General features: G+C 42.5%; 54 protein-coding genes, 1 tRNA gene and 2 pseudogenes (1 of these 57 cut by a window edge). 46 read left to right on the top strand and 11 right to left on the bottom strand.

Going from position 1 to position 57,671, the window contains the following annotated elements:
• The first annotated feature begins 111 nt into the window (after nucleotides 1-111).
• From HMPREF1535_RS19375 to HMPREF1535_RS25185, 6 genes are all read left to right on the top strand, one after another.
• Nucleotides 112-1,425, top strand: coding sequence for a UDP-glucose dehydrogenase family protein (locus tag HMPREF1535_RS19375; protein WP_046147189.1), 1,314 nt, complete (start codon nucleotides 112-114; stop codon nucleotides 1,423-1,425).
• A gap of 58 nt (nucleotides 1,426-1,483) precedes the next feature.
• Complete coding sequence (locus HMPREF1535_RS19370; protein WP_052716749.1) at nucleotides 1,484-2,590, top strand: glycosyltransferase family 4 protein; 1,107 nt, start codon at nucleotides 1,484-1,486, stop codon at nucleotides 2,588-2,590.
• Between the two features lie 25 nt (nucleotides 2,591-2,615).
• On the top strand, nucleotides 2,616-3,593 hold the full coding sequence (locus HMPREF1535_RS19365) for an MraY family glycosyltransferase (RefSeq protein ID WP_046147188.1): 978 nt from the start codon (nucleotides 2,616-2,618) through the stop codon (nucleotides 3,591-3,593).
• 12 nt (nucleotides 3,594-3,605) lie between these two features.
• Entirely contained in the window at nucleotides 3,606-4,001 is a 396-nt protein-coding gene (locus HMPREF1535_RS19360) for a WbuC family cupin fold metalloprotein (protein WP_046147631.1), read from the top strand.
• A 430-nt stretch (nucleotides 4,002-4,431) separates the two neighbouring features.
• Nucleotides 4,432-5,550 (top strand): AAA family ATPase, encoded by a 1,119-nt coding sequence (locus HMPREF1535_RS19355; RefSeq protein WP_046147187.1) that lies wholly within the window; start codon nucleotides 4,432-4,434, stop codon nucleotides 5,548-5,550.
• Nucleotides 5,540-6,328: a hypothetical protein gene (locus HMPREF1535_RS25185; RefSeq protein WP_052349849.1), complete on the top strand. Its 789-nt coding sequence runs from the start codon at nucleotides 5,540-5,542 to the stop codon at nucleotides 6,326-6,328. The genes HMPREF1535_RS19355 and HMPREF1535_RS25185 overlap by 11 nt, the downstream gene beginning before the upstream one ends.
• A 103-nt stretch (nucleotides 6,329-6,431) precedes the next feature.
• Here HMPREF1535_RS25185 and HMPREF1535_RS19345 read toward each other — a convergent pair whose 3' ends face one another.
• From HMPREF1535_RS19345 to HMPREF1535_RS19335, 3 genes are read right to left on the bottom strand one after another with little or no spacing between them, the layout of a single operon-like run.
• Nucleotides 6,432-6,749, bottom strand: coding sequence for a hypothetical protein (locus HMPREF1535_RS19345; protein WP_046147186.1), 318 nt, complete (start codon nucleotides 6,747-6,749; stop codon nucleotides 6,432-6,434).
• Between the two features lie 33 nt (nucleotides 6,750-6,782).
• A complete protein-coding gene (locus tag HMPREF1535_RS19340) occupies nucleotides 6,783-7,244 on the bottom strand; it encodes a glucosaminidase domain-containing protein (protein WP_046147185.1) in 462 nt (153 codons plus the stop codon).
• A gap of 9 nt (nucleotides 7,245-7,253) precedes the next feature.
• Entirely contained in the window at nucleotides 7,254-7,697 is a 444-nt protein-coding gene (locus HMPREF1535_RS19335) for an HU family DNA-binding protein (protein WP_010802985.1), read from the bottom strand.
• Nucleotides 7,698-7,974: 277 nt separating this feature from the next.
• On the opposite strand from HMPREF1535_RS19335, the gene HMPREF1535_RS19330 reads away from it, so the two are divergent.
• From HMPREF1535_RS19330 to HMPREF1535_RS19260, 15 genes are all read left to right on the top strand, one after another.
• On the top strand, nucleotides 7,975-8,199 hold the full coding sequence (locus HMPREF1535_RS19330) for a DUF4248 domain-containing protein (protein WP_007657044.1): 225 nt from the start codon (nucleotides 7,975-7,977) through the stop codon (nucleotides 8,197-8,199).
• 175 nt (nucleotides 8,200-8,374) lie between these two features.
• Nucleotides 8,375-8,764, top strand: a complete 390-nt coding sequence (locus HMPREF1535_RS19325) for a hypothetical protein (RefSeq protein ID WP_046147184.1) — start codon at nucleotides 8,375-8,377, stop codon at nucleotides 8,762-8,764.
• A 337-nt stretch (nucleotides 8,765-9,101) separates the two neighbouring features.
• Nucleotides 9,102-9,629: a MarR family transcriptional regulator gene (locus HMPREF1535_RS19320; RefSeq protein ID WP_010802987.1), complete on the top strand. Its 528-nt coding sequence runs from the start codon at nucleotides 9,102-9,104 to the stop codon at nucleotides 9,627-9,629.
• A gap of 7 nt (nucleotides 9,630-9,636) precedes the next feature.
• On the top strand, nucleotides 9,637-11,037 hold the full coding sequence (locus HMPREF1535_RS19315) for a replicative DNA helicase (protein WP_046147183.1): 1,401 nt from the start codon (nucleotides 9,637-9,639) through the stop codon (nucleotides 11,035-11,037).
• Complete coding sequence (locus tag HMPREF1535_RS19310) at nucleotides 11,024-12,472, top strand: DNA primase (RefSeq protein ID WP_046147182.1); 1,449 nt, start codon at nucleotides 11,024-11,026, stop codon at nucleotides 12,470-12,472. Before HMPREF1535_RS19315 ends, HMPREF1535_RS19310 begins: the two co-directional genes overlap by 14 nt.
• Before the next feature lie 31 nt (nucleotides 12,473-12,503).
• Complete coding sequence (locus tag HMPREF1535_RS19305; RefSeq protein ID WP_046147181.1) at nucleotides 12,504-13,238, top strand: YjbH domain-containing protein; 735 nt, start codon at nucleotides 12,504-12,506, stop codon at nucleotides 13,236-13,238.
• Nucleotides 13,235-14,446, top strand: a complete 1,212-nt coding sequence (locus HMPREF1535_RS19300) for a YjbH domain-containing protein (protein WP_052716748.1) — start codon at nucleotides 13,235-13,237, stop codon at nucleotides 14,444-14,446. Before HMPREF1535_RS19305 ends, HMPREF1535_RS19300 begins: the two co-directional genes overlap by 4 nt.
• 479 nt (nucleotides 14,447-14,925) lie before the next feature.
• Nucleotides 14,926-16,128 (top strand): carboxypeptidase-like regulatory domain-containing protein, encoded by a 1,203-nt coding sequence (locus HMPREF1535_RS19295; RefSeq protein ID WP_046147180.1) that lies wholly within the window; start codon nucleotides 14,926-14,928, stop codon nucleotides 16,126-16,128.
• Nucleotides 16,129-16,142: 14 nt separating this feature from the next.
• On the top strand, nucleotides 16,143-16,925 hold the full coding sequence (locus HMPREF1535_RS19290) for a polysaccharide biosynthesis/export family protein (protein ID WP_007657036.1): 783 nt from the start codon (nucleotides 16,143-16,145) through the stop codon (nucleotides 16,923-16,925).
• Between the two features lie 11 nt (nucleotides 16,926-16,936).
• Nucleotides 16,937-19,297: a GumC family protein gene (locus HMPREF1535_RS19285; RefSeq protein ID WP_010802993.1), complete on the top strand. Its 2,361-nt coding sequence runs from the start codon at nucleotides 16,937-16,939 to the stop codon at nucleotides 19,295-19,297.
• Nucleotides 19,298-19,312: 15 nt separating this feature from the next.
• The gene (locus HMPREF1535_RS19280) at nucleotides 19,313-20,041 is read left to right on the top strand and encodes a tyrosine-protein phosphatase (RefSeq protein WP_007657032.1); all 729 of its coding nucleotides are present in this window, start codon (nucleotides 19,313-19,315) and stop codon (nucleotides 20,039-20,041) included.
• A gap of 39 nt (nucleotides 20,042-20,080) precedes the next feature.
• Complete coding sequence (locus HMPREF1535_RS19275) at nucleotides 20,081-20,368, top strand: HU family DNA-binding protein (protein ID WP_007657030.1); 288 nt, start codon at nucleotides 20,081-20,083, stop codon at nucleotides 20,366-20,368.
• A 430-nt stretch (nucleotides 20,369-20,798) separates the two neighbouring features.
• A complete protein-coding gene (locus HMPREF1535_RS19270) occupies nucleotides 20,799-21,377 on the top strand; it encodes a DUF3575 domain-containing protein (RefSeq protein WP_010802994.1) in 579 nt (192 codons plus the stop codon).
• A gap of 13 nt (nucleotides 21,378-21,390) precedes the next feature.
• Nucleotides 21,391-22,401: a DUF3868 domain-containing protein gene (locus tag HMPREF1535_RS19265; RefSeq protein WP_007657025.1), complete on the top strand. Its 1,011-nt coding sequence runs from the start codon at nucleotides 21,391-21,393 to the stop codon at nucleotides 22,399-22,401.
• Nucleotides 22,402-22,439: 38 nt separating this feature from the next.
• Nucleotides 22,440-24,008 (top strand): Mfa1 family fimbria major subunit, encoded by a 1,569-nt coding sequence (locus HMPREF1535_RS19260; protein ID WP_046147179.1) that lies wholly within the window; start codon nucleotides 22,440-22,442, stop codon nucleotides 24,006-24,008.
• 100 nt (nucleotides 24,009-24,108) lie between these two features.
• Here the strand turns inward: HMPREF1535_RS19260 and HMPREF1535_RS19255 are convergent, their stop codons facing one another.
• Entirely contained in the window at nucleotides 24,109-25,035 is a 927-nt protein-coding gene (locus tag HMPREF1535_RS19255) for a magnesium transporter CorA family protein (RefSeq protein ID WP_007657016.1), read from the bottom strand.
• A gap of 195 nt (nucleotides 25,036-25,230) precedes the next feature.
• On the opposite strand from HMPREF1535_RS19255, the gene dnaB reads away from it, so the two are divergent.
• The 14 genes from dnaB (at nucleotide 25,231) to HMPREF1535_RS19180 (ending at nucleotide 42,582) form a co-directional block, all read left to right on the top strand.
• Nucleotides 25,231-26,760 (top strand): replicative DNA helicase, encoded by a 1,530-nt coding sequence (gene dnaB, locus HMPREF1535_RS19250; RefSeq protein WP_046147178.1) that lies wholly within the window; start codon nucleotides 25,231-25,233, stop codon nucleotides 26,758-26,760.
• A gap of 185 nt (nucleotides 26,761-26,945) precedes the next feature.
• Nucleotides 26,946-27,224: an HU family DNA-binding protein gene (locus tag HMPREF1535_RS19245; protein ID WP_046147177.1), complete on the top strand. Its 279-nt coding sequence runs from the start codon at nucleotides 26,946-26,948 to the stop codon at nucleotides 27,222-27,224.
• A 522-nt stretch (nucleotides 27,225-27,746) separates the two neighbouring features.
• Nucleotides 27,747-29,540 carry a hybrid sensor histidine kinase/response regulator transcription factor gene (locus HMPREF1535_RS19240; protein WP_046147176.1) on the top strand — a complete coding sequence of 598 codons (1,794 nt, stop codon included), beginning with the start codon at nucleotides 27,747-27,749 and terminating at the stop codon, nucleotides 29,538-29,540.
• A 237-nt stretch (nucleotides 29,541-29,777) separates the two neighbouring features.
• A complete protein-coding gene (locus HMPREF1535_RS19235) occupies nucleotides 29,778-30,974 on the top strand; it encodes a hypothetical protein (RefSeq protein WP_046147175.1) in 1,197 nt (398 codons plus the stop codon).
• A 134-nt stretch (nucleotides 30,975-31,108) separates the two neighbouring features.
• Nucleotides 31,109-32,254 carry a fimbrial protein gene (locus HMPREF1535_RS19230; RefSeq protein WP_046147174.1) on the top strand — a complete coding sequence of 382 codons (1,146 nt, stop codon included), beginning with the start codon at nucleotides 31,109-31,111 and terminating at the stop codon, nucleotides 32,252-32,254.
• A 21-nt stretch (nucleotides 32,255-32,275) separates the two neighbouring features.
• The gene (locus HMPREF1535_RS19225) at nucleotides 32,276-33,430 is read left to right on the top strand and encodes a fimbrial protein (protein WP_046147173.1); all 1,155 of its coding nucleotides are present in this window, start codon (nucleotides 32,276-32,278) and stop codon (nucleotides 33,428-33,430) included.
• Complete coding sequence (locus HMPREF1535_RS19220; RefSeq protein ID WP_244275658.1) at nucleotides 33,411-34,328, top strand: FimB/Mfa2 family fimbrial subunit; 918 nt, start codon at nucleotides 33,411-33,413, stop codon at nucleotides 34,326-34,328. Before HMPREF1535_RS19225 ends, HMPREF1535_RS19220 begins: the two co-directional genes overlap by 20 nt.
• A 30-nt stretch (nucleotides 34,329-34,358) precedes the next feature.
• Entirely contained in the window at nucleotides 34,359-35,492 is a 1,134-nt protein-coding gene (locus HMPREF1535_RS19215) for a fimbrial protein (RefSeq protein ID WP_046147172.1), read from the top strand.
• Nucleotides 35,493-35,504: 12 nt separating this feature from the next.
• Entirely contained in the window at nucleotides 35,505-36,695 is a 1,191-nt protein-coding gene (locus HMPREF1535_RS19210; RefSeq protein WP_046147171.1) for a fimbrial protein, read from the top strand.
• A gap of 220 nt (nucleotides 36,696-36,915) precedes the next feature.
• Nucleotides 36,916-37,707 (top strand): DUF6261 family protein, encoded by a 792-nt coding sequence (locus HMPREF1535_RS26010; protein WP_046147170.1) that lies wholly within the window; start codon nucleotides 36,916-36,918, stop codon nucleotides 37,705-37,707.
• Nucleotides 37,708-38,084: 377 nt separating this feature from the next.
• A complete protein-coding gene (locus HMPREF1535_RS19195) occupies nucleotides 38,085-39,038 on the top strand; it encodes a hypothetical protein (RefSeq protein ID WP_048315924.1) in 954 nt (317 codons plus the stop codon).
• 57 nt (nucleotides 39,039-39,095) lie between these two features.
• The gene (locus HMPREF1535_RS19190) at nucleotides 39,096-41,867 is read left to right on the top strand and encodes a fimbrial protein (RefSeq protein ID WP_046147167.1); all 2,772 of its coding nucleotides are present in this window, start codon (nucleotides 39,096-39,098) and stop codon (nucleotides 41,865-41,867) included.
• Nucleotides 41,868-41,871: 4 nt separating this feature from the next.
• Nucleotides 41,872-42,183, top strand: a complete 312-nt coding sequence (locus HMPREF1535_RS19185; RefSeq protein WP_007656998.1) for an HU family DNA-binding protein — start codon at nucleotides 41,872-41,874, stop codon at nucleotides 42,181-42,183.
• 57 nt (nucleotides 42,184-42,240) lie between these two features.
• A complete protein-coding gene (locus tag HMPREF1535_RS19180) occupies nucleotides 42,241-42,582 on the top strand; it encodes a hypothetical protein (RefSeq protein WP_046147628.1) in 342 nt (113 codons plus the stop codon).
• Here HMPREF1535_RS19180 and HMPREF1535_RS19175 read toward each other — a convergent pair.
• The 3 genes from HMPREF1535_RS19175 to ettA form a co-directional block, all read right to left on the bottom strand.
• Nucleotides 42,579-44,018, bottom strand: coding sequence for a mechanosensitive ion channel family protein (locus tag HMPREF1535_RS19175; RefSeq protein ID WP_046147166.1), 1,440 nt, complete (start codon nucleotides 44,016-44,018; stop codon nucleotides 42,579-42,581). The two genes, HMPREF1535_RS19180 and HMPREF1535_RS19175, sit on opposite strands and share 4 nt — an antisense overlap.
• 138 nt (nucleotides 44,019-44,156) lie before the next feature.
• Nucleotides 44,157-44,810 (bottom strand): 3-keto-disaccharide hydrolase, encoded by a 654-nt coding sequence (locus HMPREF1535_RS19170; protein ID WP_044214392.1) that lies wholly within the window; start codon nucleotides 44,808-44,810, stop codon nucleotides 44,157-44,159.
• A 34-nt stretch (nucleotides 44,811-44,844) separates the two neighbouring features.
• On the bottom strand, nucleotides 44,845-46,533 hold the full coding sequence (gene ettA, locus HMPREF1535_RS19165) for an energy-dependent translational throttle protein EttA (RefSeq protein ID WP_007656994.1): 1,689 nt from the start codon (nucleotides 46,531-46,533) through the stop codon (nucleotides 44,845-44,847).
• Between the two features lie 338 nt (nucleotides 46,534-46,871).
• Here ettA and HMPREF1535_RS19160 point away from each other — a divergent pair.
• Both HMPREF1535_RS19160 and HMPREF1535_RS19155 read left to right on the top strand, forming a co-directional pair.
• Nucleotides 46,872-46,944, top strand: a tRNA-Lys gene (locus HMPREF1535_RS19160).
• A 242-nt stretch (nucleotides 46,945-47,186) separates the two neighbouring features.
• Nucleotides 47,187-47,702, top strand: a pseudogene (locus HMPREF1535_RS19155) (phage integrase SAM-like domain-containing protein); the annotation flags it as partial.
• Between the two features lie 2 nt (nucleotides 47,703-47,704).
• Here the strand turns inward: HMPREF1535_RS19155 and HMPREF1535_RS25500 are convergent.
• A pseudogene (locus HMPREF1535_RS25500) lies at nucleotides 47,705-47,854 on the bottom strand (helix-turn-helix domain-containing protein); the annotation flags it as partial.
• Nucleotides 47,855-48,238: 384 nt separating this feature from the next.
• On the opposite strand from HMPREF1535_RS25500, the gene HMPREF1535_RS19150 reads away from it, so the two are divergent.
• The 5 genes from HMPREF1535_RS19150 (at nucleotide 48,239) to HMPREF1535_RS26315 (ending at nucleotide 51,607) form a co-directional block, all read left to right on the top strand.
• Nucleotides 48,239-49,018: a DUF6597 domain-containing transcriptional factor gene (locus HMPREF1535_RS19150; RefSeq protein ID WP_046147165.1), complete on the top strand. Its 780-nt coding sequence runs from the start codon at nucleotides 48,239-48,241 to the stop codon at nucleotides 49,016-49,018.
• A 187-nt stretch (nucleotides 49,019-49,205) separates the two neighbouring features.
• A complete protein-coding gene (locus HMPREF1535_RS19145; RefSeq protein WP_009127836.1) occupies nucleotides 49,206-49,598 on the top strand; it encodes an SH3 domain-containing protein in 393 nt (130 codons plus the stop codon).
• An 8-nt stretch (nucleotides 49,599-49,606) separates the two neighbouring features.
• Nucleotides 49,607-49,759 (top strand): TfoX/Sxy family DNA transformation protein, encoded by a 153-nt coding sequence (locus HMPREF1535_RS25495; protein ID WP_229061190.1) that lies wholly within the window; start codon nucleotides 49,607-49,609, stop codon nucleotides 49,757-49,759.
• Nucleotides 49,760-49,991: 232 nt separating this feature from the next.
• Nucleotides 49,992-50,924, top strand: a complete 933-nt coding sequence (locus tag HMPREF1535_RS19140; RefSeq protein ID WP_046147164.1) for a hypothetical protein — start codon at nucleotides 49,992-49,994, stop codon at nucleotides 50,922-50,924.
• A 2-nt stretch (nucleotides 50,925-50,926) separates the two neighbouring features.
• The gene (locus HMPREF1535_RS26315; RefSeq protein WP_235438414.1) at nucleotides 50,927-51,607 is read left to right on the top strand and encodes a DUF6597 domain-containing transcriptional factor; all 681 of its coding nucleotides are present in this window, start codon (nucleotides 50,927-50,929) and stop codon (nucleotides 51,605-51,607) included.
• Nucleotides 51,608-52,400: 793 nt separating this feature from the next.
• Here the strand turns inward: HMPREF1535_RS26315 and HMPREF1535_RS19125 are convergent.
• Nucleotides 52,401-53,432 carry an AraC family transcriptional regulator gene (locus HMPREF1535_RS19125; protein WP_046147162.1) on the bottom strand — a complete coding sequence of 344 codons (1,032 nt, stop codon included), beginning with the start codon at nucleotides 53,430-53,432 and terminating at the stop codon, nucleotides 52,401-52,403.
• A gap of 105 nt (nucleotides 53,433-53,537) precedes the next feature.
• On the opposite strand from HMPREF1535_RS19125, the gene HMPREF1535_RS19120 reads away from it, so the two are divergent.
• Both HMPREF1535_RS19120 and HMPREF1535_RS19115 read left to right on the top strand, forming a co-directional pair.
• Nucleotides 53,538-53,915 (top strand): DUF6463 family protein, encoded by a 378-nt coding sequence (locus HMPREF1535_RS19120; protein ID WP_007656961.1) that lies wholly within the window; start codon nucleotides 53,538-53,540, stop codon nucleotides 53,913-53,915.
• Nucleotides 53,916-54,080: 165 nt separating this feature from the next.
• Nucleotides 54,081-54,299: a hypothetical protein gene (locus HMPREF1535_RS19115; RefSeq protein ID WP_010803027.1), complete on the top strand. Its 219-nt coding sequence runs from the start codon at nucleotides 54,081-54,083 to the stop codon at nucleotides 54,297-54,299.
• 15 nt (nucleotides 54,300-54,314) lie between these two features.
• Here HMPREF1535_RS19115 and HMPREF1535_RS19110 read toward each other — a convergent pair whose 3' ends face one another.
• Both HMPREF1535_RS19110 and HMPREF1535_RS19105 read right to left on the bottom strand, forming a co-directional pair.
• The gene (locus HMPREF1535_RS19110) at nucleotides 54,315-54,935 is read right to left on the bottom strand and encodes a CatB-related O-acetyltransferase (protein WP_046147161.1); all 621 of its coding nucleotides are present in this window, start codon (nucleotides 54,933-54,935) and stop codon (nucleotides 54,315-54,317) included.
• A complete protein-coding gene (locus HMPREF1535_RS19105; protein WP_046147160.1) occupies nucleotides 54,932-56,089 on the bottom strand; it encodes a 6-bladed beta-propeller in 1,158 nt (385 codons plus the stop codon). Before HMPREF1535_RS19105 ends, HMPREF1535_RS19110 begins: the two co-directional genes overlap by 4 nt.
• A gap of 391 nt (nucleotides 56,090-56,480) precedes the next feature.
• Here HMPREF1535_RS19105 and HMPREF1535_RS19100 point away from each other — a divergent pair, with 391 nt between their 5' ends.
• Together HMPREF1535_RS19100 and HMPREF1535_RS19095 are read left to right on the top strand one after the other, a co-directional pair.
• Nucleotides 56,481-57,293: a helix-turn-helix domain-containing protein gene (locus HMPREF1535_RS19100; RefSeq protein ID WP_229061194.1), complete on the top strand. Its 813-nt coding sequence runs from the start codon at nucleotides 56,481-56,483 to the stop codon at nucleotides 57,291-57,293.
• 10 nt (nucleotides 57,294-57,303) lie between these two features.
• On the top strand, nucleotides 57,304-57,671 hold the 5' end (the start) of the coding sequence (locus HMPREF1535_RS19095; RefSeq protein WP_007656956.1) for an AraC family transcriptional regulator. It continues 487 nt past the right edge of the window; the window shows 368 of its 855 coding nt (coding positions 1-368); its start codon is at nucleotides 57,304-57,306; its stop codon lies off the right edge, out of view.

Raw genomic sequence — 57,671 nt, 5'->3', positions numbered from 1 at the left:
TAATAATGCTTTTTCTCGGAGTTGCTGGAGAAGAAAAGAAAACCTGCTGTTTGGTAGGTTTAAAAAGAGGATACGTCAAAATTGTATGCTAACTTTTTAACAGATAATTATATGAATATAGCAATCGTAGGCACAGGCTATGTTGGCCTGGTGTCCGGTACTTGTTTTGCCGAAATGGGTACCACTGTGACTTGCGTGGATATAGATGCAAGTAAAATCAACAAATTGAAAGCAGGTGAAATGCCTATTTATGAGCCGGGACTAGAAGAGTTGGTGAAGCGCAATGTCAGTTATGGGCGTTTGAACTTCACAACAGATTTAATTGAAATTCTGGATCATGTAGAAGTTGTTTTTTCTGCCGTAGGAACTCCGCCGGATGAAGATGGGAGTGCCGACTTGAAATACGTGCTTGCTGTAGCTCGTCAGTTTGGACAAAACATCAATAAATACACTATTCTTGTAACGAAATCAACTGTTCCCGTTGGTACTGCTCAAAAGGTAAAAAACGTCATCCGAGAAGAACTGGATAAGCGTGGGGTAGATGTTCCTTTTGATGTAGCCAGTAATCCCGAGTTTCTGAAAGAGGGTGCAGCTATAAAGGATTTTATGAGTCCTGACCGGGTGGTAGTAGGTATTGAGAGTAAGAAAGCTGAAGAGGTGATGACTAAGCTCTATCAACCCTTCTTACTTCAAAATTTCCGCGTAATTTTTATGGATATTCCCAGTGCTGAGATGACTAAATATGCAGCGAATGCCATGCTGGCTACTCGCATTAGTTTTATGAATGATATAGCCAATTTGTGCGAACGAGTAGGAGCCAATGTTGATCATGTACGCAAAGGTATCGGGGCTGATGTGCGTATTGGTCAGAAGTTTCTCTATGCTGGTTGCGGCTATGGTGGTAGTTGTTTTCCAAAAGATGTAAAAGCCTTGATACATACCGGTATTGATAATGGTTACCACATGGAGGTAATTGAAGCGGTAGAACGTGTTAACGAGTATCAAAAGAGCGTTGTTTATGACAAACTTATCTGCTTAATGGGTGATGTAAAAGGTAAAACCATTGGAGTGCTGGGATTGGCATTCAAACCCGAAACTGATGATATGCGGGAAGCTCCTGCTTTAGTTGTTATCGATAAATTGCTGAAAGCTGGTGCTACTGTGAGAGTGTTTGACCCTATTGCTATGTATGAATGTAAACGTCGTATCGGTGAGGTAGTAATCTACACTGAAAATCTCTATGACTGTGTTGATGGTGCGGATGCGTTGTTGCTTATGACTGAATGGAGACAATTCCGTTTACCTACTTGGAACGTAATTCAGAAGGTGATGACCGATAAGTATATTGTAGATGGACGTAACATCTGGAATCGTGCAGAACTGGAAGAGATGGGATTTATTTATTCGCGGATAGGGGAAAAGTAAAATAGAAAAGGTTGATAAATTCATGTATGCTGTATGAGTAGTTTACTAATGTTTTTTTATGAAAATAGTTGTTTTATCGAGTTATACTCCTTCACTATTCTGGTTTAGAATAGATATGATGAAGGCTTTTCAACAAAGTGGTCATCAGGTTATTGCTGTTGGTCCGGATAGTTCCGAGAAATGGAATGATAGTTTTAAGGAGGTAGGTATTGAATATCGGCAGATTTTTACTGCTAGAAATGGCATGAATCCAATAACTGATGTCAAGTCTTACTTTGCTCTTAAAGAGTTTTTCAAGCAAGAGAAGCCGGACAAATTGTTTGTGTATCAAGCAAAAGCCATATCGTATGGTTCTGTTGCAGCTAAAAAATATGGTAAAACTGAAATTTATCCACTTGTTGCAGGTCTTGGCTCCATATTTCGTGGTGCAGGATTAAAAAACTGGTTTTTACGTATGGCGATGTCAGTGCTTTATAAAAATGCATTTCGTTATGCAGATAAAGTGTTTATGCAGAATCAAGATGATGTCAATGATATAGTGAATGCTGGGGTACTGAAGCGTGACAAGATTGTAATGATGAATGGTTCTGGTGTAAATACAGAAAAGTTTTGTGTGAAGGATTTTCCTAATGTTCCAACATTTTTGTTCATAGGTCGTTTGATTCGCGATAAGGGGGTAGGCGAATATCTTGATGCTTGTCGCATAATAAAAAGGAATTATAAAACTGTTTGCTGTTTGCTGGTCGGACCTTATGATAGTAATCCATCAGCATTGAAACCTGATGAGTTGAAGACCTATATTGACGATGGTTCTGTGCAATATTTTGGAGAGCAAAAAGATGTACGTCCTTTCATTGAGCAGGCGAGTGTTTATGTATTGCCTTCATATCATGAGGGAACCCCAAAAACTGTACTCGAAGCTATGTCTATGGGTAGAGCAATTATTACAACTGATGCACCGGGCTGTAGAGAAACAGTAATCGATGGTATAAATGGTTGTCTTGTTCCTGTAAAAAATGTGGAGGCTATCGTTGAAAAGATGGAATATCTTATTGACAATTTTGCAGAAGTGGAAAGGATGGGTAAGGAGAGCCGTGCTATTGCTGTAGAACGTTTCGATGTGAATAAGGTAAATGCAAGTGTTATAAAAACAATGGGATTATAAGATTATTCGTAAATACCAAATAAGTATGATCGTATATCTGTTTATAGCAGTATTATTGCTTATCCTTGAATTGACATATTTCAAGGTTGCCGACAAGTACAATATAATAGATAAACCTAATTTACGTTCGTCACACAGTTCTATTGTACTACGTGGTGGTGGCATTATTTTTTTGTTTGGAGCTTGGCTTTATGCTATCTTCTATAGTTCCACATGTCTTTGGTTTCTGTTGGGGCTTACAATGTTGGGTTGCATCAGTTTTGCCGATGATATTCATCCGGTACCCAACAAGTTTCGTCTAGTTGTGCAGTTTTTCGCTATGGCACTCATGTTCTATCAGTGGGGTATTTTACAGTGTGAGTATTGGTGGTTGATTATTATTGCACTTATAGTATGTACCGGCATTATCAATGCGTATAACTTCATGGATGGCATTAATGGCATCACTGGTGGTTATTCATTGGCTGTACTTATTCCGTTGCTCATTCTTAACTCGCAGGAAGAGTTCACTGACCAGAACTTTATCATCGTTGTTCTACTCAGTGTGCTGGTGTTCTGTCTTTTCAATTTTCGTACCAAAGCAAAATGCTTTGCCGGTGATGTGGGTAGTATATCTATCGCATTTATTCTGCTCTACTTTTTGGGTTCTTATATATTGAAGAGCGAAAACTACTGGGCAATTTTGTTGTTAATGGTATATGGTGTTGACAGTGTTCTCACCATCTGCCATCGTATTATGTTGCATGAGAACATAGGGGAGCCTCATCGTAAACATCTCTATCAGTTGATGGCCAATGAACTACATATTAAACATGTGACAGTATCAACGATCTATGTGGTTGTGCAGTTAGTAATATCTTTAGGGGGAATCTATTTACCTGTAGACAAGTATCTTTATTTTGTTGTGGTATTGGTGTTGCTTTGTGTTGCATATGTGTTGTTTAAAAAAAAATATTACTATTTACATGAAGAGGCTTTGAATAAAATAGCCTGGAGAAGATAAATGTATATCGTTATGTATAAAATAAACTTAACCTTATTAAACGAAGTAACGAAGCAAGCCCAAAAATCTCCCCGCTTGCGCATGAATCATAATTTCCACGACTTCCTGGATGCGAAAGCCCAGCGTTTGCTGAATGCGTTGGAGCCGGGGACTATTTTACCGATTCATCGCCATCCGCATACGGCAGAGACTTATTTGCTGTTGCGTGGGAAGATTCGGGTAATGTTTTATAATGATAAAAAAGAAGAAACAGAGTCGACCCTGTTGGATCCTTTGGCAGGAAGTTTTGGTGTACATATACCAGCTAATCAATGGCATACATTGGAGGTGTTGGATAGCGGCTCTGTTTTGTTTGAAGTAAAAGACGGCCCGTATACTCCGTTGGGGGAAAACGATTTGTTGAAGTAAGAAAATAAGAAGGGAGTTCCTCCCTCATATCGGCAGTGCACTCCCTCTTCTTATATCGCTTACGCAATAAACCATTTATAAAGACACCCAACCCCGCCCATCAGCATCAAGCTATATCCGGACATTCCGAGCCAGTCGGCTCCGGGAGGGAGGTTTTCTTGCCGGGTTCCCCAGTCTCCCTGTCCGAGAGCGAGAGTATCGCCCCGATACAGGTCAGGGTCACTTCCGTCTCTCTCCTGATGAGGGAGAGGAGGCTCAGGTTATGGAAACCGATGCATTTAGCCGGTATATAAAAATAACCCTTGTTATGTGAACGGTGTGAGCAAATCTTTATATCGTGATTATATAAAAAAGAATAAAAACAGCCGTAAAAAAATTACAGTAGTTGTTCTTTCTTATATATTTGTTGTGAACTAACGAAATAATATCTATGCTTAGGAAATTTAGTGTTTCTAATTTTAAATGTTTCCAAAATGATTTTGAATTTGATCTTTCGGAAACGAATGGTTATTCATTTAATTCACAATGTGTGAAAAATGGAATAGTGAATGCTGCGCTTATTTATGGGCATAACGGCATGGGGAAATCAAATTTGGGATTAGCTATTTTTGATATTATTGAACATTTGACTGATCAAAGAAGAGAAGAGCGTAGATATAGAAATTATGTAAATGCTTATAGTACCTCGCCTACGGTTGATTTTTATTACGAATTTCTTATTGATAATAAGGTTGTAAAATATACTTATAAAAAGAGTGATTATAAGGTTTTGGTTTATGAGGAGTTTTCAATAGATGATACAGTCCTGGTGTCATTTGATAGAACAAACGGGAATACTAACTTCTCTGTTTGGCTGAAAGGTGCAGAAAGTCTGAAAACTATGATTAATGATCCTCAATTATCTGTTTTGAAGTATATTAAAAACAATACAGTACTGGAGGAAAATGAACAAAACAATATATTTAAAGCCTTTTTCTCCTTTGTAGAACATATGTTGTTTTTTCGTTCGTTGGAAGATCGGACCTATATGGGATTACAGGATACCGGAAAGAGATCGTTGACGGAAGATATTATCGAATGGGGGAATGTTGAGGATTTTGAGCTTTTCCTAAATAAGGCAAATATTAATTGCAAGCTTTCTGTAGTAGAATCATTGGATAGAAAAGATTTGGCATTTGATTTTAATGGGAAGAAGTTGTTGATGACTGAGATTATGTCAACAGGAACAAGTGCACTTACTCTTTTTTACTGTTGGTATCAGCGAATACGAAAAAATGAAGTGTCTTTTTTATTCATAGATGAATTTGATGCTTTTTATCATCATGATCTATCTAAGATGATAGTGGAAACTTTGAAAGAAATAGGGGTTCAGTTTATTTTGACTACTCATAATACGTCTATCCTTTCTAACGACTTATTACGTCCGGATTGCTATTTCTTGATGAATAAGAAGAAAATCAAATCTTTGTCGAATAGCACAGATAAAGAATTGAGAGAAGCACACAATATTGAGAAAATGTATAAAGCAGGAGCATTCAATGTCGACTAATATTTTGTTTGTCTTTGAAGGAGAAAGGGCTGAGAAGGTGATTGCTGAAAGTCTGGAAAAATCCGTTTTTAAGGATGAAAAAATAATCAAGTGCGCTTTTGCTGCAGATATTTATCAGCTATATGCTACTTTTGTTACAGATGAATATTTGGATATGTTTAGCTATATTAAAGCATTGAATGAACAGAATGCCAAGGTGCTTGAAGATTATAATAGAGATGATTTTTCGGAAATTCATTTATTCTTTGATTATGATGGTCATGCTACAGCTAACAAAGGGAAGCCAGGCGATGAAAAGATAAAAGAAATGTTGACTTACTTTGATAACGAGACAGAACAAGGTAAGCTCTATATTAGCTATCCAATGGTGGAGGCCATCAGGCATTTTAAGGATCATGACAGTTTTAGGGACTTGTGTGTAAAATGCAAAGGAAGGAATTGCCCTAATCAAGAAGATTGTAAGGAGGTGGCTACCTGTTTGAGTGAACCTCATTATAAAACGCGGGTAGGTAATGAATGTCCTAAAATGTCGAATATTCATCAATATAATTCAGAGTGTTGGAATACCCTTATAAAGGCGCATCTTTTTAAGATGAATTATGTGGTCAATGATTCTTATTCTTTACCGGAAGAGTTGGTGTCACAATTTGTGATCTTTGAGAAACAAATAGAAAAATATATCGGACAACCGTGTCCCAAAGTTGCGGTGTTGAGTGCATTTCCTCTTTTCGTGTTTGATTATTTTGGATGTAAAGAAATTATCCGCAGGTTAACATGATTATTCAAACTGATTTGAGCAAAATTTAAACAGGTTCTTATGAAATAGAAAGGGAGTGCATCCCTCGACACACCCCCTGTTTCCCTCAAAAGGGAAGGATCGCTTACGCAATAAACCATTTATACAAACACCCAACCCCGCCCATCAGCATCAGGCTATATCCGGACATTCCGAGCCAGTCGGCTCCGGGCGGGAGGCTTTCTTGCCGGGTTCCCCAGTCTCCCTGGGCGAGAGCGAGAGTATCGCTCCGATGCAGGTCAGGGTCACTTCCGTCTCCCGCATCAGGAGGGAGAGGAGGCTCAGCAGGAGCAGGCAGAGGATGAGGACAGGGGCAGTCACCGGCTGCCGGTTTTCGCTTGCGGGGAAAGATGATCCGGGCAAGGCTGGTGAGGAAGTTGAGAATTGTTTCAAGGACATTCATGGGAATTGAAAATTATAAATTGAAAATTGAAAATTAATTGACCGATAACTGCTCTATCGACCGGCAGATCGACACTAGCATACGCTGGTAAGCGGCACGGTTGTCACCGTTCACTTCGCTGATGTATTTGCTGTAGGCAATCTCTTTGGCGTAAGCCGTAGGGTGGAAGGTGAGAGTCGCTGCCACAGGATAGGCAGAGTGGATCAGACGGGCGAAGTCGAGGAAACTGTCTTCCGGTGAAGCGTACCGGCGGAACCATAAGGTCGGACGGCCGGTGACGGCAGATAAATCGCTCCGGTCGCCTTTCCAGAAAGGGTTGGGATGACCGTAAGCCGTGATGCCGAAAAAGTTGTTATGCTCCTTGCAAAGTGTACTTTCGCCCCAGCCGGTTTCGATGGCGGACTGGGCCAGGATGATGACCGGGTTCATTCCGAATTGCACTCCCGCCTTTTGGGCGAGAGGCAAATATTGTTTGATGAAATCTTGCTTTTTCATGGTGCGTTATTACTCGATTTCAGGACGGTCACTCCCCGAGCCGCTGTTGCCGGAAGGGGTGATCGGTACAATTTTCTCAAATTTCGGTTTCGCTGTGACTTCTTTCAGCATGGGACCTGGTGTGAAAACGATACGACCCTTTTTGAACAGACTCGTGGTGAAATCATCGGCAACCGCTGTCCCCTTGCTGCCAGCCAGCATACGGAAGTTACCGAAATCGCCCACCTGGACCACTTCGCCGTTTTCCAGATGTTGGCGCATAACGTATAACAAACCGTCGATTACTAACATGACATCACCGCGTGAAGCCGTAGAATAAGAAGCAATGATTTCGCAGAGTTTGTTAAACTCCAGTTTCTGTTGGGCACGGATCTGGCCGTAATACAGCTTTGAACCGGCAGCAGCATCTTTACTCTTGTCAAGACGCTGTACTAAATGATACTTTAAAGCCATGGAAAATAATTTTTTAATTTGACAATGTGCCAATATGCCAATGGAAATACTCCGAAAGCTATTGACGATTAACTGGTTGGTTATCGATAACAATACAAAGGTACGTCAGCCGAAAAACGCAAATTCCTATCTATCCTTCAACGGGAAGATCGATGAATATTTGTTCTTATTTTGATTACCAATTAACTCTTTTCCTCTTGAAATAATTGAGAATCATGCCGGTTATATCGTTTTAATTTTGTAACTTCAAGGCATGTAAAACAACGGAGGAGGAAATATGGAAGAAGGAAAATTCAAGATCAGATCGTATGGTTGGCAGGAGTTGGCATTGCTGTATGGAGAGGGACTGACACCCGAATCGTCTACCAAAAGATTAAGCAAATGGGTACAGGTCAATCCTTCGTTGACAGACGAACTGGAACGGTGCGGATGGAAGAAAGGGAAAAAGATTCTGACACCCATACAGGTGCAGGTTATCGTCCGTTTTCTGGGCGAACCGTAAATGAGAAAACAGATAGTTATGCGTGACGGATTACATAGTTATCCGTATGCGATTATATAGTTAGGGAATTGACAATTAAAAGAGGCTTTCTGACAGCATAATACAATTGCCATATGGATTTATTACATAAAAAACATATCGATCTGATCAAGATCGTAAAAAAAGAATCGGCGCTTTGACAGGTAGAAACCTTGCGTATACGTACCTGGAGGAAGTAATCGAAAAGAACGATGATAAAATCGGTCTGATATTAATGCTCATCCCTGTCCTGGCATGCAATGACACGAAAAGCACGAGTCGTTGGGATAGTCTGCGGACGCAGTTTTTCGAAAACAATAAAGAATTGATCCTGCTTCAACTCGGATACACGAATCTGGTCGAGGCTTTTGAAAAAATTCCATTGGATGAAAAGGGAAAGACGAAAGTGATAGAACTGTTTCTCGAAATGAGAGAAGCCGGTTTACTCGGAGATATCTCTTACGGGAGATTGGCCGCCGCCCTGCTCACTATTTTTGAAATGAATTGTACGAAAGAATACCTCAGTTCACATTTGAGTCATTCGTAGTATAGATTATACTAGTTTAACAAACTGTATTTACACAAAAATACGTATTTTAATTTTATAACCTGTTGTCAGAAAGCCTTCTAAAGAAATAAAATGCGGAAAAAAGCGGGTTGCCATCCGTTTCCGAACCGTCTACTTTTGTCTTCGTAATGCAAGTTGAAAATCAATGTTTATTTTTTATATGTTCTTTTAAGAAGTTCTTTAATATATATAGAAAATAGGGTAATGCGTCTCAAAAGCGTTTCGAAAAAGCTTAAATCTATTTGTTAACCGGATGAGTAGCGTTTTAAAAGTGTTTCAAATTGCGTTTCAGATGTTACACGTTAAAGTAATACACATGAGACAAGAAAACAAAGAACATGAACGGGTGGCTCTCGAATATATGGGGCATTCATTCGTAAAAGTACCCAGAGTCTTATATGCTAGGGTATTGAGTTTGGAGAAAGAAGAAAAAATGTTAGCCAGGTTGCATTTGGTTTTGTTTATTTCATGCAACTTCGATGACAGGGTGGTGAAATTGGGAAATAACCAGGTAATGAGTTACAGAGGGGAGTATGTAGGCACGTATCGTGAGCTGTCGCGATTGTCGGGAATACCTTTCGGCTCGATCAGCCGCTTGCTTGAAAAACTGGAGAAAAGAGAACTGGTAGAGATAGTCCGGGTACCGGGCGGCTCTGTCATCCGCGTAAACGGATACGATAAATTCTGTTTTGCTTCGGAGAAGGAATACAAGTTGCGTGACACTGCTAAAACCAGTCGGACGAACGAAGCGAAACAGGCGGAAGATGCCGCAGCACGCCTGTCGGAGGCTGAGGCCAAGATAGGGGGAAGAAGCAAGCAATATCCAAATAAAAACGTTAACTGAATCGACCATGGCAACAGAGAATATCGAAAATAAAATATTCGCAGGAGAAAACAACATCAGTGTGGAACAGGTGGAAGAAGCCGTTATCAGCGCCTTGCTGCTCGATGCCGGAGCGATAGTGGGCACCTTTCCCGTCTTGAAACCGGAGATGTTCAGCCGTCCGGACCTGGCATTTATCTATCAGGCAGTCAGCAATCTTTACGACAAGGGGGAAACGGTGGATATGATCACGGTCGATACCGAAATGCGTAAGACCGACGAGAAACGTTGGAAGGAATGGGGCGGTATTAAACGAATGGCTTCGTTGGTAGGACGCATACGCCATATTTCGGGTTTGCCTTATTATGTGGAAGAGGTGAAAAGACAGTATATGCTCCGCCTGTTGAACATCCTTTTTGTGACGCTGGGCGCAAAGGCGGCCGGGTTCGAGTCTTCTTACACACTGTTGATAGAAGAGGCGGAGCGGTCGTTGCTCGAACTGCGTGGGAGATGCACGGTGGGCAAACCGCTCGAACGTATCGGATGTACGGCCAACGAGGTGCTTCAGATGCATCGTGAACGGTTGAACACGGGGAATGACAGAATGCGTATCCTGTCGGGAATCGAAGAGTTCGATTACGTGACGGGCGGACTTTACAACGGTGAACTGTTGGTGGAAGGCGGACGTCCGAGCGACGGAAAAACGGCTGTCGCCATGCATATTGCCATGAATGTAGCGCTTTCGGGAAAAGCGGTCTGTTTTTTCAGCCTGGAGATGACAGCTATGCAGACGATGAACCGTCTTTTTGCCGGTTATGCTAGTGTGGATGCTGATCATTTACGTATCGAGGGACTGACGACGGCTGAACTGGAACGTATGGAACGGCTGGCGGGAAAGTTTGAAGACCTGCCGCTCTTTTTCGACCATACGCCGGGCAATAGCATAGAGAATATTCGTGCCCAGGTGATGTTACAGAAGAAGAAGGGGCAGTGTGACCTGGTAGTGATCGATTATCTGCATCTGATGGAACGCAAAGGGCGTGCCGGGGAGACGATGGACCAGTTGGTGGGCCGTAATATAGAAGGAGCGAAACAGGTGGCGGTCGATGCCAATTGCCCGGTGCTGGTCTTGTCGCAGATGAACCGTAATAGTGTACAACGTGTCGAAAAGGCGTATGTCCCTGAATTGCATGATCTGCGTGATTCGGGTGTGATCGAACAGGTGGCGGATTGTGTCTTTTTCGTTCACCGTCCCGAACGTTACGGTATTTTCAAGGACGAGACGACAGGGGAGAGCCTGCGGGGCGTAGGGAAATTATATATACTGAAAACACGAAACGGATCGACCGGGATTGCCCGTTTCCGTTACAATAAGTCATTTACCCGTATTACTAACTATGACAACCGGATGCGTTATGAAGAAGAATGATTTTCAACAAATAAAATCATCTGTTCGTATCGAGGAGGTGATCGGCGGTTATCAGCATTTGGAGCCTAAGGGGAAGAATTATGTCGGGCTGTGTCCGTTTCATCCGGACCACCATCCGTCGTTGATGGTGAATCCCGAAAAACAGACTTATTCCTGTTTTGCCTGCGGGGAACATGGGGATGTATTCGAGTTTGTCAGGAAGATGGAACATTGTACGTTGAGTGACGCGGTCAGGAAACTGGCGGCAGGCAGATTTGCTGAGGGTAAGCCGGATTTCGTGATGCCCGGTACAGGGCGGCTGGCTATCAAACGACAGGCGAAACAGCCTGCAAAGGATTTTGCGGCTTTTATGAAACTGTTGTTGCCTTATGCCTGCGGGTGTACGGAGCTTTCGGCTGCTTATCTGGATTTTGAAGTGGGCATGTCGCCTGTGCAGGTACCTGCCGAATGGAAGGTGATGCGCAACCGGATTATTTTTCCGGTGCGCGACGAGTATGGAAAACTGGTCGGGATGGGAGCACGCCGGTTGTGTGACGAAGATACTTCGGTTCCGAAATATATCAACTCGTCGGCTGCCGACGGGTATGACAAAGGGGCTACCTTGTACGGACTCAACCGTGCGGTGGCGGTGATACGGAAAGAAGATTATGTGTTTATTACCGAAGGATATAAAGATGCGATTGCGATGCATGCTGCCGGGTTTGTCAATACGGTGGCTTTGTGCGGGACGGCTTTGACCGACAGCCATATTGCTTTGCTGAAGAAATATACCAACCGTGCCTGTTTGTTGCTCGACGGTGACGAGGCGGGGCAGGCAGCTTCGAAGAAAGCGGTGTTGCGCTTGCGGGATGCGGGGATGGATGCCGATTCGGCGTTGATTCCTGGCGGGGGAGATCCGGATTCTTTATTCCGTCGGTTAGGCAGGGAAGAGTTTGCGCGGATGATCGGGCGGTTGCAGAACAGGCCGCATTCGTCGGAGTGCGCCTTGCTGACGGTTTGCCTGTTGTATCCGGAGGTTACTTTTCGTTTGAGAGGGGCGGAGTACTTGTTTATCGACCTGGTGGCTTCGGCCCTGGAGACGGATGATCTCTGGTTTGAGGATGCGGATCATCAGCGTATTTTCGAACATCTGCAGGAGGCAGGAACGGAGAATGGGTTGTCGGCCCCGCTTCAATGTGTTGTTGCTGAGTTGCATCAGGAATATGATACGCAATTACAGGCTGATCTGGAACTGTTATCGTCCGATGTATATCTGCCTTATCTGCTATTCTTGTATAGCGAAGCTCGTTTGCTCCGGCTGATCTCCCGGCTGGTCCGTCAGGTAGTACAGGAAGACCATGAAGAGTTGCAGTACGAACTGGTTATAAAGCTGGCGGAACGCCGGGAACAACTGCGCCACGTTTCGGTGTGGCTGGACAGGCCGGGGGCGGTTTAATAATGAACAGTTTCTTATAATATCCGAATAAATGAAATGTTTTCTATTTGTTTTGGCTGCGGGCTTTTTGCTGGGCGGCTCATCCTTATACGCTCAACACTCGATGGGGGTGACGGGGTTATTGAATATTCCGACGGCAGATATGCAGGTAGACGGAACGTTTATGGTGGGGGCGAATTATCTGCCGGAGCAGATGCTTCCTGATTTCTGGGATTATAATTCCGGGAATTATTTCCTGAATGTGACTTTTCTGCCTTGCCTGGAGGTCGGTTATCGCTGTACGTTGATGAAACTTAAAACGGGTAAATGGAATCAGGACCGTTCGGTGTCGCTCAGGATACGTCCGTTGAAAGAAGGACGATATTGGCCGTCGGTGGTCGTGGGGAGTAGTGACGCACTGACGACCGGGCAACTGAATACGTTTAGCGGGGAGACCGGCAATCGTTATTTCTCGTCGGTGTATGGGGTAGCGACAAAGCATTTTCAGTCTGGCGGTCATGACCTGGCGTTTACATTCGGATGGAATATCCCGTTCCGTAAGCATGCTGTTCGTGACGGAGTCTTTGGTGGGATGAGTTATTCGCCCGCCTTCTGCCGTCCGCTTTCCTTGATGGCGGAGTACGACGGCAATGCGGTGAATATGGGCGGTAGCGTGCGTCTTTTCAATCATTTTACGGTACACCTGTTTTGTTACGACCTGAAAGCGGTATCGGGCGGGATACGGTATGAACTGGTATTGCTCAAAAAGAAGGGAGGCCGGCAATGAGAAGGAATCGTTTGGGAATGGTTTGCCTGATGGCCTGGGGAATGGTTACAGGGGTACTGGGGCAACAACCGGCGGGAAGACAGGTTGTAGAAGCGGCTGAACAAACTTTGCTTTCGCTCGGCATGGAAGAGATACGGGTGGCACAGACCGATTCGGTTTGTACGATAGCCTATGAAGATAATATATACCGGGGGACGTATCGCGGACTGGCGGCTGTGATTGAAGCCCTGCGCAGCCTGCCGGAGACGGAACAGGCAACAGCGTATGAGCTGGTGGTGTTGGACGACCGTATGCCGCGATTGCTGTTGACATTGCCCCGGCAGACGGCGGCATTGGAGGTGAGTTATGATACGGATGAGGCAATGCGGCGCTTGAAAGGGAAAGAACGCCGGAATAAGATGGCGGGACGGATAGATGTGGTGTTGTATCCGGAGCTGTTCTTACAGAATTCATGGCTCGATAAATTATATGGGGTAGCGGTCAATTTTTCTCCGGCTATCCGGATGGACCTTTGGAAAGGGGCGGTGCTGACAGGGCAGGTCGTGTTGCCGGTTTATACGAATATGACTGATTTCCGTAAATATATACGTCCGGGAGTGATTACGCTGCGGCAGGAATTTCGTCTGCCGGGTGGTGTGTTGGGACGGCTTACGGCCGGAAACTTTACAGGCAACCGGATGGGAGTGGATGCCGCCCTCCGTTATCAACCGGCCCGGGGACGGTGGTTGGTGGGGGCGAATGTCGGACTGACCGGGTCGAGTACCTGCTATGGCGGGGAATGGGTGGTGTCGACCTGGAGAAGGGTGTCGGGTTCCGTCTGGGGACGGTATAACGAACCGCATTATGGTTTGCAGATAGACCTGGCGGCCGTGCGGCTGGTGTATGGCGATATGGGAGCCCAGCTGGATTGCCGTCGTCATTTTGGCGAGGTGACGGTCGGGGTATATGGCCTGTTTACCGATGGTGAGATGAATGGTGGTTTCCATTTTGCTCTCCCGATTCCGGGAACGAAGCGGGGGAAACGTAGAGCCGTCCGTTTCCGGTTACCTGAATATTTTGCCCATGAATACAGGGCACGTCATGGCGGTTCGTATGGCGACGAGTTGTTAGGTTACAGCTACGAAGTCCGTCCCGACGAAAACGGTAGCCGGGGATATGATGCCCCGGATTTTATAAAGAAGGAGATTCTGAGAATTGTTACAAAATAATTTCCTGTATAGAAAGATATGAATGTTTTGTATGTCTTGTTATAGTGACCGGTTGTAACTGGCTCCCCTCTCGAGAGGGGGTAGGGGGTGTGTTATAGCCAGCCAATAAGACAAGCCTTGTCACAGGTTTATTTGCCGTCTGCTTTAGCTGACGGATTGTTAAATGCTCTATATGTCTGGACTTTAGTCCCATTTCTTCTAGTTCTATTTCAAAGAGAAATGTGGCTGAAGCCAAAAGAGAGAAACAACTTGTAAACCGTCAGCTGAAGCAGACGGCAAATAAACCTGTAATGGCCAAGTGACTTTGATTGTGATGGTGGTATAGGTGGCATTATGACACATTCCCCCCCCTCTCGAGAGGGGAGCCAGGTACAACCGGTCAATAATCGGATAGTTCAAACCTGATAAGAATTGAAATAACAGCTTTTCCATAAACATATTATCAACAAATAATAAATATTAATTAATTCATTTTTAGTATGAAAACAACTAATTTCTGGTCGTTGAGCCTGTTGGCTGCAACGTTGATGGTGGGGGGATTGTCCTTCAACTCATGTAAAAAAGATGAAGTGGAACCGGTTCCCGAAGTAGTAGAAAACCCATTGGAAAAAGAAGCCTATTTTATTACCGGTAAGGTAACGGACGGAACGAATGCGTTGGCGGATGTTTCCGTATCTGCCGGAAAGGTGTCGGCAAAAACGGATGCTTCAGGTGCTTACCAAATCGAGGTGGATAAGAAAGGTTCTTTTGAACTGAGCTTTGCCAAAGACGGATACATCACGATTAAAAATGAAGTGACAGTGGATAGCAAAGCAGAAAAAGGTGCCACCGTATTTTACTCGCAGATACTGACTAAGCAGGCTGAAGCTGTTAAAGTGACTCCGGAGAAAGACGCTTTGCTGGTTATTACGCAAAATACCGAAGCGTTTGTTCCTGCCGGCGCAGTGGAAAAAGAAACGGATATAGCAATCACGTCATTTGTTCCGGCTGCTGATAAAAAGCTGAAAGAGGTGGCCGATAAGGCGGTGTCGACTTCTACTCCGCAAACAACATCTTCGGCATTGGCGTTATCTAGCTTTGATTGCCAACCGGACGGTGTCAAGTTTGAAAAGCCATTGGAAATAAGGGTAAAGGCGCTGGAAGCCGATAATGATGTTTATTTCACGGAAGTGAAACATTATGTGAACGGAACGGATAATGCAGAAGTTATTTATGATGATTCGGATAAATCTTATGTCCTGCAGTTGGATGGCTTTTCTGTACACGAGTTGAGAGTGGTTACAGATTTGTCGGCCGAACCGAATAGTGAAACCCTCTTGTCTGAAGAAGTGGACAACCTTGGAAAAACAACGGCTGTATCGAAAGACTTTTCCGTTAAGGCGAAAGAAGGTTGGAAAGTCGTATCTAAAAGTAAAGGAGTGACGGGTGATGTTGAAGCAATGCTGATGGCTGCTTTAAGGAATGTTTTGGCTAGTGAAGGTGTTTCCGAAATCGCAATGTCAAAGAGTATGGCGGTAAGTGGCGATATGAAGATGACTGTCACTTATAAGCAGGCGGTAATAAGATATACGATTCGTGTTAAGACTAACCGTGGCGTGGAAAGCATTGTTGTCGAACAGTATGGAGCGGTATCGCAGAACATCGAGAAAGAGCAGGGAAACATGAAGCCTGAGCATAATTAATACTGTAAGTAACTATGTTTAAGAAGTATGTGGCTTATCTGGTCGTGTGTATGGCGGTATTTTTTACCGCCTGCACATCGACTAAAAAAATTATCTATTTGCAGGATGTCGTTCCGTTGAAACAACAGGAGATCGAACAAAAGTATGAGGTGATTATCCATGGTGACGACTTGCTGGCTATTATGGTGAACAGTCGTGACCCGGAACTGGCATTGCCTTTCAATATGCCGATGGTAAGTTATCAGTTGGGTTCTAACACTGGCGGACAGCAACGTGTTTTAGGGTATCTGGTGGATACGAACGGAAACATTGACTTTCCCATCCTGGGAGAAATCCATGTGGAAGGCCTGACCCGTATGCAGTTGACCGAACTGATCAAAAACAAGCTGATCGAAGGCGATTTGATTAAGGACCCGATTGTGACGGTACAGTTCCTGAACTTCAAGATTTCCGTGATGGGCGAAGTCGGACGTCCGGGTAGCTTTACTATCTCCGGCGACCGTATCACATTGTTGGAGGCTTTGAGTATGGCAGGCGACTTGACAATCTACGGACGTCGTGACCGGGTAGGGGTGATTCGCGAAAATAACGGAAAACGTACAATCCTGTTCCATGACTTGCGTTCGGCTGATATTTTTAATTCTCCCTGTTATTACCTGCAACAGAACGATATTGTCTATGTGGAACCGAATAAAGCGAAATCGGGTCAGAGCAGCATCAACCAGAATAATTCGATCGGAGTCTGGGTTTCTGTTATCTCCTTGCTGACTACGATTGCGGTATTAATCTTTAAATAATCGGATTACAAATGAATTCTGAACAAGAAACAATCAACTTGCGAAGAGAAGAAAACGAACTGAACCTGAGTGACCTTTTCCATATTGTGTTGGCCAACTGGTATTGGTTCGTTTTGTCTGTCCTGGTTTGTGCCGGAGTCGCTGTTCTGTATCTGAAATGGGCTCCTAAAGTCTATACACGTACGGCATCGGTATTGATAAAAGACAATAGCAAGGGAGGAGGGCTCAGCGAGTCGGCAGCTTTCGAAGAGCTGAATATGTTCAATGTAAAAAGTAATGTGGACAACGAAGTGTTGGTCTTCAAGTCGAAGCGTCTGATGTCGGTAGTGGCTGAACGGTTGAACCTGGATATCAGCTATACGATAAAGGACGGGTTGCGGACGGAAGAGTTGTATACGCAATCGCCGATAGCCGTACGGTTCCCGGAAGCGGAGGCTTCGCAGTCTTTTTCCTTGGTAGCGACACCTTTGTCGGCCGGAGAGATTTTGTTGTCCGGTTTCTCGACGAATGAGGCTAAGAGCTTGAAAGTGGCATTGAACGATACGGTCTCTACTCCGGTGGGTAAACTGGTGGTGACCCCTACGTTGTATTATGCGGATAAATATTTCGGGAAGGCGGTAACTATAAGTAAGCGGAACAGGGAGGAGATCGCTTTGACTTATAGCAATTCCCTTCAGGTGGCGTTGGCCAGTAAGACGGCGACGATCATCAACCTGACGTTGCAGGACGTATCCATACCGCGTGCCGAAGATGTTCTGAATATGTTGATTGCCGTGTATAACGAAGACGCGATAAACGATAAGAACCAGGTAACGGTGAACACCTCCAACTTTATTAATGACCGTTTGATCATTATTGAAGAGGAGTTGGGTAGTGTGGATGCCGATATCGAAACGTATAAACGGGAAAACCAGCTGACGGACATCAGTTCGGAAACGGGAATGTACCTTCAGGAGAGTAGCCAGTATAGCAAAGAAGGACTTGGACTGGAGAATCAGGTGACTTTGGCGAAATATATACGTGATTACCTGACAGACCCTCATAAGAGTTCGGACCTGATACCTGCCAACACCGGGATTGCCGATGTGAATATAGAAGGGCAAATCAGCGAATACAACAACTTGTTGCTAAAACGCGATAAACTGATAGGTAATAGCAGTAACAAGAATCCGGTGGTGATGGACCTGAATAATTCGCTTAGTGCGATGAAGCAGACGATTATCCGGGCTATCGACAACCTGATTGTCGGTCTGAATATCAAGATAAAGAATATCAGAGAACGGGAAGCCCAGACCAGCCGCCGTATTTCGGCTGTGCCGACACAACAGAAATATGTGTTGTCTGTCGAACGTCAGCAGAAGATCAAGGAAGAGTTGTATCTCTACTTGTTGAATAAGCGGGAAGAGAATGCTTTGTCGCAGGCGATTACCGAAAGTAATGCCCGTGTGATCGATGCGGCGCAGGGAAGCCGGAGTCCGGTGGCACCGAAATCGATGATGATCTTATTGGCAGCAGTAGTGTTGGGATTGGCTATTCCGGCAGGTATCATCTGGTTGCAGATGGTCATGAATACGACTGTGCGTACACGTAAGGATGTGGAAGATGCCGTATCGATCCCGTTCCTGGGAGAGATTCCTTTGCGTGACAAGAAGAATAAAGATGAAATAGTCGTGCGTGAAAATGGGCGCGACAGTATTTCGGAGGCGTTCCGTATTGTCCGTACGAATATGGATTTCATGCGTGTGAAAGCGAAGGATATGAAGGTAGTGATGTTTACTTCTTTCAATCCGAATGCAGGAAAGACATTTGTATCGATGAATCTGGCCATGAGTTTTGCCCTGACCCGAAAAAAAGTGATACTGGTCGATCTCGATATTCGTAAGGGTACCCTTAGCGGCCATGTTAGTGGTTCCACTAACATGGGAATAACAAACTATTTATCCGGAAAAGTGGATGACATCAACTCTATCATAAAAAAAGAGGAACTTGCCACAAACCTGGATATTATCCATACCGGCCCTGTGCCTCCCAATCCTTCCGAGCTTTTATTGAGCGATCGTTTGGAAGCTTTGATCGAGGAGTTGAAGAAACGGTATGATTATATCATTCTGGATAATGTGCCTGCCGGTTTGGTGGCCGATGCAGCGATTGTAAACCGTGTAGCCGACCTGACCATTTATATCCTGCGTGCCGGGTTGATGGACCGCCGGCAGTTACCTGAACTGGAAAAGCTATACAGGCAGGGTAAATTCAGGAATATGAGTCTGGTGCTGAATGGTGTCCGCTATAATCGTTCGGGGTATGGTTACGGTTATGGCTATGGATACGGTTACGGCTATGGTTATGGCTACGGGAACGAAAAGAAAAAATAAAAACTATTTTCCAATATGCTGACCTGGTTTAGCTCAAAGAAAAACATAATCCGTACCACATTGCTTGAAGGAATGACAGATGTACATGCGCATCTGCTTCCTAATGTGGACGGTGGATCGGAGTCGTTGATGGACTCGATCGCTGCATTAGAGAGAATGAAGGAAGTCGGTGTGAAACGGATATTTCTGACTCCCCATATTATGGCGGAGTTTCCTAATAATACACCGGAACTCCTGTGTGCAAAGTATGCTATTTTGAAGGAATGTTGTCCTCCGGAAATAGAGTTACACCTGGCTGCCGAGTATATGCTGGACGATGGTTTTGAGGCATATATGAAGGGAATGTTATTTACACTTCCCGGCAGGCAGGTCTTGGTTGAGACTTCCTGTTTGTCGGCTCACGACAAATTTCTGACAATCCTGTTCGACCTGGCATTGGATGGGTATACGCCTGTTATCGCTCATCCGGAGCGATATGGGTATATGAAACAGGAGGACTATTCTTATTTGAAAAGTAAAGGGTATAGATTTCAACTGAACCTGTTTTCTTTAGCCGGCTTACAGGGTAAACAGGTCCGGCAGGTAGCGGAGCATTTGCTCCGTGAAGGGTATTATGATTATGTCGGTACCGATTTTCATAAACTAAGTGAGTATGAGAAAGGGTTGAGGACTTTACGCTTGTCTGGGGAACAGGTCCGGTTGGTACGCAAATTATTAGATAACAATGAAATGCTTTTGAAATAACAGATTAAACAGAACAAACAATTAAAAATCGTAAAAGATATGATGAACAAAAGAGAGTTGATATACTCCATTGCAGAACAGACAGGGTACACGCAAAGTGCTGTACGAAAGGTATTGAATACATTTATCGATACTGTATTTAATGAAGTAAAATCAGAGAACAAGGTGAGGATAGGAGGGCTTGGAGTTTTTTCTCCCGTGCTCCAGAAGTCCCGCCCTGTTCGTAATCCGCAAACAATGGAACCAATTATGCTTGCTCCGAGAACAACCATAAAATTCCGGACAGCAGACGATTTGGTCCGTAAACTGAATAATCAGGAAAAATAGCGGTATAGGTTTTATTCGTGTTCAATATTTAACTCTGTATTTCCCGGTTTCAACTAAAAATAATACCGGGAAATACGGAGTTTTTTATGAAATATTCATAAGGTTATAAAGCAATGACTAAAAAAAACGATCGTTTTTTTTAGTCATTTATTTTGTGCAAATATATTTTATATTAAATGAAAAACAAAGCATTTTTAATCTTTTTATTTCGCTGTATTACAGATAGATAAATGTAGTTTTTCAAGAAGTTGCAATAATCATCATATATTGAATTTTACTCTCGAAATAGTGACTAGAAAAAACGATCCTTTATTCTAGTCATTATTTTTTTGTGAAAATGTAAAAAGTGAAGAATATATGGTGTTAATTATTTACGATGATATTTGTTATGCAAGAAAAAAGAAATTATAAAGTTGCTTTTTGTAACATTATGAATTATTGCAATAAAGGTATTTTATTGTTTTATAAGCCTAAGTGTCTTTTGTTTATTGTTTTGATTATTAGTGTATTGCAAAAAATGAATTGTCAGAATATAGCAGTGAAAAGTAATGTTCTCTATGATTTGACGTCATCTTTGAATATCGGTGGGGAGATAAAATGTAATGATACCTATTCTATCAGTTCGATTATAAGTTATAATCCGTGGACTTTTGCTGATAACAGAAAGATGAAGCATCTTCTTATACAGCCGGAGCTCAGGAAATGGTTTGGCGATGTTTTTCAGGGAAGTTTTGTCGGTATACAGGCTCATTATGCTCGTTTTAATGTCGGAGGGATATTGTCCGATTATCGTTTTCAAGGAAATCTGGTTGGTGGCGGGGTTTCCTATGGATATCAATGGATGATAAGTCCGTTGTGGAATCTGGAGGCCAGTATTGCGTTTGGATATGCTTATTTGAGTTATGATAAGTACGGGCGGAAGGAGGGGGCATCTCTGATAGAAAAAGCGCATACTAATTATGTTGGTCCGACTCAGTTAGGTTTCTCTTTAGTCTACTTTATACAATAAAAAAACGATAAATATGAAAATCAATTTGCTCGTGTTATTGGGCTTATTTTTTATTAGCAACTCCTTATCAGCAAAAAATATCGATGTGGAGATAAAATCGCAATCCTGTTTTGTGGAAGGGGATTCGTTAATGGTGTCGATAAAGTACATGGTCAATGCACATGATTTTGCATCGAATGAAGCCCTGACGCTTATTCCGGTTATTAAAGAAAACAGGCAGGAAAAAGAGTTGCCTCCCGTTTTATTAAATGGTAAAAAAAGACATCGTACTTATGAACGGAACCGGGTTTTAAATAAGAGAAAAGGAATTAAAGGAGATGACTTTTTTCTTGTAAAGGAACTGTCGGAAAAAGAGCCTTGTGAAATTGTCTATACTACTTCTGTTATTGCGGAGAACTGGATGCGTAAACCTGAGTTGTTTTTGAAAATGAACCGGTTGACTCATTCTGGGGAGATTGTTAGGGAAGAGGTTCGTTTGACGAAATCCGGTTTGTCTCCGGATAGCGGGAAACCGCTTGTTGTGGAGGAGGCCGCATCTTCGTCGACAGTGTCCGGCCTGTCAGGATTAAAGGCATCTTATATTTCTCCAGAGAGCGATGCAACGGATATACGTAATCAGAAAGAGCTGAATTTTAACCTGGAGGAAGCCCGTGTAGTGGCTGAAATGAACCCTCAGATGCTCTCTTTGCGTGAGCTGTATATGGTTGCATTAAGCTATAAAAATGAACCGGAACAGTTTTATAAGATAATCGAAACAAGCGTCAGGATTTATCCGGCTCATCCGGTAGCCAACCAGAATGCGGCAGCGGCAGCCATCGAACAGGGAAACTGGCAGGCTGCCGGACAATATCTGCAAATGGCACCCCATGAAACGTTGGCCTATAAAAACTGTAAGGGGGTATATGAGTTAATGACCGGAAATTTGTATGAGGGTATCCGTTTGCTGAAGTCTGCAAAAGCGGAAGGCTCGGAAGAAGCCGGCATGAATCTGACATTATTTTTTGAGAATAATAAACGTCATTGAGTTAGTCTGGAATATTATTTACTAAATACTTTTATCGTATGAAAAACAAACTTTTTGTAAAATCAGTATGGCTGTTATGCCTGGCTTTGGGGCTGGCCGGATGTATTAATGATGCAGATGTTTTGCCGGAAGATAATTCCGGTTTTGTGGATGGAGGAGAAGGAAATGTTCGTTTTGCTTTTGTTGTGCCCAACAGTTCTTCAACTAAAGCCGGAGATGCCGAAACTTCGGGTATTTATGAAACCGGAAATGCGAACGAATATAATGTGAAGTCGCTTAATGTCTACCTGTTTAATTCAGATACGAAGGCTTTATATAAAAAGATTCGGCTGGAAAATATAACACGTACGGCCGGTCCGCAATTACCGGAAAATAGCTCGTCCGGAAATCAAAACGAGCATGTTGTGAAATATACGGCCAACCGGGTGTTGATAGACCCGGGTACGTATGATATCTTTACGATTGCCAATGGAGATGTTACGGGTTCTTTCAGTACGGAAAATGAGTTTATAAATTTGGTGGATAGGTCTACTTATAAGGATGGTTTCGGAGTCTTGACCGAAGACGGCACATTGCAGATGACAAACCGTGCCGATAATAGCGGTTTGTATGATGGTACGACCGATTCAAATCTGAAAGTGACAGTTCGTGAGATTTTACCGTCGGAGGAACCGGACATCGTGACTATCAATCTGGAACGTGTGATGGCTAAAGTCCTGGTCGGGCAGTCGAAAGAGGATTACAGCCTGGTTGATGGAAATGGAAAAGAGTATGTTTCTATCAGTCTGACCGGATTCCAGTATATCAATTTGAGCCGATGGTTCTATACGTTTCGTCATACGGCGGTGCTGACAGCAAATAATGCTCCTTCTTCCTATACTATTGCTAATGGAAATTTCGGAGAGATAAATGCGAATAACGGTTATGTGATCGACCCTTATTTCTTTTCGAAAACGGTAGATGGGGCGAAAGGGTTTGATAATCCGGATAGTTATTATGCTTATCCATTGACCTCTGTGGCTGAAAGCTGGCAGTCGGTTCCGGTTGATGCGTTCCACGGTTTTTATTGTCTGGAGAATTGCATGTTTAAAACGGCACAGTTGAATGCTTATTCGACCGGAGTACGGTTTAAGGCAAGTTTTGTTCCCGGTACGCTTTGGGGAGAGGGTAAAGAAGCAACTAGTGCAAGGCCTGATGCTATTTATTATGCGAACTATAAATTTTATAGCAGTATCAAAGCGATGAAAGATGCCGGACTTAAACTGGATGGCATTACGGAAGATTCGACTGATGAAGAGCTGGCAAAGTTCTTTGTGAAACGTTATCGGAAAGATCCGGAAGGTAACAATTATTATTGCTATTATAATTATTGGATCAGGCACTTGGATAATAACAAGGAAAACGAGATGGGAGTTATGGAGTTTGCGATAGTACGAAATAATATTTACCGTTTGCTGGTGACGAATATTTCCGGACTTGGTTCCGGAACACCGGAGATCGATCCGGAAAAACCTGATGAATACGAAGCTTATCTGAAAATGGATTTTAATGTTTTACCCTGGATCGTCCGGAATCAGGGTGGGGACGGAGGCGCAACCCTTAAATAAGTATATCTCGTTTTTCGGGAGAACGATTTGTTTCCCGTCAAAACAAACCAAAAAGTCCCGGATATCCGGGACTTTTTTTGTATGAGTTTTTGTGTAATTATCAGAACCACTTGATCTTTCTAAAAATAAAGAATGCCAGAGCGGATAAGGTGATCGATAAAAGTACGATCGCAATAAGTCCGTGGGGAGCGTCTTCAATATAATTGACCACATTCATTCCGTAGAAGCTGGCAATCAGCGTTGGTACCATCAGAATAATAGAGATGGAGGTCATGCGCTTCATGATGGTATTCACGTTGTTGGAGATGATGGAGGCGAAAGCATCCATCGTTCCGGTAAGGATATCGCTGTAAATGTTCACCGTGAGGTGTGCCTGTTTTAACTCTGTTTCGACATCTTCCAGCAGTTCCGCATCCATATACATCGGTTCCTGGAAAATGCTTTGCAGTTTCGAGAGCATCACTTCGTTTCCACGGATAGAAGTGTTGAAGTAAACCATACTTTTCTCCAGTTTCATCAACCGCAGAAGATCTTCGTTACGGATACTCTTTTCCAGGGCTTTTTCGGCACGTGCCACTTCGTTGTTAATCTGTTTCAGATATTTTAGGAACCAGACGGCTGATGAGTGGATCAGACGCAGGATCAGGTCGTATTTATGACGTACGACAAGTTCTTTACGCCGGCTATAACGGATGAAATCAGGTAATAACTCGGTTTTGTGATAACATACCGAGATAATAATCTCATTGTTGGTGATGATGCCGATCGGAACGGTGGTGAAGGGAATACCGCTTTCCTTGCTTTGTACCGGGATACGCAGGATAGTCAGCAGCCAGTTTCCTTCGTATTCGATACGCGGACGTTCGTCGGTATCGGCGATATCGCTCAGGAATGATTCGGGTACGTGAAATTGATTTAAAAGGTATTGGATGTCTTCGGGTGTAGGGCATTCTACATTTACCCAGCTGTTAGGAAGCCACTGGTCTTTCTCCACAAAACCGGCTTCACAATAAAGAAATGTTTTCATTATTGCCTCCTTTCGTTGTTAACACGAACAGAGGTAATAAGAAACCCCCGTCCGCTAATTTTTACTTGTTAATGTTTCTCGCGGAATACTGTCGTCCATAATTAGTTAATTACTTTTTACGGCTGCAAAGGTAAAAAAAAGGAATGAATACCAAATAAAAATCGTATTTTTGGTGTCCGAAAATTACAAAAGAGAATGGCAGAAGGAACTAAAAATACCGGGAGAGGAAACTCCGGAAGGGGAAAGCAAAAGCCTGTGGTCGTGCCCGATATGGGGCGTCTACAGCCACAGGCACGCGAGTTGGAAGAGGCCGTTTTAGGTGCCTTGATGCTTGAGAAGGATGCTTATTCGATCATTAGTGAGATATTGAAGCCGGAATGCTTCTATGAAAAGTCGCACGAGATGATCTATGCAGCTATTGTGGATCTGGCAGCCAGCCAGCGGCCGGTCGACATGCTGACGGTGACGGAGCAGTTGAGGAAGCGTGGCGAACTGGATCAGGTGGGCGGACCGTTTTATATCTCGCAGCTGACCAGCAAGGTTGCCAGTAGCGCGCATATCGAATATCATGCCCGTATCATTGCCCAGAAATACCTGGCGAGAGAGTTGATCTCTTTCACTGCGATGATCCAGGGAAAGGCTTTTGACGAAACGATCGACGTGGAAGACCTGATGCAGGAGGCCGAAGGTAAATTGTTTGAGATTTCGCAACGGAATGTAAAGAAAGACGTGACCCAAATCAATCCGGTTATCAAGGATGCGATGGATTTATTGCAGAAAGCGGCAAACCAGAAAGAAGGTCTGAGCGGTACGCGTACCGGTTTCGATGCGTTGGATAAGATCACTTCGGGGTGGCAAAATTCCGACTTGATCATTATCGCTGCCCGTCCTGCGATGGGTAAGACGGCGTTTGTACTTTCGATGGCGAAGAATATGGCGGTGAACCATAATGTGCCGGTTGCCTTGTTCTCGCTTGAAATGAGTAACGTTCAGTTGGTAAACCGTCTGATCGTGAATGTATGTGAGATACCGGGTGAGAAGATTAAAAGCGGACGCCTGGAAAGCTATGAGTGGGAACAGCTTGACTTCAAGATTAAGGAGTTGTATGATGCTCCGATTTATGTGGATGATACGCCGAGTCTTTCGGTGTTCGAGTTGCGTACCAAGGCACGCCGTCTGGTGCGTGAACACGGGGTAAGATGTATTATCATCGACTACCTTCAGTTGATGAATGCGAGTGGTATGAGTTTCGGTAGCCGTGAACAGGAGGTAAGTACTATCTCCCGTTCGTTGAAAGGGTTGGCGAAGGAACTGAATATCCCGATTATCGCACTTTCGCAGTTGAACCGTGGTGTGGAAAGCCGTCAGGGAGCTGAAGGAAAACGTCCGCAGTTGGCCGACCTTCGTGAATCCGGAGCGATCGAGCAGGATGCGGATATGGTTTGCTTTATCCATCGTCCCGAATATTATAAGATTACGGAAGATGAACGCGGTAACTCGCTGGTCGGATTGGCGGAGATCATCATAGCCAAGCATCGTAACGGTGCGACGGGGGATGTGCGTCTGCGATTTAAGGGCGATTATGCGAAGTTCATGAATATTGATGAAGATGTGGCTGTCCGTGAGTTTTCATCGAATATGAACAGTGACGATTCGTTACCTCCGATACCGCCTGCCGGTGCAGATTTCCTGAACCAGGGCAGTAGTAACGAGGTCCCGTTCTAAATTAAAGCAAATATAATGATATGCGGCCTGTTCCCGGATTTGAGGGGGCAGGCCGTATTATTTTAGTAAAAAAGCAAAAACAGAACATATTATGAAAAAAATCCGGATTGTGTAGTATGATTGAAAGTCCGAACTTTGTGACCGGTATAATAAATGAATTTTTCGCAGTTAATAATTAGTAGAGAATGAATAAAACACAAATCGTTAGAATGCTGGCAGAAAGGCTGGATATAACTTTGGTAGATAGTCGTATTTATCTGAATACGTTGTTGGATATTGTAGTTGAAGGGGTAATAACTGATGAAAAAGTAGGAATCCATGAGTTCGGCAAGATATTTATTTTACCTCAATCACGGAGACAGGTCCGGAATCCGAGAACGGGAGAGAAAGTGATGCTTAATCCCCGTAAAACAATCCGTTTAAAACCGTGTGAGGCTCTTATTGAGAAGATCAATAAGCAATGAAAATGAACGGAGTTCATACAGAACTCCATATTTTTCGGATTCAAAGGTATAAAATAATCTGATATGAACTAATTCCAGGCTTTATTTTATAACGTGACCCTTGTTTTACCCTTTTTCTTTCTCTTTTGTGGCTTTACAGGCCTGTTATTTATCCGGTATCTTTACAGGAAAAAATAATTCCAACCGATAGGGGCTATTCTTTCTCTATTCTTTTATCATCTTCCATTCTTCCTTAATAGGGGACCTTAAATTTCTGTTGAAAAACAACAGAAATTTATTGTCTATCTCTCTGAACCATAGTTCTGTATGGACTATGTATATATTGTTCTATAAAGTGTAAATCGTTGTCTGTCAGTAGTTACATGTAATTTATGTTCTACAATCGGACTCGTATGATTGGTTACTTTGAGGCAATAATCAGCAGTAAATCCATAAAAAAGATACCGAACTTCTACTGAATAGGGGAAGATATGTTAAATATCAATGATATCAGTAAATGAAAAATAGTAAATCTTGATTCATATGGAAATGGTTAATCAATTTCGAACACTAATCGCTGGTCTGTTTAATAATAAACAGGAAAAAGAGGAAAGACAAGGAGACGGAGAAGTTGTGAAGCTCAAGCAAGAGAACGAAGAGTTGAAGCGGACCGTCGATACGCTGACCATCAAGAACCGTGAGATACAACAACTCATGGTACAGAAGATCAGGGAGACGGACGATTGGGGCCATGAGCATGAAGCCAAATACAAAGAAGCCATCCGGAGAGCGGAGGAATTGGAAAAACTCCATAACTCTTTCTTCGTTGAAGCGGTACATGAGATGCGTACGCCTCTCTCCCTGATATTGGGATACTTGGGACAGTTAGTGCAGAATCGTGAACTCGATGGTTTGGTCTCCACCCAGGTTCTTTCGGCCTATCGCAATACACTTGCTTTGCAGGATATGATGTATCAGTTGCAAGATATTCGCCACGGTGATGATGTCGCTAACCATATGCGAATAGCCCGCTATGATCTGGTGGATATAACGAAGCAGATATGCGACCTGTTTGTTGACTGGATTGCCATGAACAATATTGATTTTAAAATCAATACGCAGACACCTGTCTTATGGGTGTGGGTAGACCGCCGGAAGATGGAATATGCTTTGCGTACTATGTTATCCAATTCTTTGAAGAATACATTTATGTACGGGAAGATTACGATTGACATAGCAGTAGTTAAAGTCGACGGCAAGTCCTGTTGTTCCTTGAGTGTGCAGGATGACGGTCTTGATGCGCAGGACAGTGCCCGTATCGGTTTGAAGCAGATCGCAGATATGGCAGAATCGGTACATGCAAAATTTATTCAGGAGACGATGGAAGGACAGAGCGGGACTCGTTGCATGATCCTTATTCCGTTGGGAAAACGGTCTTTGATGGAATTGCCAGTCGAATTTGTGGAACCTGACAGTGACCTGGTAAATCTTAACGAACTTCAAAAGGAAGAGATTGCCGGATTCGTTCAGCTTATCCCCAAGAAGAAAGAGACCGGAAAGAAAATCCTGATTATTGACGACAGCGACCAGATCCGTTGGTTCCTGAAACTGGCTTTAGGAAAGGAATACCAGATATTCGAGGCTCGTAACGGTGAGGAAGGTGTTATAATGGCAAAAAAAGAACATCCGGACGGTATTTTGTGTGATGTAATGATGCCTGTAAAGGACGGATTCACTACCTGCCGGGAAATAAAGACGAATCCGGCAACCAGTCAGACGGTTGTTATCATGTTGACAGCCAAAGTAGAGAATGAAGATGTGATAGCTGGTATTGAAGCAGGGGCAGACGATTATATTACCAAGCCTTTCGACCTTGAAGTATTGCGCAGTAAGTTGATCAGTCAGCTTAAACGCCGCGAGCAAATGAGAGCGTTCTATACCCAGTCGGCAACGGATACGGAAGAAGCGGTTGTTGCAGTACCTGCCCCGTTAAATGAGATTGAAGCGGCAGGAAATGTTTTTATGAATAAAATAGTAAAGATTATCGAGGAGCATCTGGATGATCCTTGTTTTGATGCAAAATTTTTGGCAGATGAAATGAGTATGAGTATTCCGACGCTTTATCGTAGAGTAAAAGCGTTTTCAAATTGCAGCATCCTGGAATTGACGCGGAGTGTCCGTATCAAACATGCGGCTGAATTGATTTTGCAGCAGCGGTATTCTATTATTGAGGTCTGTGAAATGGTCGGATTCAACGATATGGCGACATTCCGCAAACGTTTTACCGAACAATATGGGGTGAATCCTTCTCAATACGGGCAACCGACAAGGGGGTAAGCATGGTATTCATTAAAACAAATATAAACAAACAGAGGAATTTTTATCATTTAAAAATTACCGCACATGGGTGATAAATTTACCGACAAACCCTAAAAACAAAGCTTTCTACATTTGCACTGTCAACAAGAGACAACGTAACAGAAAACTTAATCATCTGGATAGTCAAAAAAAGAAATCTGAGAATAATAAGTATAGGGTAGTAAAATGATTTATCACTTTTAAAATATATAAGTTATGAAATTTCAAAATTTAATTTATGCAACAATGGTTGCGTGCGCATTCAGCGCTTGTTCAAATGATGACGATCCTAATATTCCGGATCCGGCACAGGAGTTGGATGCTACTGTAACGGTAGCGTTTAATTCGATCGGCTCTAATGGCTCTTCTTTGAAAAGCCAGACAAAATCTTCTACTAATGGGGAAGTCGGTAAAATTGGTATTGCTGTTTTTAATGATGGAGCAATGGAAAATATGGCTTCGGGTGCTTTGATCAATTACAAAGAAAGAGATGCGGATTCTGGTGTTGATACAACTGCTTGTATTGATGCAAAAGCAGGAGCTGTTAATGTTTTGGTTGTTGTGAATCCCCCAGCAAAAGTGTTCGAAGGAAAAACAAACATCGATGACTTTAAAAAGGCAATATCGAAAGCCGAATTAAGTTCTGCTCAACCTTTGATGGCTAGTGCTGTTAAAGGTTATAATTTGGTGAAAGGTAGAAATATCATTTCGTTAACTGATGAAGGATTTGCTGCTTATGATAAGCAATTTGAAGAAAACATCAAAGTATTCCGAAATGTCGCTAACATTGATTTGGAAAGTATCACGTTAAAACCACGTGCGGATTTTGCTACGGATGCCAAGTTAGTAGTAAGCAAAGCTTTTATTATGCATTATCGTAATGATGTAAAAGTTTTTGGTGCTGCTACTGCATGGTGTCCTGTTGTAAACGATACGGAAAGTGATGATAATATTGTTCCTAATTTAACAGGTGCTGAAGGTATTTATACTCACTCTTTCTCTCAGAATATTACAGGAACAAATGAAGTAAAAGTTAGTGCAGAAAATGGAGAGTTCTTTGTATATGATAATAGCTCTAGTTCTCGAATAGCTAATGTTAAGAATGCAACAGCTTTAGTTATTCAAGGAACTTATACTTATACAGCTAATAACGGTCAAACTGTAACATCAAAAGACGCTTACTGGACTGTATACATTAATAATAATGAAACAGCAAGTGAGGTTAAAAATGATAGTGGCTATACAAATTTAGCGCATTTCGGTGTCCTACGTAATGTGAAATATGCAATTAACGCAACTATTACAGGTCCTGGTAGTGATAATCCGGAAACTCCGACTGAAGCTGCATCAATAACATCAAATATTGAAATTGTACCTTGGGGCACGGTCACTCTTGATCCTAGCATCGACTAACAATCAATTATACTAGTTTATTAAGTTTAAATTTCCTTATTCGAAATTCTAACGAACCAATCCGGGGTAATTCCCGGGTTGGTTTCACTCTCAAAAAATATTCCGGTTTGACGATTTATAAAACAATATAATTTATGAATAGTAGGGTTTTATTTTACAATGTATTCCTGTTTCTCTCTTTGCTATCCTGTTCCCATGACGGGAATCCTGAGATAGACGAAACCGGAGATGCTACACTTTCATTACGCATCACGATTCCACAGATCGGAACCAGAGCCGCTGACTCCGGAATCGAAAGACTCTATGTGGCTATTTTCGGCACTTCCGGCGAGAATGCAGACAAATTGATCGTCTCCCGCGAAGTCACACAAACAAATACTGTTGAAGATATTACCCCGTTGAAAGCCGGGACTATCCGGATGCTGCTGGTCGCCAATGCACCCGAAGGTACTTTCGACGGTTTAACCACTTTGGACCAATTCCTGGCCCTTACCAAGACGATTGAAAACGAAGATACAGCCCCGACAATGAGTTCGGGAGTACAGACTTATACCTTGAAGCCTGGAAAAAATACGATCGGTTTGCAGAAGACGGGAGCCAATCAGATCTCTGCTTCACCGGTGACGATCTACCGCACGATTGCCCGTGTCTATCTGAACCAGTTGTTCCTGCGTCCACTGGAAGAATATAGCAACGGAGCCAGTTTTAAACTGGAATCCGTGTTTATGGCAAATGTCAAAAATTATTCCCGTTATATCAGTACGGAAGATTGGGGCGCTGTGGAAGTTTCCGACCCTTCCCTTCCTGATTTCTTCCTGACAGGTGCAAATCCCGACATTGAAGGTATTTATAAGGAAGGTACTTCCAAACTGTCGGATCAGTTACATACAGCCTATAATTATGATTTCCGTACAGCGACCGACGAAACGGGCCTTATCGCCAACTGCGCCGCCAATGCTTACACTGTTTTTGAAAATATGCAGGAAACAACCTGGCATACGCTGTTGATCCTTCACGGAACTTACCATTATACTGACAAAAACGGGAATACCCGCGACGTGGATACCTATTATCCCGTAATTGTGAACCGGCAGCACGACCAGATATCCAATGTGACGGATCATCTGTATGTACGCCGCAATGTGATTTACTCTATCGATGTCGTTATCAAAGGTCCCGGTTCCGACACTCCGTATGACCCGTCCGGTGATGCCACGCTGACAAGTATGATCGAAGTACAGGCCTGGGGTGAGATTGTGGAGAATCCTTCAATTGATTAATACAGCTAAAATAAAACTGATATGAAACGAAATAAAATATATCTGTTCTTCTTATCCGGTCTATTGCTGGCAGCCTGTTCGAAGGAGGATGAACCGGCTTCGACACCGAGCGGTGAGGATGCCTTTGCCACTGTTTCCGTAGCGGTGGACGGTATTAACGGAACGAAGGCTGATGGCGCAACAACAGATCCGGGCACTGCTGCCGAGAATGAAATCTACGACTTGAATGTTGTTTTTATCGATGGTAACAACGAAGTAGCCGGTCGTGCTTATCGTATCATCAATGATGACCAGGACACCGTTCGTGTCGGCCTGAAAACCGGTACTTATCGGTTGCTGGTGATTGCAAATGCCGGGGAAATATCATCTTTCACGCCGAAAGATTATTACGATAAAACGATTTCATTAGCTGACCAGGTCGACGAATCAACCGGTCAGGTTGGTAAAAAGGGTTTTATTATGACTAATATTGCCCGGGATGTAAAGATTGAGAAGACAGCGGAGAATGCTGGTATAAATCAGATATCAGAGAAGGTTAAGCGGGTTGTCGGCCGTGTGGACTTAAGTGAACTGGCAGTTAACTGGGGTACCAAGGATCTGAAAGGAATGCAATTCCGGTTATCTCAGGTATTTCTTGCCAATGTTCGTCCTCAATCGTATTTATATGACACAAAAACAGGTTCGGTTTTATCAGAAACCGAAGGTTTGCATACGATGGAATTCATAGAAGATAATTATTTGTGTGGTATTAAGGATTATTCTCAGGGAGGAGAGATTGTCGCAGGAAATGTTCTGGCTGATTATCTGAAAAAAGATACATCTGTTATCGTAACAGGAGCGGAAGCCGAACAACCTCATACGAACATTGCCAGTTTCTATGCAATGACTAATTCGTATACAGCGGAGGGAGTCGCCCCGGTTATTCTCTATTTTAAAGGGACTATCTATGATGCAGTGAATGGGGCAGTCCTTACTGACCGCTATTATCGCATTAAGCTAAAAAAAGGCGTCCAGCGTAACACTATCTATAAGATTGTTCCCACAGTTAAAGGGAAAGGTTCCCATGACCCGGGAGAGAATCAGGATGATGCAACATTATCCGTTACTATCACCGTTAAATCGTGGGAAGGAATAACGCTTGAAGAAATCACCATAAATGAAGAAATCGAAATATAATATGAAACAGATCAATTATACCTGTCGATGGTTGGTAGCCGCCGTCTGCGCTTCAACCTTGTTACTTTCCGGCTGCATACAGGAGAATCTGGCAGCCTGTTACAAGCTGACCTTAAAGGCGGAAAATGCGAAGGGTGAAGATGTTACGCCAACTGCTCTGGCAGATGCTTCCCTCTATGTTTTCGATGAAAATTACGAATATCTCCAAACCGTCCGTATGACGGAAGGGCAAATACGCAACCGCGAAGAAATCAGACTGAATTATCCGGAAGACTGTAACCTGCATGTGATAGCCTGGGGAAATCTGTCCGGAGAAAGCCAGACTGTCACGGAAAGCAAGTTGATCGAAGAATTGAAGATCAAACTCAAAAGCCGTGACGGTCTGGCTCAGAAACCCGACGACCTGTTCTACGGAAACCGCCTGGTGCAGACCAAAGCGGGAGGCAGCCTCTACGATAACGACACGATCGTGGTCCGCCCCAAACTCTCAGAAGTCAATATCGTGACACAAAATATCAAATATGCCTTGAGGAAATATGACTCACCGACCGATGCCGATTGCAACTACTACGTCAACCGCACGTTAGATGCTTTCGACTATCAGGGACAGTTGACAGGCGACAGCGTCTATTACCATCCCGATGCCGACTGGGATAAGAACAAGGAATATTTCGCCCCCAACTACCGGATGTGTTCCGGCGAGAACCTGAACGTGCAACTGACAGCCGAAGGTAATACGCTGGCTGTGGCTACCCACGACGACGACGGCAAACCGCTCACCGCTCCCGAAGCCGCAGTGCTTTATGTCATCCTGCGTTTCGGTGAAGATGGCGCCCTGCTTTCCGTCCGCCAGGCGATCCGTCCCTGGGGTACGGTGGACGACCATATCGAATTTTAAATCAATCAACAATTAAATCAGTTCAGAAAGATGATCCGATATAAATTACTTTTATCCATAGTTGTTGCCATCATGTTGGCTTCTTGTTCGAAAGACGACGGGCCAGTCACACCGCCGGTCGAACAGGCCAAGCTTTCCGTCGGGTTGCAATTGCGCAGTCAGGCGGGAAGTAAGGCAACAGGCGACGATCCGAATGCCTTACCCGGCGAGAGTGACATTCACAACCTGAGCGCATTTGTTTTTAACAGCGACGGTTCTGCATTGATCGGCTACGGGCGTGCGGAGAATCCCGAGCCCGATAAGTTGGTCATTACCGATATAGAGACTACTCCCGAACGTGTTATGCTGGTCGTGTTGGCAAACATTCCCGGAAATATAGATCGTTCCGTCGGTAACTATGCCGGTTTGCAGTCACGTTTGGCCGACCTTTCTTCACAGACGCAGGAATCATTGACTTTCAGCACACAGGTAGTCCGTACGGAACAAGCACTGGTGAAAGGGGAGGACAACCTGATCGGCTATACAGCCGGAACGAACATTGATAATCTTTCCACCCCTCTGCTGCTCACCCGTATTGCTGCTCGTGTGGAAATGAATACGATCGAAACCCGTTTTGCCGGTTCCCTGTTGGAAGGGAAAACAGTGCGGATCGACCATATCGCCCTGGCAAACGTGAAAAGCAGTTCTTATTACTTCAGCGAAGAGGATTGGGGAAAAGTGGAAGTCCCTTCCGGACAGGCCAACCTGATCTATGGGGCGGGCGTCACGGAAGCCGCTTCCCTTTTTGCCTCCGGTTCTTATCCGTCCGATTATCTCGGCAGCGATTTCAACCTGACGGTAACCGACAATACACCGAGCCTGACTCCTGTTCTCGAAACCTATGCCTTCGAAAACAGTGCGTCCGGCAATGACCCGACACTACTGGTCGTAAAGGCGACCCTGGTGGAAACGAACCAGACCCGCATCTTCACCTCGCCGATCAACCGAAATGGTGTGTTGAACGGTTACGACCATAATTATGTGAAGCGCAATTATATCTACCGCCTCCATGTCACCTTCACGGAAACGAGTTTCGATCCCGAAGAGAACGACGATGCCTCGCTCGACGTCCGTGTCGAAGTGGCAGGCTGGGGATATGTACATCAAACCGAAGAAGTAGAATAAAAAAAGAACGATATGAAAACAATCAATATAACTCCCTTCCTGCTGGCATTAAGCCTCCTGGTATCCTGTTCGTCCGATAGCGATGACGGTCCCGAAGTGGTCGTGCCGCAGGATGCAACGCTGACAATGGCGATCGCACCGGGTTCGATACTGACGAAAGCTGCAAAGTCCGAGACTCCGGAAACAAAGAATGGCGAGAAGAAAATCAATAATATCTGTGCCGCCCTGTTCAAAGCCGACGGTAGTTTGTTGACGACCGCTTATGTGGATTATAAGGACATACCGACGGAAACTACTCCCGACACGATACGGATCAGTGCCAAAAGCGATACGCCATACACTTACGTGATTTTGGTCAACGTCGGGAATCAGAGTTTTTCAAATTTGGATGATTTGAAGTCGAAGACCTATGATTTAGAAAATATCAAGGTCGATAACCTGCCGATGTGCAGCCGTTTTATGACTATTACAGATCAAATGCTTAAGCCGGGAGCCAACTATTGGGGACCGGATAAAGCGTTTCCCAATAAACCGACCGGAGCCGGTTCTCTATCTGAAGAAGCGGTCAATGTCTACCGTACCGCCAGCCGTATCGACCTCGAGCAAATAAGCGTCAGTTGGAGTGGCGATAATGCCGCCGACCTGAAAGAAGCGAATGCCCGTTTCCATCTGAAGCGGATTTATGTGATTGATGCTAAAAATGCGACCTGCCTGGCGGATCATTCAAGCACGGATGCTTCCGTGGAACTTACAGGGGAGGGACGAACTTTTCTTCACGGACGGGAGGCTGGCGAAAACTATTTTTCCGGACTCGACCTGTTTCCGGCTGTCGGTGAGAATCCTGTTGTGATCGATGCGGACAATAGTTATGTCCCAGCGAACAAATGGCAATGCTACGTAACGGAGAATACGGAAACATCGAATCCCACAACATTGATCTTGAAAGGGGATATCCTTGAAGGAGATACTCCGATCCTGTCAGACCGCTATTTCTTTATCAGGCTGGAGAATATGAAGGGGACGGATGCCAATAATACAGAACATCTCCTTGCCGGTGTCATCCGCAATTACGTGATCCGTATCAGTGCCACGATCACCGGTAAAGGCTCCGGCGATGAAGAATATAAGGAAAATGCCTATGTCAGGGTGACCGTTACTCCCGAAGAGTGGTCTGTCGAGACACAACATGAAGATGTAAACTGATAAAAAACTTTTGCAGCGCTGCAAACCTCCCATACACTCGTGTAACGGTTCTTGCAGCGCTGCAAAAGTTCCAAACACGACTGCGCGGACGTTTTGCAGTGCTACAAAAGGCAAAACACGGTTGCGCGGACAGTTTGTAGTACTGCAAAAGCCTCAAACAGGACTGTATGGACGCTGTGCAGCACTGCAAGATCAATAAATCATTAAAATCATAAATAACATGGAAATTAGCACAATCAGTGTCGGCCGTATGAATAACGGAGCACACTATCTTTACAATGTCGATTTTTATAGCCGTATCGATGCCGATACGGCAGTGAAAGGTAAACTTACGGAGGTTTTGCCCGCCTACAAACAAGCCATCGACAATGAAGATATCGCCTTGAAAATTTCGCAAAAAAGCCTGAACTCAGACAAGATAGATGAATATGATAGACAGCGTGACACCCTTTTCATGGCCATAAAAGCGGTTGTAAATGCGCAGTTGTCTGTTGCAGACCCGGACATTCATGATGCAGCCGTTAAGGTGAACCAGTTGATCAAAGATTACAAACTCAATGTAAGAGGCCAGTTGGATAAAGAGACCGGTCTGTTGATCAACATAATATATGATCTGGAAAATAAATATGCGTCAGAAGTTCATAAACTCGGACTGGACCTGTTTCTCACCCAGTTGAAAGAATCGAATCTCAATGTCCGCAATTATACCGACAGCCGTAATAAAGAATTACTCGACAAACCGGATTATAAATTGGCCGAAGCCCGTAAAGCGACCGATGCAGTTTACCAGGAAGTAGTCCGGCAGATCAATGCGCATGCCGTATTGGAAGGAGACGCCCTTTATAAGAACCTGATCGCATTACAAAACCAGGAGATAGTACATTATAAGCAGCAAGTTTTGAAACAATCGGTCCCCCCGTCGACCGGAGGTCCGGTTCGTCCCACCGAACCTGATACTCCTACTGACCCGGAAACCCCGGGAGGCGGAGGCGACCGTCCGGAAATTGAATAGATAGTTAGTGTTGTATTTTTGAGAAGAAAAGGGGAACGCAGGTCATCAGCCGGTCGTTTCCCTTTTTTCTGTAATAAATGCCACCTTTGGGAAGGTATTCATAAAAAACATCGCTTTTCTCAGTTACCAAGGCATTTTTATCAATCTTGTGAGAATAATTTTTTATTGATTTTTTTTGATCGTTTGTTTTCGCTTAATCCCCCTATTTGACAGGGTAAATTTATCGTTTTCATAGGGTGTTTTTATCAAAATCAAGGCTTTAAAAAATACCGTGCCACCCTGTAATATTTGCCTATCGTCTGCTGTTTGCCGTCGCCGTACATTTGCATTGTAATCGTAAGGGTAAAATTTTAATTCGTAAATAATCATTCATTCCTATGAACGCAAAAAATATCATATCAGCAATTTTAATGGTTCTGTCATTCACAGCCTGTTCTTCAGAAATCGAAGGTATCGACGATAATATGACAAACACAAACGTAAGCAACGGCACAACTTCCATATCTGTACGCATGATGACGGAAGAGGTTAGCACGAAAGGCGATGCTTCATCAGACGAATCGGCAATCAAGAATTATGTAATTGCTGTATTTGAAGAAGAATCTAACCAACGTGTAGGGTATGCTTTCGGAAGTACTACAGGTGGCTATGAGGAAACTCCGAAGACAGTAACCGAAATCGATGCAAAAGCAGGAAATGTGACAGTGATCGTTGTGGCAAATGTGGATGATACAAGCGTTTTTGATAATCTCTACACTTATAACGGGTTTACTTCCATGACGGTAGGAAACCTGAATAACCTGACAAAAGTAGGTATAAAGACAAATGTTACACTTTCTGCAGCGAATAACAGCTTGGATGTTACACTGAAGCAACTGACAGCCCGCGTAAATGTTACTTTGAATGCACCGGAGGTTACCGGAGGAAATAACGTTACAGTTAACTTTAAGGCATATCGCTATATTGCCAGTATTGCTGAAACTTCAATGATAGTATATGCCCCTCAAACTGTTGAAACAAACACGGAAGTATCATTAAATAATGAAACCTCTTTTTCCTACATCACTTATGCAGTAGCAACCCCTGTACTGAATGTATATGCTGAATTAGAAATATTAGTGGATGGAGTTGTAACGAAAACGATTGAAAAGGAAATCCCGGTTTCTTTCAAATCTCAAAATAATGTACAACTGGGTGCTCTGATTGCCGGAAAATCTTACAACCAGCAAGTCAATACAAAAATAACTATTAGTCAGAATGTTGATGTTTCATTTAAATATGAAATTGTTAGTATTACAGATAACGATAACCAGAATATTACATACAACTAATCATATACACCTCCCGGAATGAAGATCTTAGTATTCACAGAAAAATAAATAAATAAAATGATGATACACTCTAATAAAAACTTAATCTGTTTATTGATCAGTTTCTTTACATGTGTTGCATGTACAAACGAAACGTTGGTTGGTCCGGCAGTGGAAGAAGATGTACCGGTAACTGCCACACTTTCTTTCCAAACAACCAATCCGGTTAAGATTGAGACCCGTGCTACGGATATTAGCACGGATAATAAGGTCAGTTCGCTTGCGATCTTTATCTTTAAGGAAAATGGGTCTCAGGTAGGGGATACTTACATTTGTACTCCAGAAGAATTGAAGAGTGGAAATATAAGCATCCATACAACCTCCGGCACACGCTATATCTACGCCATAGCAAATTATGAAAACTCTCTGTTTGACTTGACGAGTACTTTGAATACCATCTCTACTTTCAGTAAATTGAAACAACTGAATACAAAGTTACTGCAAGAAAGTATATCTGTTCTCGACGGAGAATTTCTGATGAGTGGCTGCGTAGTTCCTGAAGGTAAGACTTACGATTATAAGGTCGACCAGAGTTGTTCGATCAGCACGAATGGAGCAGTCGACGGTAAGATACAGCTCAGACATGTGATGGCAGCTGTCAATTTTAAAGTAAAGTGTACAAACGGCGAGGCTACTTTTACTCCAACCAGTTGGCAGGTTAAGAAACTCTCCTTTTGTACGAATGTTTTCGAACAGACAAATGATTATCAAACCGATGATGCTGCGGATTATTTCAACTCTAAAGCTAATGCCGATTTCACGAAAGATGGGGAAGGTTTTGATACTTTTTCTTTCCTGATGATGGAAAACCGAAAGAAAATGAAAAATGTTGACATTTCTCTCACCGATCGCGATGACAGAGAAATGACAAACGGTACAGCAGAAAAGTTTAAAGTGGCCAACGACAATTCTACTTATCTTGTTTTACACGGAACGTATGAAGGTATGACTACAGAAGCCGTTAATCAAGTGGATGGTGAAAAATATGTGAAGGCGCAGGTTACTTATTATATTCATCTGGGCGTTTGGAAAGAAAAGGATAAAACTGATTATACGAATTTCGATATTTTCCGTAACAACCGTTACACTTATACTGTCAGTGTAGCAGGAGTGGATAATCTGATCGTCGAAGTCGAGAAAGACGGTGCAGATAATGAGATATGGGGAGGTGACGGCGATATGTTTCTCTCATTTCAAAATGTACGAACCTTTGATGCTCACTTTGAAACGGCAGTTATCTCTTTCTCGAAACAACAAATACTGGATTTAATTTCGGCATATGGAATAGAACCTGATGGGGGAGATAATGCTAAAAAAGTTTTCAAGGAAAAGTTTGTAATACAAGCCGCTACTCCCAAAAATGGTTTTGTGTCGGATGATACTGATATTAACTGGGTTAAATACAGAAGAAATCAGAAAGGGGTAACTGATTTTGCCAAATATAAAGATGCCTCGGATCCAGACTATGGAGACCCACTGGATGCGGATGGTTTTAAAGAAGATTTGTTTAAGGTGGCTTCAGATAATAAGTATCAAGATAATGACTCTATACGTTATACCTGCTTTATTGATGAATATTACTATGGAGATGAGAGTGGTAACTATAACACAAAAAAAGGTTTGCCATTGAAAGATTTTATTAATACCAAACCCCGTACGATTCAAATTTCCACCTATTTTAAAAAGAATGATCAGTCTCCTAGTACGGTAAGTATGGCTGCGTATACTTTTTCTCAACGGCCTATTTGCACAATATATGACTTGGACTATTTAGAAAAGAGTGGAAATGGGTGGGGGACGGAATGGAGCCGGGAAGGAGATAATTTGCCAGTTAAGAAACTTACTTCTAAGAATGGAACTTTTCAGGGGCGTTCTAATATGGTAGGATTTTTGAATTTGAATAAGCCAAATACAGGAGGAAAGTGGTCTTGGAATTCATATATCAATTTTGAAAATAATGAACTTAGTATAAAATATGCCGAATATGCCTGCCTGTCACGAAATCGGGATTTGAATGGTGATGGTGTTATCGATGATAATGAATTACGATGGTATCTTCCTTCAGTGAAACAATATTTGGGATTTGTAATGGGAGAAGATGCTTTACCGAAAGAAGTACGATTGTATAATCAGGAACAGGAGAATCGCAGTGGCAATTCTGATTATTCTTATGCCAGTAGTTCGGCATACGTTAGCGGTTATTATGTCTTGCTGGCCTATGAAGGAGCTGCAGTTGAATTTCATAAAGAAAAAAATGCTTATTCATACCGTTGTATACGCAATTTGAGAAATGTTAGTCAGAATACAGTAAATTTTGTAGCAACCTCAAATGACTATTATAGTGATCGCACTGCTTATTTATATTCTTTTGAACGTTTAAATTCAAAGGCTAAGCGTAGTAGTGTGAGTGGCGCGTTGACCTTTGATCACAATGTTTTTGATGAAGAAAATCGTTTGTCGAAGGCTTTCAGTGTTGATAAGGAGTGGGTAGAGAATAAAGAGGGTAGTGTTAATGCAGGTTTAGCAAGTTCTAGTAATCCGTGTGCTGAAAAAGGTAAAGGTTGGCGCCTCCCGAATCAAAAGGAATTGGCTGTTATTATTTATAATAGGGTTAATGATGAAGAAGGTATGGAAATCAGTAAAAGCTATTTTAGTTGTACAAAATCAATAACAGACGGTTTGTATTGTGGCTATGACCATTCAAAATGGAGTTTGGTAGAGTGGGGAAGCACTACAACGGCTGTTTCTGAAGGAACCATAGGATATCGTTGTATAAAGGATAAAAATTAATCATATGAACCGAACAAGATTAGTCAAAAGAATAGCCAGCCGGCTTCTCATAGAAGAGGAGGAAGCTGCCTTGTTTATCAGAGTGTGGGAAGAAGAAGTGGAGAGGGCATTGATCCGGGAAGGCGAAGTGGGGTTGATGGGATTTGGAGCATTCACTTTATGGAAACAGGTCGGAAGGCCAGGACGTAATCCTAGGGATAATACATCCTGTATGATCGCTCCGCGTAACAGCGTGAAGTTCAGACCGGGAAAGTTTCTTCTGGAGCATCTGAACAACCGGACAAAGACTCCGGGTGAAGACAATAAGGAAAAATAGATAGCAAACAACAGGAATATGGAAACCGGAAATAGTATTATAACTCAACTTCATATTATGAAACAAGCATCTGACGTAGAATCGATTTTATTGAATGAAGTAGATAATGAGAAGTACGTTTATCTCTATCTTGAAGGAGATACCTGGTGTGCTTATGAACGTTCGGCTTATTATCTGGCAATGGAATTTCCTGTCGTTCTCGATAAGGAAATTGTGCACGATGGTTACGAAGTCATTCTGATGAAGGCTTCTTTCAACGTGGATAAAATGCAGCTACCCCTGTTTCGCACGGCTGTCCTGCGAACGGTGGCAGACGACCGCCTTCTTTTTCAGATCTCCCGTACCGTCGAGGGATTCGTGGAATGGAAAGAACAACAATTAAGAAGTTTGCCTGCTTAATCGACAGGTGTCTCTTCCTTGGGGATCGTTGAGGCATTCCCGTTCCTGAACGCCGTATAGTGGGGGGACAGAATCTCGACGCCGGCTTTATCGAAATAGTCCTGGATATTCTGATGCAGGTCCGAATAGATGCTTGTCATCTTGTCCGCATCCTGAATATAAGCGTTGATCTGATAAACGGGGTAGAAGTCGCTCAGGGACGTTTCGAGGACGAAAGGAGCCGGTTCAGGCATCACTCCGGACGTTGCCTTGGCTGCATCGATCAAAAGCTGGTGCACTTGCCGCCACGGCGTGTCATAGCCGATCGTCACTTCGGAATGGATGATAAGTCCGTAACTTCTTGCCGACGAACTGTAATTTACTGTCTGTGAAGACATGATGAATGAGTTCGGTATCGTCACGATCTCGTTCTTTATCGTGCGGAGGCGGGTGACGAAAGCTGTCTTTTCGATCACATTTCCCACCGTATCGTTCAGTTTTATGCGGTCGCCTTGTTTGAAAGCGCGCATATAAGTGATAACGAATCCGGCAATAATATTTCCGATCACCGTACTCGACCCCAATGAAACAATCAGTCCGACAAAGACCGATACTCCCTGGAACACGCCCGAATTGGCGCCCGGCAAATAAGGATAAATCATAGCGATCATAAACGCATACAGCAGGAATCGGACGATATGGTAGGTCGGCATCGCCCAGTCCGCATAAAAACCGTTAATCTTCAACCTTCCCGCATCTATTTCCGTTGCCAGGTAACGGATTCCCCGGATAATATATTTTATAGTCAGGCAGATCACAATGATTGTGAACAGGTTGGGGATATAATCCAGAATACCTACCAGGATGCTTTTTACCGGGTTCCAGATGTAATAAGCGATCTTGTAAGCAAGTTCTTTGGTCTGCGGGAAGATCGAGAAGAGGATCGGGATCGTCAGTACCAGCAGGATGAACAGCAGCAGGTAGCGTATGATGCTTGCCATAAAAACCAGCAGTTTTACCTGTTTTTGCGTATCCAGTAACTCGTAGTTCTGGATGGAGATTGGTTTTAACTTGGTGTCTTTCAGTTGTTGGATGCGTGCTTTGGCTTTTTGGTAGAGCCAGGAAGAAAGGCGGAACAGCAGGTATTGGCCCAGCAGCACCAGCATGAAATAGAGGGCGTGTTTTCCCGTTTCCCACCAATTTTCATGGAGTTTGCTACCCCTTAATTGTGCAACTGTTTCCTGGTGTAACGAATCCAGTTTCTGGATTTGCCCGGCTTTCAGTTTGAAGGCGGCGTCTGTCTTTTGTATGGCGGACGAGTCGGTATGCGTCAGAGCCGTATCGGTCGAGAAAATATCCTTGATTACTTTTTGCAGTTGGGCGTTTGCCGTTGTGTGCAGGAATAATAAGAGCAGGAAAATGTATAAAGTTTTGTGCCGTTTCATTTTGACGTTCATTTTTATTGTTGATTTACATACAACAAAAAGAAACGGGATAGGTTAAGTGAAAAAAAATTATAAAAGGCGGCTGCCGGAGATTAGAATCTTCCAGGCAGCCGCCTTCCGCGTCATCAGATAATCTGATTTATTATGATTTTACCAGGGAGTGATCGTCACGTTGCGGAACTCCACTTCCTTACCTTCGCTCTGCAAGCCGATATAACCGTCTTTCTGCTTGTTCCATCCGGTGTTCTGATAAACGCCGTTGATGTAGACGTTGATCTTTCCGTCTTTCACATAGATGTTGGCCTCGTTCCATTCGCCGGCAGGCTTTTCGCTGCTCGGAGCGTTCTTTTTTACCACCGGGAAACCAGGACGGGGTTCACCCGGCTTGCCCTGGTATTGCATCAGGTCGGAGCCGCCCAGAAGGACAAAGTCGCCCGCATTACCCAGCATCAGGTTACATTCTATTCCGTTCGGGAACGGATTCTTCGGATCGGCGATCAATAGGAAAATACCACTGTTCGCATTCTGGTCACCGTTTGGCCAGCGCCATTCCACGTGCAGCTTGTAGTTATCGTACTTTTCTTTCGTGTACATATAACCGAAAGGCTGGCCTTTGATCTTGATCACACCGTCGCTTACGGAATAAACCTGTTCAGGCGGAACGGAATTTTTGTCAACGACAAAGTTCCAGTTTGACAGGTCTTTTCCGTTGAATAACTTGGTTGTCTTCTGTGCATTTGCGTCGCTTCCGAAGCACAAAAATGCTGCGGCTATGGCCGCCATGCAGAGCATTCTTTTTTTCATGGTTCTAAATGAATTATGAATAATAAAATAGTAATTAGTCAACAATAAGTTTGCGATAACGTACACGCTTAGGTTCAGTGTCGCCACCCTGTTTGCGTTTGTATTCTTCGTATTCGGAATAAGTTCCTTCATAGAAGACCACATTCGAATCGCCTTCGAACGACAGGATATGTGTACAGATACGGTCGAGGAACCAGCGGTCGTGCGAAACGACAACGGCGCATCCGGCGAAGTTCTCCAGACCTTCTTCCAGGGCACGTAGCGTGTTCACGTCGATGTCGTTGGTCGGTTCGTCGAGCAACAGCACATTGGCTTCGGCCTTCAGTGTGATGGCAAGGTGCAGGCGGTTACGTTCTCCACCTGACAAGACGCCGCAAAGTTTTTCCTGGTCGGCTCCTGCAAAATTGAAACGTGACAAGTAAGCACGCGAGTTGATCTCTTTTCCTCCTACGCGGATAAATTCCTGTCCGCCGGAAACAACCTGGTAAACTGTTTTATTCGGGTCGATGTCTTTATGTGTCTGGTCGGCATAACCTACTTTTACGGTTTCACCCACTTCGAACGTACCTTTGTCGATGCTTTCCATGCCCATGATCATCTTGAACAGTGTTGTTTTACCTGCACCGTTCGGACCGATCACACCCACGATGCCGTTTGGAGGAAGCATGAAGTTCAGGTCATCGAACAATAGTTTTTCACCGAATGCCTTGGCTACATGTTGCGCTTCGATCACCTTGTTACCCAGACGGGGGCCGTTCGGGATAAAGATTTCCAGTTTGGATTCGCGCTCTTTCTGGTCTTCATTCAGCAAGGCTTCGTAAGAGTTCAGACGAGCTTTACCTTTAGCCTGGCGGGCTTTCGGAGCCATGTTGATCCATTCCAGCTCGCGTTCCAACGTCTTGCGGCGTTTGCTGGCCTGCTTTTCTTCCTGAGCCATTTTCTTAGTCTTCTGATCCAGCCAGGAAGAGTAATTACCTTTCCAGGGAATACCTTCGCCACGGTCGAGTTCAAGAATCCAACCGGCCACGTGATCAAGGAAGTAACGGTCGTGTGTGATACAGATGACTGTTCCGGCATACTGCTGCAAATGTTGTTCCAGCCAGTCGATAGACTCGGCATCCAGGTGGTTGGTCGGCTCATCAAGCAGCAACACGTCCGGCTGTTGAAGTAACAGACGGCAAAGAGCTACACGGCGGCGCTCGCCTCCGGACAGCGTATCCACGATCTGGTCTTCAGGCGGGCAGCGCAGGGCATCCATTGCACGTTCGAGGCGGCTGTCAAGATTCCAGGCGTCGGTCGCGTCGATCTTATCCTGCAATTCGGCCTGACGGGCGATCAGCGCATCCATCTTGTCCGGGTCTTCCAGCACTTCGGGATCGCCGAACTTTTCGTTTACCTCTTCGTATTCTTTTAATGTATCAACGATTTCCTGTACTCCTTCCTGTACGATCTCCTTTACGGTTTTGCCCGGTTCCAGTTTCGGGTCCTGTTCCAGGTAACCTACCGAATAGCCGGGTGAGAAGACCACTTCTCCCTGGTATTCCTTTTCAATGCCGGCGATGATCTTTAGCAACGTAGATTTACCGGAACCGTTCAGACCGATGATACCGATCTTGGCTCCATAAAAGAAAGACAGATAAATATTTTTCAGTACTTGTTTCTGCGGCGGGAAAGTTTTGCTCACGCCTACCATCGAGAAAATAATTTTCTTGTCGTCTGCCATATTTTTAAGAATGTATTTTGTAATTTTTTTTCCAGGACAAACTTACATAAATATCTTCAGATTCTAAAATCTATGGTGGTATTGTATTCTTCATATACCCATTCTGTCTTTTTTGTGCCTTTTTTATGAGTAGTGATGCACAACGGCCAGTAACAGTATTAGTCAATGGCGAATATGTGGAGGTGATACCTGAAAAAATCTAGTTCCTGTTATGTGCAGTGAGCCAATGTGTTTCGTTTGTTAGGTGAAAAAATATTCAAAAAAGTCATTGGAATATTTGCATAATAAAAAACAACCTTCTATCTTTGCACCCGCATTACAGAGGTAACGCACCGGATGATTCGCTAGCTCAGCAGGTAGAGCACATCCCTTTTAAGGATGGGGTCCTGGGTTCGAACCCCAGGCGGATCACTGAAACAACAAGAAAAATCAAGCAAATCCCTGATAATCAGATATTATCAGGGATTTCTTTTTTTTGGCAGGTAGCAGAAAATAGCCGTTTCAAGCATATTATCGGTGGATAAATCGTGGGACTAAAATTTAGTTCAAAAAAGTCCCACGAATTTGCACGTTTCTCACTGATTCATAGTCTTTTGCATAGACTTACTTTGGAAGAGAATACATAGTTTTGTAACTTTAAAAACGATGTAAAAATGGCTCGAAAATCATTTTCTGTATTGTTCTTCATTAAGAAAGGCAAATTATTAAAGAACGGAGAAGCACCCGTGTGCATGAGAATCACTGTAAATGGCTGTATGGTAGATATTTCTATCAAAAGAAGTTGTCCCGTAAACCTATGGAATCAAGCAAAAGAGAATTCAAAAGGAAAAGACCGTATGTCGGTGGAACTGAACCACTACTTAGAAATCACACGCTCACGCATACACCAAATTTATAGGGAACTGGAAACTTCCGACAAGGTTATCACCGTTGATCTTGTGAGAAAACTGTATTATGGTGTGGATGAAGAAAGCAAAACCCTTTTGCAAGTATTCAGAGAACACAACGAACAAAGTCGTAAGCTGATCGGCAAAGACTTTGTTAGTAAAACCGTTCAACGGTATGAAACCACTACCCGATATTTGGAGGAATTCATTAAGAAAGAATATCAGCTATCGGATATTGCTCTAAACAACTTGGAAGCTAATTTTATTTCTAAGTTCGATGCTTTGCCTAACAACAGGCACACTTCCTGACTATCCAGCCAGTTTTCTACTTTCTGGGTATGAGTGCTGCACAAACTTTCTATTCGTTTGGCAAACTCAGTGAACCGTTCGCAGACATACGAAAAGGTTCTCTTTTCAATGGTTACTACTTCCATACTTTCAATTTTAAAAGGTTTATAAAACGTGTTGATCTAACTTTCATCGGCAAATGAAAGAAGAATCAGGAGCCGTTTTCAAAACTGTCCAAGGATGGCATAATAAAACCACTACTGTCTCTACGAGCTAGTTTCCCAAATAACACTTAAATCTTCATGATAAATACCATGAGCACACTCCAAATTTTACTATATTGCAACAATTTATAAATGTAGTCAGCATGAAGTTCAAAGACCTTTCAATTACGTTCCATACAAATAAAGTAAAGGAATGCATAGATTTCTACACCGAATATTTTAAAGCTATGTCAGCTTTTGATTCATAGTGAGAGGTAGCCGATATATAAAGTTGATAAAGTAATAATCTAAGTTAGCACTCGTAATTTGAAATTGGAATATAACATAAGAAGCCTGTACACTCCAGTACAGCCAGCAGTAATAGGTACTAATGGCGAGGTCTCATATATTGAGTTGCCACCTGACGCACAACTACAAGACTTTATTTATTGTTATTGGAATCTAAAGACTATTAAGCCACTAGATGATATATACAATTATCGTGTAGTTGCTGATGGGTGTATTGATATCGTTTTTAATTGTACAAATTATGATGAAACATATATAATGGGGTACTGCAATTCTTTTGTGAAGATTGGCATTGATAAAGAATTCAATTATTTCGGAATACGGTTTCTTCCGGGTATATTTCCATTACTATTTAATATAGATGCGTCAGAATTAAGCAACCATTACGAACGTTTAAATACCGTGCAACCTCGTATATACAATGTAATTCAACAATCGAAAGATAGATGCTTATGCCTTCAGGATTTGTGCGATGAACTCAATATCTATTTTATTAAGCATATTAATAAAATAGAAAAACCTTTTGATAATAGATTTTTCTGTGCATTAGAAACTATTTTAAAAAGCAAAGGATCGATTATTATTGAGAAAGATTTGAATGGTGGAATAAGTAGTCGTCATTTACAACGACTTTTTAATTTTTACATAGGAGATACAGCCAAGTCTTTTTGCCGAATTGTTCGTTTTCAGAATCTTTTAAAGATTGATCCTTCAATTAAATTAATAAAATCCGAAAAATCATATTATGAGTTTAAATTATTTTACGGTAAAACGCCCTCAAAGATCGCCGCTGAATAAAATGTCCGATTTTTCCTATTTTTGAAAAACTCTATGTTTTAACTTTGCGGCATGGAATTATATAGCATAAAGCAACTGTCAATACTTTATGTAATAACCAGTAAGGATGAAGTTAAAGATAAACGGTGATTAAAGAAATCGCTAAAAATATAAAAGCAACTATTGAAAACAACTTAATAACAAGATAATGAAATATTTAGATAAATATATTGTTGTGTGCAAATGGGTTGAGAGCTATGAAAATCCTATTATATTAAAGAAAGATGAAAAAGTTGTAGTCAATTTAGCTATAAAAGAAACTGATCCGGAATGGGTAAATTGGGTTTGGTGTATAGCGGGCAATGGAATGACAGGTTGGGTACCTATACAAATTTTGAATGTATGTGAGACCTTACCGAATGAACGGCAAATAGCTATTGCATTAGAAGACTATTCTGCTTATGAGTTACCAGTAAATCAAGACGAGATAGTAATCGGCTCAAGATGCCTAAATGGTTGGTTATGGTGTCGAAAAGAAAATTCAACCAAGGAAGGTTGGGTACCGATTAGATGTTTAAAGCGATCTATTGAATCATTGTAGAATAAGTATTGCCGAAATTAAAGATACGTGAACAACATCCTGAAAAGACTATACCTGTGTGCTATTATCTCTATTCTTTAGAAGGAGCTCTATTAAACTTACACTGGAATGATATTCCATCAGAATTAAAAAAAGAACTAAAAGATAAAATTCAGGATTAACTATTAGAACAATTTGATTAATGATTAGGCTATTAAAAAAGAATTAGCAGATTGATTCATTTTTACACTTATTGACATGACATATGAGATTACCTTTGCAAAAAACAATAAGTACATTAAAATGATACGATTACAAAATAAAAACAGGTTTTGAAAAGGAAGCCATTATTAAGTCCTCGGTTATAAAAGAGGGACAAATAGTTGATGAACATTTATATAGTATTAAGAAAAAATGAAAAAAGATATAAGCGATCACATTATTAGTAAATTAGATTTGCAGGATATAGCTAAAGTGTTGTCCGATGAATTAAGCGGGTCGGAACTGAACACTGTTTTACTGGACGTTTTTAACAAGCGTGTTCAGCAGGAAACTCCCTCGTCCTTACTAAGTAAATATGAGGGCAACAAGCTTGTTAAGCCCGCCTTATTAGAAGATGTTTTAGAATATAAAGAAAATGAATTACGGTGCTATAAATTAATAGCAGGTAGAGGATTTGAACCCATAGAACTTTCCCCGGTCGCTCAGTTTGGGACAAGTAGTGTTATAGCAACAGTAGATCAGAAAAAAGTCCTCACTTCTTTAAGAAACACAGAAGTACAGGCAGACCCGACGAATGCAATAGCATTACATTACGCATCGTTAAAGAAAAAAGGAGAATTAGATAACAAAACCTATAATTACAGCAACATTTCACGGGTAATAAGGACACAGGTATTTAATAATCCTAATTTCACTCCTCATTTTACTGTTCTTGCCCTTATTTCATGTGGTAGAGATACTGGTAGCTTTAATTTTGAGAAAGAAGAACTATTAAAACATTTAACTACATCGTATGAAATATGTAAAAGTTACGGTGTGGAAAAAATATATTATGAGATTATTCCATGTAAAGGCTATGACAGTCAAAGCCCGCTTATAATGGAATCAATATCGTATGTCCGGGAAAAGAATAGTAATCTTGAGGTCTTGGTTATAGCACCGGAACATGATAATAACTATTACCATGGTTTCAGAATAAAGCAGCAAATAGTGATCGGCGGCAATACTATTGAAATTGCTGACGGTGGATTGCTTGATTGGACACAACAGCTATTAACCAACAAAAAAGAGCGAATGATGACATTCGGGCTTGGTATTCAGGTATTATATCACCTAACTAAATAAACATGGTAAAGAGTAAAGTCATATTTGAAGATGAAGAACAGGTAGAGATTAAATATCCTTGTTTTGAATTAAAGGATATTGTTGAGTATTATTTTGAAATATGTACTCCTAACAATTCTATAACTCCATTTTCACTTGTGGCTTTGCCCAATGCAAATATCTTAGTTTCAATTTATATCTCCGATAGTAGTCAGACATTCAAAGTACATCGTGAACATGGTATAATTGATACATCGGGTGATAAGATATCTGGTAGCTTAACAGAAGCGATCACTGTAATACACGCTCCCGGAACCCATGAATTTTCAATAAAATTCAAGCCGGGAGTTTTGTACTCCTGTTTATCTAAAGATATTTCAACTTTGGTGGATAATCATTTGTCTCTGCAAAAGTATGCACTACAGCTTGGGAAAGAGGACTTTACGGATATGATAAAAGATGGATTAATAAACTCCACAGATGACAGTTACAGCCATGCTTTTGGGGGTGATGACCCACTTGTGCATTCCGTTTCTTTCGGAAGTTACCGGATTGGAGTCCATTATCTTCTGGTTTATTTGCGGAGGGCTTGGAGTTTTCACTCCACTTATTATTGCCGGCGTGATGATGCTTCGCAAAGAAGGGGGCAAATTCACAAAAGAGACCTTTGTGGAGCGACTACGATTCAAACTTATGACTCGTAGAGATTGGCGTTACTCACTTCTGGCGTTGGTGGTAATCGGACTCTTGACAAGTGGAATTATGATTGCGATGCAAGTCCTTTTTTCGGATTTCAACCATACTCCGTCGTTTATGACTTTGGATCCGCTTTCACCGGGAAGATATTGGCTATTGCTTGCATGGTTGCCATATTGGTTGCCTTCATGAGCAAACTACGGCAAAAGCGCGTAGCAAATTAGTGGGATAAATCATGGGATATGCTTGAAGCAAAAAATATAAAGTTTTAAATATCAGCGTGGTAACTCTCTTTGGAGAATCCCAGGCGGATCACTGAAACAAGATGAAAAATAAAGTAAATCCCTGATAGTCAATCACTATTGGGGATTTCTTTTTTCCCTTCAGTCCACCTTTTAGTTGGATTACAGCAAAAAACAAGTAAAAATAGATTTGATTTACAGTGTTTTACCTAACAGGGTTTCAGTATGTTCCATTTTGCAGCTATGGAATAACAGGAAAATGATGGGTAGGTATAAAAAAACGAAATGGTCTGCTTTCACAAGCGGGCCATCTCTTATTAACCAAAACCTTAACTATGAAAAAATTTACGTTTTTCAACAGCAAATATACAATTTATTTTTTTATAACCTCATGGAAATATTATTATTTTTCCTCAAAGTCGCATTTTTAACATTTACCCTCGTTGCATGTCGATGACTTGGTTTGAGTATCATAAATCAACAGACCTTCTGTTTTGCCAAAAGGAATCACACATGGGGGAGTATCGCTTCAATTTGTGCAATACAGATTCTCATATAATTATTTCATTTTAGTTTTAACAGATTGGTTATTACTATTAAACATGGAAGGACGGTTTCTAAAATGCTTCTTGAAAAACTTATTGAATGCACTCTGGCTTTCAAAACCGAGTAGGAAACCTATCTCTGGCAAAGGGATTCTTTCTTTCAAATATTTTTTTGATAATTCCATGCGTAAATCGTTGAGGAGTTTTTGATAGGAGGTCCCTTCTGCCTTTAGTTTTCTTTGGATATTGCGTTCACTCATATTGAATTTCTCCGCGACATCTTTTAAAGACAGGCTACTGTTGGAGAGGCTGTGCATGAGATAGCGACGGACAGTTCTGGAGAGACTGTTGTTTTGACCGCTTTCATGCATTTGTATTTCATTCATATAATCTTCAAAAATGGCAAGCATTTCTTTATTTCCTGTGACGATTGGTAAATCCAGGACTGATTTATTGAAAATAAGAATAAGTTTGTCATGATTGAATATGACGGGGCAACCCAGGTATTCCTCCAGTTTGTCTTTTGTCCCTTCTTTCTCGTACATGGAATATACGCGTATTGGATGCAGGAACCTTCCTGTAAAACTGTAGGCATATTGAAGGAAAAAGCCGCATTGCATTTCAATCCATTGTTGTGATGCGACCGGGTAGGACTGTTTAAACTGCGAGTCCAGGGATATTTCGAGGGAGAAATTGTTTTCGTCTTCTTTCGTTTCAAATGCGTATATGTTATTGATTGCCGGGTCGAACGGGTTTTCATTCTCAAAAATCTCCCGTACGGTCTTGCTTTGGTTATAGATATTGAAGAAGCTCCCGGTCAGGACGAATGGCAGTAGAAATCCGGTTTCCAGGCCTATTCTGGTATTACCTGTCTTTTTAACGATATGTTCCAGATATACACCCAGTATGTTTGCGTCGATTAGAGATGCCGGATTTTGCAGAATGGCATAATCATACTTTAAGCCTGTTAATATTTCTGAGATTTCTGCTTGTGTCGTTCCGAAGTGCTTTAGAAGCATATTCAATAGACCTGCTGTGATAAACATATATTTGTCGCTTTTGGACAAAAGTATGGCTTAATTTTCAATTGCCAAAAAATTGCAGTATCTATCTTTGCAGCGTGTAAGAGTTAAATATAAAATATGGTGAACATGAAGCTTTGGAAGTATAGCGGAACATTCCTGACATGGACAGGGATTATCCATACAATTTATGCATTCTTTATCGGAAAAGATGCTTTGGATAAAATGTTGGGAGATGGATTGGCCGATTCGGTAGGAGAAGATTATGAGCGTGGTTTTGCCTTTTGGTTCCTGATATGTGGGATTGTACTGATACTTTGGGGGCAGACACTTCAATACTATATAAAGAAAGAGCAAAAACCGGCTCCTGCGTTTTTGGGTTATTGCATGTTGCTTTTTACTGTGGCTGGTTGTATATTTGTTCCGGTATCCGGTTTTTGGCTTTTCCTCCCGCAGGCTGTTATTATAATTTATTCGAATAGAACATCCAGTACATGGAATGTCTGAAATACGTGTCTATGGAATAGGACTGTAACGCCATAAGTTTTTCTCCGGCTTTGTTTGTAGTTTATTTTCCTTGTTTCGTCATCTGAAATGACGTGATTCGTCGAATAAGTCTTTTCCGGGTTGCAATAGAACCTACTTTTGCATTCCAATTTATTATTAATGTGTATGAAAAAATATATTTTGATTTTTCGGACATCCGTAAGAAATAAACAAGATATAAAGCGTATCGAAACGCTTTTCGTCCAATTCCCCCAAATCGACAAATGGCATGTGGACTTGGAGAATTGGGAGAAGGTATTGAGGATAGAATGCCGGGAAATGATTCCGGCTACCATCCTAAACGCATTACAGACTATCCATATTTATGCGAAGGAGCTGGAATAGCATCTGTCGCAAAACCTATAGGTCTAGCAACGAGCCGCAGTTTTTCCCCATGATATAAGGTAAAGAACGGCGTATCTTTTCGGTGGGCCAGTCCCACCATTGTAATTCCAGCAACCGGGCGATTGTTTCTTCGTCGAAACGTTTGCGTATTTCCCTGGCCGGTGTTCCGCCTACGATGGTATAAGGAGGGACGTCTTTGGTGACGACTGCCCGTGCTGCTATGACAGCTCCGTCTCCGATATGTACGCCTGCCATGATTACAGCCTCATAACCTATCCATACGTCGTTGCCGACGACGATGTCGCCTTTGTTGTCCCAGGCAGAGGCGACGTCTTTTTTATCCAGGCCCCACTCTTCGAAGAATAGGGGAAATGTATAATTAGACAGGGAATCTAATGTATGGTTGGCACTGTTGAAAAGGAATTTCGCTCCACAGGCGATGGAACAGAACTTCCCGATTATCAGCCGGTCTCTATTGATCGGATAATGATATAAAACGTTGTTTTTCTCGAACTGGGTCGGGTCGTTGACAAAATCGTTGTATATCGTATAGTCGCCGACAAGGATATTGGGGTTTGTAATGACTGTGTTCAGATAGATAGTCTGAAAGTCGTTTGTGCGTGGATATGTTTTCATTTCTTTTGTTTTACCAGCATAATTACCGGATTGTCTTCTTCATCCAACCTCGAGGCTATTTCTTTCAATTTGCCATCTTTCAGTTGGCCTTTCTTGTAAATCTCAACGAGAGGGGAGGCATTTAGACTGGTGACGTTTTCGATTTCGCGATTAATTGATTTCGCAGTCATAGCCACGGTTCTTTTTTCTGCATAGTCATTATTGTATACGGCAACTTGATACAGGTTTTTTTCTTCCTTCTCGTACACCAGTTGATCCGTATAGAATCCGTTACCCTTTTCAAAATTAAATACATTTTTAACGGTTTCCATAAAATAATAACGGTCGGTATGAATACCCATATAAAGAAAAACTTCGGGTTGCATGGTATGCGCAGATGGAGTTCTTACGATAAAGGGGTTTAATGTTCCATCCGGTGCGTAGTTATACAATGTGTCGGCTGATGCGTCCATAAGTGTCCATTGGCCGTGGCTCAGGCGTATTTGGTAAGAATAACTTGCCACAAAGTTACTTCCATCGGTCGCTATCGGTGCGTTAATCGTTTTAAAAGGGATAAAAATCTCCCGGGTGATGCTTCCGTCCTGTTTGGATAGAATAACATGGTATGCTTTACTTCTGTCCTTTCCTTTATTATGATAATCTGACATATCATAGCAAATCAAATTATTTTTGTCGTAATCGAAAACAGATGAAACTTCCCAGTCCAGGTTCAGACACCGTTTGAATTTTCCGTAAAGGTCGTACACCAGGATTTTATTGCCCGGCGACTTTACGAATATTTCTCCATTGCTTTCATCGAGAATAATCTCGTTAATCCTTGTATATTCTTCTGCTCCTGGGCCTTGCCGGTTTATCTTTCTTACTCCTTTGCCGGTTTTTCTGTCAAAAATAAAAATATCCCCGTCGTTATTCCTGTTTGTCACCAGTAAGCATTTTTTTCCTACATCTTTGACCAGACCTTGTGTAAGAAACTCGTCGGTGGTTTCCAGTGCAATGTATTCCACATCCATAAAATCCTGAAGAATCAGTTCCTTTTTAGGATAGCTTTTCGATACGTCGACAGTGATTAAATCATCGGTTGACTGTTTGTTTTCTCCACACCCTGCCAATACCACCAACAGAATGATTGCTAGAATTGTATTCGTTTGTTTCATTGTAACGATTTTTATGTGACAAACATACATAAAATAATCGTCGCATTGTATGTGAACCGAATAAAAATCAAGATAACTCTCTATAGTGATTCTTTTTTGTTTAGGATAAAAAGAATGAAAAGAGCTAATGTTTTTTTATTTAGAGGTAGGTGTAAATCGATTTACACCTACCTCTAAATGAAAATAGACCTACCTCTAAATTTATTTACACCTACCTCTAACAAAAGAATCATCGGATATATGATCAAAAGACTTTTAGGCGATACTGATAAAAGATTTTGTTTTTCGGAATATGTCTTATTTTTTTAACTAAAGATAAAATCACCCAACATAATAAACTAAAAGACACCTTTTTATGTTTACCCGGAAATTAAATTACAGACAAAAAGACATGATGATGAAAGCAGAAAGAATATTACCTGTTGATTTGTATAATTCCGTATCAACGCCGGAACTGAAGCTCGAAAGTTCGCTGAGAATCCTATATGTAAAAGAGGGTGAAGACTATAAATTGCTACCTCTGGACTCGGGTACCCTGGCCGTAATCTGTACCGGAGGAACTTTTACCTGTAAAGCCTTGCACCATACATACGATGTATCGGCCGGACAACTTTTGCTCGCTGCCAGTGACGACGTGACAGCGGTCGAAGCCTTTCCCAGCACCCGGTTTTCCGGAATAATTGTTTATGTGTCCGAAGAGTTGTTGATTAACCGTCAGCGTCTCGTGTACCGCGATATTCCTTCCGACGAAATCGAGGAGACAAAAATCTATCTGCACCTTGTCGAATCGCAAATAGAACAGATGAAAGAGATGCGTGCGAAGGTGGTCGAATCTCTCCTGAGAGCTCTGATTATAAATTTACAACAGGGAAAAGCGGTATCTGATACGCCGAAAACAGAAAATTCACTCTTTTTCCAACAATTTGCGACACTAATTAGTAGATATCACCATTCTCCTGCGTACTTTTACGCAGAGAAATTAGGAATCACTTCGCAAGAGTTGAATATCCGGTGTAAGCAAGGAGCCGGTATCTCTGCGGCCGAGTGGATTAGTGAGTTCGTATTGCTGGAAGCAAAAGACCTGTTATCGAAAACCCGTCTGCGTCCTTCGCAGATTGCAACGATGCTGGGATTTGCCAACCACGACACTTTCTCGCGTTGGTTCCGCAGGCATACGGGGGAGATTCCGACGGAATGGAGATAACACTAAGCATATGAATACGATAGATTTATTATTTGAGAACACAAAGATTAAAGGAAAAGTCATTTTATCAGACTCCTTACATGAAAACAAGGCTTTGCTGAAGGATAAAACCTTGTATAAGTTTATATGGGTTTTGTCCGGTCAACTGGAGCTGGATGTCGACCACCAACCGGTCGTATTGAAAGAAGGCCAGTTACTCACCTTGTCCCATCTGCACCATGTGGACTTTGTACGGGTGGACGGCGAGTATCTGTCTTTGTTGTTCAACAGTAATTTTTATTGTATTTATGGCAACGACCATGAGGTTTCGTGCAACGGGTTGCTGTTTCACGGTTCCTCGCATGTCGTTATCTTTGATTTGTCCGGTGAGGAGCGGCG

The organism is Parabacteroides goldsteinii DSM 19448 = WAL 12034 (assembly GCF_000969835.1).
GTDB lineage: Bacteria > Bacteroidota > Bacteroidia > Bacteroidales > Tannerellaceae > Parabacteroides > Parabacteroides goldsteinii.
This window is presented reverse-complemented; position numbering and strand designations above follow the sequence as displayed.

Excerpts from the sequence above, each read along its gene's own strand:
- HMPREF1535_RS19305 (WP_046147181.1), top strand. The coding sequence starts at position 12,504 with ATGAAATGTTTTCTATTTGTTTTGGCTGCGGGCTTTTTGCTGGGCGGC.
- HMPREF1535_RS19265 (WP_007657025.1), top strand. The coding sequence starts at position 21,391 with ATGAAAATCAATTTGCTCGTGTTATTGGGCTTATTTTTTATTAGCAAC.
- HMPREF1535_RS19330 (WP_007657044.1), top strand. The coding sequence starts at position 7,975 with ATGGAAGAAGGAAAATTCAAGATCAGATCGTATGGTTGGCAGGAGTTG.
- HMPREF1535_RS19275 (WP_007657030.1), top strand. The coding sequence starts at position 20,081 with ATGATGAACAAAAGAGAGTTGATATACTCCATTGCAGAACAGACAGGG.
- HMPREF1535_RS19235 (WP_046147175.1), top strand. The coding sequence starts at position 29,778 with ATGAAATTTCAAAATTTAATTTATGCAACAATGGTTGCGTGCGCATTC.
- HMPREF1535_RS19295 (WP_046147180.1), top strand. The coding sequence starts at position 14,926 with ATGAAAACAACTAATTTCTGGTCGTTGAGCCTGTTGGCTGCAACGTTG.
- HMPREF1535_RS19120 (WP_007656961.1), top strand. The coding sequence starts at position 53,538 with ATGAAGCTTTGGAAGTATAGCGGAACATTCCTGACATGGACAGGGATT.
- HMPREF1535_RS19240 (WP_046147176.1), top strand. The coding sequence starts at position 27,747 with ATGGAAATGGTTAATCAATTTCGAACACTAATCGCTGGTCTGTTTAAT.
- HMPREF1535_RS19225 (WP_046147173.1), top strand. The coding sequence starts at position 32,276 with ATGAAACGAAATAAAATATATCTGTTCTTCTTATCCGGTCTATTGCTG.
- HMPREF1535_RS19145 (WP_009127836.1), top strand. The coding sequence starts at position 49,206 with ATGAAATATTTAGATAAATATATTGTTGTGTGCAAATGGGTTGAGAGC.
- HMPREF1535_RS19105 (WP_046147160.1), bottom strand. The coding sequence starts at position 56,089 with ATGAAACAAACGAATACAATTCTAGCAATCATTCTGTTGGTGGTATTG.
- HMPREF1535_RS19220 (WP_244275658.1), top strand. The coding sequence starts at position 33,411 with ATGAAGAAATCGAAATATAATATGAAACAGATCAATTATACCTGTCGA.
- HMPREF1535_RS19355 (WP_046147187.1), top strand. The coding sequence starts at position 4,432 with ATGCTTAGGAAATTTAGTGTTTCTAATTTTAAATGTTTCCAAAATGAT.
- HMPREF1535_RS19315 (WP_046147183.1), top strand. The coding sequence starts at position 9,637 with ATGGCAACAGAGAATATCGAAAATAAAATATTCGCAGGAGAAAACAAC.
- HMPREF1535_RS19115 (WP_010803027.1), top strand. The coding sequence starts at position 54,081 with ATGAAAAAATATATTTTGATTTTTCGGACATCCGTAAGAAATAAACAA.
- HMPREF1535_RS19320 (WP_010802987.1), top strand. The coding sequence starts at position 9,102 with ATGAGACAAGAAAACAAAGAACATGAACGGGTGGCTCTCGAATATATG.
- HMPREF1535_RS19375 (WP_046147189.1), top strand. The coding sequence starts at position 112 with ATGAATATAGCAATCGTAGGCACAGGCTATGTTGGCCTGGTGTCCGGT.
- HMPREF1535_RS19285 (WP_010802993.1), top strand. The coding sequence starts at position 16,937 with ATGAATTCTGAACAAGAAACAATCAACTTGCGAAGAGAAGAAAACGAA.
- dnaB (WP_046147178.1), top strand. The coding sequence starts at position 25,231 with ATGGCAGAAGGAACTAAAAATACCGGGAGAGGAAACTCCGGAAGGGGA.
- HMPREF1535_RS19345 (WP_046147186.1), bottom strand. The coding sequence starts at position 6,749 with ATGAATGTCCTTGAAACAATTCTCAACTTCCTCACCAGCCTTGCCCGG.
- HMPREF1535_RS19195 (WP_048315924.1), top strand. The coding sequence starts at position 38,085 with ATGAACGCAAAAAATATCATATCAGCAATTTTAATGGTTCTGTCATTC.
- HMPREF1535_RS19125 (WP_046147162.1), bottom strand. The coding sequence starts at position 53,432 with ATGTTTATCACAGCAGGTCTATTGAATATGCTTCTAAAGCACTTCGGA.
- HMPREF1535_RS19310 (WP_046147182.1), top strand. The coding sequence starts at position 11,024 with ATGAAGAAGAATGATTTTCAACAAATAAAATCATCTGTTCGTATCGAG.
- HMPREF1535_RS19175 (WP_046147166.1), bottom strand. The coding sequence starts at position 44,018 with ATGAACGTCAAAATGAAACGGCACAAAACTTTATACATTTTCCTGCTC.
- HMPREF1535_RS19245 (WP_046147177.1), top strand. The coding sequence starts at position 26,946 with ATGAATAAAACACAAATCGTTAGAATGCTGGCAGAAAGGCTGGATATA.
- HMPREF1535_RS19290 (WP_007657036.1), top strand. The coding sequence starts at position 16,143 with ATGTTTAAGAAGTATGTGGCTTATCTGGTCGTGTGTATGGCGGTATTT.
- HMPREF1535_RS19170 (WP_044214392.1), bottom strand. The coding sequence starts at position 44,810 with ATGAAAAAAAGAATGCTCTGCATGGCGGCCATAGCCGCAGCATTTTTG.
- HMPREF1535_RS19360 (WP_046147631.1), top strand. The coding sequence starts at position 3,606 with ATGTATAAAATAAACTTAACCTTATTAAACGAAGTAACGAAGCAAGCC.
- HMPREF1535_RS19365 (WP_046147188.1), top strand. The coding sequence starts at position 2,616 with ATGATCGTATATCTGTTTATAGCAGTATTATTGCTTATCCTTGAATTG.
- HMPREF1535_RS19100 (WP_229061194.1), top strand. The coding sequence starts at position 56,481 with ATGATGATGAAAGCAGAAAGAATATTACCTGTTGATTTGTATAATTCC.
- HMPREF1535_RS19215 (WP_046147172.1), top strand. The coding sequence starts at position 34,359 with ATGATCCGATATAAATTACTTTTATCCATAGTTGTTGCCATCATGTTG.
- HMPREF1535_RS19185 (WP_007656998.1), top strand. The coding sequence starts at position 41,872 with ATGAACCGAACAAGATTAGTCAAAAGAATAGCCAGCCGGCTTCTCATA.
- HMPREF1535_RS19300 (WP_052716748.1), top strand. The coding sequence starts at position 13,235 with ATGAGAAGGAATCGTTTGGGAATGGTTTGCCTGATGGCCTGGGGAATG.
- HMPREF1535_RS19190 (WP_046147167.1), top strand. The coding sequence starts at position 39,096 with ATGATGATACACTCTAATAAAAACTTAATCTGTTTATTGATCAGTTTC.
- HMPREF1535_RS19210 (WP_046147171.1), top strand. The coding sequence starts at position 35,505 with ATGAAAACAATCAATATAACTCCCTTCCTGCTGGCATTAAGCCTCCTG.
- HMPREF1535_RS19230 (WP_046147174.1), top strand. The coding sequence starts at position 31,109 with ATGAATAGTAGGGTTTTATTTTACAATGTATTCCTGTTTCTCTCTTTG.
- HMPREF1535_RS19370 (WP_052716749.1), top strand. The coding sequence starts at position 1,484 with ATGAAAATAGTTGTTTTATCGAGTTATACTCCTTCACTATTCTGGTTT.
- ettA (WP_007656994.1), bottom strand. The coding sequence starts at position 46,533 with ATGGCAGACGACAAGAAAATTATTTTCTCGATGGTAGGCGTGAGCAAA.
- HMPREF1535_RS26010 (WP_046147170.1), top strand. The coding sequence starts at position 36,916 with ATGGAAATTAGCACAATCAGTGTCGGCCGTATGAATAACGGAGCACAC.
- HMPREF1535_RS25185 (WP_052349849.1), top strand. The coding sequence starts at position 5,540 with ATGTCGACTAATATTTTGTTTGTCTTTGAAGGAGAAAGGGCTGAGAAG.
- HMPREF1535_RS19280 (WP_007657032.1), top strand. The coding sequence starts at position 19,313 with ATGCTGACCTGGTTTAGCTCAAAGAAAAACATAATCCGTACCACATTG.
- HMPREF1535_RS26315 (WP_235438414.1), top strand. The coding sequence starts at position 50,927 with ATGGTAAAGAGTAAAGTCATATTTGAAGATGAAGAACAGGTAGAGATT.
- HMPREF1535_RS19340 (WP_046147185.1), bottom strand. The coding sequence starts at position 7,244 with ATGAAAAAGCAAGATTTCATCAAACAATATTTGCCTCTCGCCCAAAAG.
- HMPREF1535_RS19140 (WP_046147164.1), top strand. The coding sequence starts at position 49,992 with ATGAAAAAAGATATAAGCGATCACATTATTAGTAAATTAGATTTGCAG.
- HMPREF1535_RS19255 (WP_007657016.1), bottom strand. The coding sequence starts at position 25,035 with ATGAAAACATTTCTTTATTGTGAAGCCGGTTTTGTGGAGAAAGACCAG.
- HMPREF1535_RS19270 (WP_010802994.1), top strand. The coding sequence starts at position 20,799 with ATGAATTATTGCAATAAAGGTATTTTATTGTTTTATAAGCCTAAGTGT.
- HMPREF1535_RS19180 (WP_046147628.1), top strand. The coding sequence starts at position 42,241 with ATGAAACAAGCATCTGACGTAGAATCGATTTTATTGAATGAAGTAGAT.
- HMPREF1535_RS19260 (WP_046147179.1), top strand. The coding sequence starts at position 22,440 with ATGAAAAACAAACTTTTTGTAAAATCAGTATGGCTGTTATGCCTGGCT.
- HMPREF1535_RS19335 (WP_010802985.1), bottom strand. The coding sequence starts at position 7,697 with ATGGCTTTAAAGTATCATTTAGTACAGCGTCTTGACAAGAGTAAAGAT.
- HMPREF1535_RS19110 (WP_046147161.1), bottom strand. The coding sequence starts at position 54,935 with ATGAAAACATATCCACGCACAAACGACTTTCAGACTATCTATCTGAAC.